General features: G+C 69.5%; 62 protein-coding genes (1 of these 62 running past the window's edge). 39 read left to right on the plus strand and 23 right to left on the minus strand.

Going from position 1 to position 55661, the window contains the following annotated elements; all coding sequences use genetic code 11:
* Window positions 1-223: 223 nt before the first annotated feature.
* Window positions 224-364: a hypothetical protein gene (locus EHW97_RS15365; RefSeq protein WP_166367505.1), complete on the plus strand. Its 141-nt coding sequence runs from the start codon at window positions 224-226 to the stop codon at window positions 362-364.
* A gap of 168 nt (window positions 365-532) precedes the next feature.
* Here EHW97_RS15365 and EHW97_RS12950 read toward each other — a convergent pair whose 3' ends face one another.
* Together EHW97_RS12950 and EHW97_RS12955 are read right to left on the minus strand one after the other, a co-directional pair.
* The gene (locus EHW97_RS12950) at window positions 533-1840 is read right to left on the minus strand and encodes a hemolysin family protein (RefSeq protein ID WP_124237599.1); all 1308 of its coding nucleotides are present in this window, start codon (window positions 1838-1840) and stop codon (window positions 533-535) included.
* Between the two features lie 88 nt (window positions 1841-1928).
* The gene (locus tag EHW97_RS12955; RefSeq protein ID WP_124237600.1) at window positions 1929-2930 is read right to left on the minus strand and encodes a TerC family protein; all 1002 of its coding nucleotides are present in this window, start codon (window positions 2928-2930) and stop codon (window positions 1929-1931) included.
* Between the two features lie 226 nt (window positions 2931-3156).
* Between EHW97_RS12955 and EHW97_RS12960 the strand changes: the two genes are divergently transcribed.
* The 5 genes from EHW97_RS12960 (at window position 3157) to EHW97_RS15370 (ending at window position 8551) form a co-directional block, all read left to right on the plus strand.
* On the plus strand, window positions 3157-3441 hold the full coding sequence (locus EHW97_RS12960) for an ArsR/SmtB family transcription factor (RefSeq protein ID WP_208002035.1): 285 nt from the start codon (window positions 3157-3159) through the stop codon (window positions 3439-3441).
* Window positions 3438-3845: a VOC family protein gene (locus EHW97_RS12965; RefSeq protein WP_124237601.1), complete on the plus strand. Its 408-nt coding sequence runs from the start codon at window positions 3438-3440 to the stop codon at window positions 3843-3845. The genes EHW97_RS12960 and EHW97_RS12965 overlap by 4 nt, the downstream gene beginning before the upstream one ends.
* A 73-nt stretch (window positions 3846-3918) precedes the next feature.
* Window positions 3919-4365 (plus strand): OsmC family peroxiredoxin, encoded by a 447-nt coding sequence (locus EHW97_RS12970; protein ID WP_124237602.1) that lies wholly within the window; start codon window positions 3919-3921, stop codon window positions 4363-4365.
* A gap of 190 nt (window positions 4366-4555) precedes the next feature.
* On the plus strand, window positions 4556-8362 hold the full coding sequence (locus tag EHW97_RS12975; protein ID WP_124237603.1) for a multifunctional oxoglutarate decarboxylase/oxoglutarate dehydrogenase thiamine pyrophosphate-binding subunit/dihydrolipoyllysine-residue succinyltransferase subunit: 3807 nt from the start codon (window positions 4556-4558) through the stop codon (window positions 8360-8362).
* Between the two features lie 12 nt (window positions 8363-8374).
* A complete protein-coding gene (locus EHW97_RS15370; RefSeq protein WP_166367506.1) occupies window positions 8375-8551 on the plus strand; it encodes a DUF6104 family protein in 177 nt (58 codons plus the stop codon).
* Between the two features lie 207 nt (window positions 8552-8758).
* On the opposite strand, the gene EHW97_RS12980 is transcribed toward EHW97_RS15370, so the two are convergent.
* From EHW97_RS12980 to EHW97_RS12990, 3 genes are all read right to left on the minus strand, one after another.
* Window positions 8759-9727, minus strand: a complete 969-nt coding sequence (locus EHW97_RS12980) for a zinc-binding dehydrogenase (RefSeq protein WP_124237604.1) — start codon at window positions 9725-9727, stop codon at window positions 8759-8761.
* 19 nt (window positions 9728-9746) lie between these two features.
* Window positions 9747-10964 (minus strand): NAD(P)-dependent malic enzyme, encoded by a 1218-nt coding sequence (locus EHW97_RS12985; protein WP_124237605.1) that lies wholly within the window; start codon window positions 10962-10964, stop codon window positions 9747-9749.
* A 121-nt stretch (window positions 10965-11085) separates the two neighbouring features.
* Window positions 11086-11484, minus strand: a complete 399-nt coding sequence (locus EHW97_RS12990) for a hypothetical protein (RefSeq protein WP_124237606.1) — start codon at window positions 11482-11484, stop codon at window positions 11086-11088.
* 172 nt (window positions 11485-11656) lie between these two features.
* On the opposite strand from EHW97_RS12990, the gene EHW97_RS12995 reads away from it, so the two are divergent.
* Entirely contained in the window at window positions 11657-11908 is a 252-nt protein-coding gene (locus tag EHW97_RS12995) for a WhiB family transcriptional regulator (RefSeq protein WP_121793101.1), read from the plus strand.
* 55 nt (window positions 11909-11963) lie between these two features.
* Here EHW97_RS12995 and EHW97_RS13000 read toward each other — a convergent pair whose 3' ends face one another.
* A complete protein-coding gene (locus EHW97_RS13000; RefSeq protein WP_124237607.1) occupies window positions 11964-13367 on the minus strand; it encodes a sensor histidine kinase in 1404 nt (467 codons plus the stop codon).
* A 63-nt stretch (window positions 13368-13430) separates the two neighbouring features.
* Between EHW97_RS13000 and EHW97_RS13005 the strand changes: the two genes are divergently transcribed.
* The 13 genes from EHW97_RS13005 to EHW97_RS13060 all read left to right on the plus strand — a co-directional run bounded on the left by EHW97_RS13005 (window position 13431) and on the right by EHW97_RS13060 (window position 24564).
* Complete coding sequence (locus tag EHW97_RS13005; RefSeq protein ID WP_124237608.1) at window positions 13431-15110, plus strand: acetolactate synthase; 1680 nt, start codon at window positions 13431-13433, stop codon at window positions 15108-15110.
* Between the two features lie 58 nt (window positions 15111-15168).
* Window positions 15169-15672, plus strand: coding sequence for a GNAT family N-acetyltransferase (locus EHW97_RS13010; protein ID WP_124237609.1), 504 nt, complete (start codon window positions 15169-15171; stop codon window positions 15670-15672).
* A 20-nt stretch (window positions 15673-15692) separates the two neighbouring features.
* Window positions 15693-17369: an ABC transporter ATP-binding protein gene (locus EHW97_RS13015; protein ID WP_124237610.1), complete on the plus strand. Its 1677-nt coding sequence runs from the start codon at window positions 15693-15695 to the stop codon at window positions 17367-17369.
* The gene (locus tag EHW97_RS13020) at window positions 17366-19123 is read left to right on the plus strand and encodes an ABC transporter ATP-binding protein (RefSeq protein WP_124237611.1); all 1758 of its coding nucleotides are present in this window, start codon (window positions 17366-17368) and stop codon (window positions 19121-19123) included. The genes EHW97_RS13015 and EHW97_RS13020 overlap by 4 nt, the downstream gene beginning before the upstream one ends.
* 10 nt (window positions 19124-19133) lie before the next feature.
* Window positions 19134-19502 carry a thioesterase family protein gene (locus EHW97_RS13025; protein WP_124237612.1) on the plus strand — a complete coding sequence of 123 codons (369 nt, stop codon included), beginning with the start codon at window positions 19134-19136 and terminating at the stop codon, window positions 19500-19502.
* 27 nt (window positions 19503-19529) lie between these two features.
* Window positions 19530-19604, plus strand: coding sequence for a 50S ribosomal protein bL37 (locus tag EHW97_RS15985; RefSeq protein ID WP_378079941.1), 75 nt, complete (start codon window positions 19530-19532; stop codon window positions 19602-19604).
* 102 nt (window positions 19605-19706) lie between these two features.
* Window positions 19707-19910, plus strand: coding sequence for a hypothetical protein (locus tag EHW97_RS13030; protein WP_124237613.1), 204 nt, complete (start codon window positions 19707-19709; stop codon window positions 19908-19910).
* Between the two features lie 111 nt (window positions 19911-20021).
* A complete protein-coding gene (idi, locus tag EHW97_RS13035; protein WP_124237614.1) occupies window positions 20022-20582 on the plus strand; it encodes an isopentenyl-diphosphate Delta-isomerase in 561 nt (186 codons plus the stop codon).
* Entirely contained in the window at window positions 20579-21457 is an 879-nt protein-coding gene (locus tag EHW97_RS13040; protein ID WP_124237615.1) for a phytoene/squalene synthase family protein, read from the plus strand. The genes idi and EHW97_RS13040 overlap by 4 nt, the downstream gene beginning before the upstream one ends.
* Window positions 21454-23031, plus strand: a complete 1578-nt coding sequence (gene crtI, locus EHW97_RS13045; protein ID WP_124237616.1) for a phytoene desaturase family protein — start codon at window positions 21454-21456, stop codon at window positions 23029-23031. Before EHW97_RS13040 ends, crtI begins: the two co-directional genes overlap by 4 nt.
* The gene (locus tag EHW97_RS13050; protein WP_124237617.1) at window positions 23028-23354 is read left to right on the plus strand and encodes a lycopene cyclase domain-containing protein; all 327 of its coding nucleotides are present in this window, start codon (window positions 23028-23030) and stop codon (window positions 23352-23354) included. The genes crtI and EHW97_RS13050 overlap by 4 nt, the downstream gene beginning before the upstream one ends.
* Window positions 23351-23671 carry a lycopene cyclase domain-containing protein gene (locus EHW97_RS13055; RefSeq protein ID WP_124237618.1) on the plus strand — a complete coding sequence of 107 codons (321 nt, stop codon included), beginning with the start codon at window positions 23351-23353 and terminating at the stop codon, window positions 23669-23671. The genes EHW97_RS13050 and EHW97_RS13055 overlap by 4 nt, the downstream gene beginning before the upstream one ends.
* On the plus strand, window positions 23668-24564 hold the full coding sequence (locus EHW97_RS13060; protein ID WP_124237619.1) for a prenyltransferase: 897 nt from the start codon (window positions 23668-23670) through the stop codon (window positions 24562-24564). Before EHW97_RS13055 ends, EHW97_RS13060 begins: the two co-directional genes overlap by 4 nt.
* On the opposite strand, the gene EHW97_RS13065 is transcribed toward EHW97_RS13060, so the two are convergent.
* The 5 genes from EHW97_RS13065 to EHW97_RS13085 form a co-directional block, all read right to left on the minus strand.
* Window positions 24507-25259, minus strand: coding sequence for a glycosyltransferase family A protein (locus EHW97_RS13065; RefSeq protein WP_208002036.1), 753 nt, complete (start codon window positions 25257-25259; stop codon window positions 24507-24509). The genes EHW97_RS13060 and EHW97_RS13065 overlap by 58 nt on opposite strands.
* 26 nt (window positions 25260-25285) lie before the next feature.
* Window positions 25286-25870, minus strand: a complete 585-nt coding sequence (locus EHW97_RS13070; protein ID WP_124237621.1) for a DUF2238 domain-containing protein — start codon at window positions 25868-25870, stop codon at window positions 25286-25288.
* A gap of 38 nt (window positions 25871-25908) precedes the next feature.
* The gene (rsrA, locus tag EHW97_RS13075) at window positions 25909-26169 is read right to left on the minus strand and encodes a mycothiol system anti-sigma-R factor (protein ID WP_124237622.1); all 261 of its coding nucleotides are present in this window, start codon (window positions 26167-26169) and stop codon (window positions 25909-25911) included.
* Complete coding sequence (locus EHW97_RS13080; RefSeq protein ID WP_208002037.1) at window positions 26166-26774, minus strand: sigma-70 family RNA polymerase sigma factor; 609 nt, start codon at window positions 26772-26774, stop codon at window positions 26166-26168. The genes rsrA and EHW97_RS13080 overlap by 4 nt, the downstream gene beginning before the upstream one ends.
* 86 nt (window positions 26775-26860) lie before the next feature.
* Window positions 26861-27577, minus strand: coding sequence for an SOS response-associated peptidase (locus EHW97_RS13085; protein ID WP_124237624.1), 717 nt, complete (start codon window positions 27575-27577; stop codon window positions 26861-26863).
* A gap of 120 nt (window positions 27578-27697) precedes the next feature.
* On the opposite strand from EHW97_RS13085, the gene EHW97_RS13090 reads away from it, so the two are divergent.
* The 8 genes from EHW97_RS13090 to folP all read left to right on the plus strand — a co-directional run bounded on the left by EHW97_RS13090 (window position 27698) and on the right by folP (window position 34714).
* Window positions 27698-29095 carry an RNA polymerase sigma factor gene (locus EHW97_RS13090; protein ID WP_124237625.1) on the plus strand — a complete coding sequence of 466 codons (1398 nt, stop codon included), beginning with the start codon at window positions 27698-27700 and terminating at the stop codon, window positions 29093-29095.
* A 40-nt stretch (window positions 29096-29135) separates the two neighbouring features.
* Entirely contained in the window at window positions 29136-29615 is a 480-nt protein-coding gene (locus EHW97_RS13095; protein WP_124237626.1) for a DoxX family protein, read from the plus strand.
* A 4-nt stretch (window positions 29616-29619) separates the two neighbouring features.
* Window positions 29620-30888: a 3-phosphoshikimate 1-carboxyvinyltransferase gene (aroA, locus tag EHW97_RS15570; protein WP_124237627.1), complete on the plus strand. Its 1269-nt coding sequence runs from the start codon at window positions 29620-29622 to the stop codon at window positions 30886-30888.
* Window positions 30885-31877 (plus strand): ribosome small subunit-dependent GTPase A, encoded by a 993-nt coding sequence (gene rsgA, locus EHW97_RS13105; RefSeq protein ID WP_208002038.1) that lies wholly within the window; start codon window positions 30885-30887, stop codon window positions 31875-31877. The genes aroA and rsgA overlap by 4 nt, the downstream gene beginning before the upstream one ends.
* Before the next feature lie 50 nt (window positions 31878-31927).
* Window positions 31928-32800 (plus strand): inositol monophosphatase family protein, encoded by an 873-nt coding sequence (locus tag EHW97_RS13110; RefSeq protein WP_124237629.1) that lies wholly within the window; start codon window positions 31928-31930, stop codon window positions 32798-32800.
* Between the two features lie 56 nt (window positions 32801-32856).
* A complete protein-coding gene (locus EHW97_RS13115) occupies window positions 32857-33285 on the plus strand; it encodes a CBS domain-containing protein (RefSeq protein ID WP_124237630.1) in 429 nt (142 codons plus the stop codon).
* 141 nt (window positions 33286-33426) lie between these two features.
* Window positions 33427-33843: an alternative ribosome rescue aminoacyl-tRNA hydrolase ArfB gene (gene arfB, locus EHW97_RS13120; protein ID WP_124237631.1), complete on the plus strand. Its 417-nt coding sequence runs from the start codon at window positions 33427-33429 to the stop codon at window positions 33841-33843.
* Window positions 33844-33847: 4 nt separating this feature from the next.
* Entirely contained in the window at window positions 33848-34714 is an 867-nt protein-coding gene (gene folP / locus EHW97_RS13125; protein WP_124237632.1) for a dihydropteroate synthase, read from the plus strand.
* Here folP and EHW97_RS13130 read toward each other — a convergent pair.
* From EHW97_RS13130 to EHW97_RS13140, 3 genes are read right to left on the minus strand one after another with little or no spacing between them, the layout of a single operon-like run.
* Window positions 34711-36219: an acyl-CoA synthetase gene (locus EHW97_RS13130; protein ID WP_124237633.1), complete on the minus strand. Its 1509-nt coding sequence runs from the start codon at window positions 36217-36219 to the stop codon at window positions 34711-34713. The genes folP and EHW97_RS13130 overlap by 4 nt on opposite strands.
* Window positions 36216-37193 (minus strand): NAD(P)H-dependent flavin oxidoreductase, encoded by a 978-nt coding sequence (locus EHW97_RS13135; RefSeq protein ID WP_124237634.1) that lies wholly within the window; start codon window positions 37191-37193, stop codon window positions 36216-36218. Before EHW97_RS13135 ends, EHW97_RS13130 begins: the two co-directional genes overlap by 4 nt.
* Window positions 37190-37801: a TetR/AcrR family transcriptional regulator gene (locus tag EHW97_RS13140; RefSeq protein WP_124237635.1), complete on the minus strand. Its 612-nt coding sequence runs from the start codon at window positions 37799-37801 to the stop codon at window positions 37190-37192. The genes EHW97_RS13135 and EHW97_RS13140 overlap by 4 nt, the downstream gene beginning before the upstream one ends.
* 61 nt (window positions 37802-37862) lie before the next feature.
* On the opposite strand from EHW97_RS13140, the gene EHW97_RS13145 reads away from it, so the two are divergent.
* From EHW97_RS13145 to EHW97_RS15375, 3 genes are all read left to right on the plus strand, one after another.
* Complete coding sequence (locus EHW97_RS13145) at window positions 37863-38996, plus strand: acyl-CoA dehydrogenase family protein (protein ID WP_124237636.1); 1134 nt, start codon at window positions 37863-37865, stop codon at window positions 38994-38996.
* A gap of 8 nt (window positions 38997-39004) precedes the next feature.
* Window positions 39005-39760: an SDR family NAD(P)-dependent oxidoreductase gene (locus EHW97_RS13150; RefSeq protein WP_124237637.1), complete on the plus strand. Its 756-nt coding sequence runs from the start codon at window positions 39005-39007 to the stop codon at window positions 39758-39760.
* Between the two features lie 85 nt (window positions 39761-39845).
* Window positions 39846-39989: a hypothetical protein gene (locus EHW97_RS15375; protein ID WP_166367507.1), complete on the plus strand. Its 144-nt coding sequence runs from the start codon at window positions 39846-39848 to the stop codon at window positions 39987-39989.
* Between the two features lie 4 nt (window positions 39990-39993).
* On the opposite strand, the gene EHW97_RS15380 is transcribed toward EHW97_RS15375, so the two are convergent.
* The 3 genes from EHW97_RS15380 to EHW97_RS13160 form a co-directional block, all read right to left on the minus strand.
* Window positions 39994-40155, minus strand: coding sequence for a hypothetical protein (locus EHW97_RS15380; RefSeq protein ID WP_166367508.1), 162 nt, complete (start codon window positions 40153-40155; stop codon window positions 39994-39996).
* 178 nt (window positions 40156-40333) lie between these two features.
* A complete protein-coding gene (gene ald, locus EHW97_RS13155; RefSeq protein WP_124237638.1) occupies window positions 40334-41380 on the minus strand; it encodes an alanine dehydrogenase in 1047 nt (348 codons plus the stop codon).
* 48 nt (window positions 41381-41428) lie between these two features.
* Window positions 41429-42181: an ABC transporter permease gene (locus tag EHW97_RS13160; RefSeq protein WP_124237639.1), complete on the minus strand. Its 753-nt coding sequence runs from the start codon at window positions 42179-42181 to the stop codon at window positions 41429-41431.
* Between the two features lie 98 nt (window positions 42182-42279).
* On the opposite strand from EHW97_RS13160, the gene EHW97_RS13165 reads away from it, so the two are divergent.
* Both EHW97_RS13165 and fdhD read left to right on the plus strand, forming a co-directional pair.
* Complete coding sequence (locus tag EHW97_RS13165; protein ID WP_124237640.1) at window positions 42280-43101, plus strand: alpha/beta fold hydrolase; 822 nt, start codon at window positions 42280-42282, stop codon at window positions 43099-43101.
* A 22-nt stretch (window positions 43102-43123) separates the two neighbouring features.
* The gene (gene fdhD, locus EHW97_RS13170; protein WP_124237641.1) at window positions 43124-43948 is read left to right on the plus strand and encodes a formate dehydrogenase accessory sulfurtransferase FdhD; all 825 of its coding nucleotides are present in this window, start codon (window positions 43124-43126) and stop codon (window positions 43946-43948) included.
* Between the two features lie 12 nt (window positions 43949-43960).
* Here fdhD and EHW97_RS13175 read toward each other — a convergent pair whose 3' ends face one another.
* Together EHW97_RS13175 and EHW97_RS13180 are read right to left on the minus strand one after the other, a co-directional pair.
* Window positions 43961-44590 carry an MBL fold metallo-hydrolase gene (locus tag EHW97_RS13175; RefSeq protein ID WP_124237642.1) on the minus strand — a complete coding sequence of 210 codons (630 nt, stop codon included), beginning with the start codon at window positions 44588-44590 and terminating at the stop codon, window positions 43961-43963.
* The gene (locus tag EHW97_RS13180) at window positions 44587-45684 is read right to left on the minus strand and encodes an S-(hydroxymethyl)mycothiol dehydrogenase (protein ID WP_124237643.1); all 1098 of its coding nucleotides are present in this window, start codon (window positions 45682-45684) and stop codon (window positions 44587-44589) included. Before EHW97_RS13180 ends, EHW97_RS13175 begins: the two co-directional genes overlap by 4 nt.
* Before the next feature lie 106 nt (window positions 45685-45790).
* On the opposite strand from EHW97_RS13180, the gene EHW97_RS13185 reads away from it, so the two are divergent.
* From EHW97_RS13185 to EHW97_RS13195, 3 genes are all read left to right on the plus strand, one after another.
* Entirely contained in the window at window positions 45791-48124 is a 2334-nt protein-coding gene (locus tag EHW97_RS13185; RefSeq protein ID WP_124237644.1) for an FdhF/YdeP family oxidoreductase, read from the plus strand.
* A 287-nt stretch (window positions 48125-48411) separates the two neighbouring features.
* Window positions 48412-49293: a DUF817 domain-containing protein gene (locus EHW97_RS13190; RefSeq protein ID WP_208002039.1), complete on the plus strand. Its 882-nt coding sequence runs from the start codon at window positions 48412-48414 to the stop codon at window positions 49291-49293.
* 51 nt (window positions 49294-49344) lie between these two features.
* Entirely contained in the window at window positions 49345-49758 is a 414-nt protein-coding gene (locus tag EHW97_RS13195) for a hypothetical protein (protein ID WP_124237645.1), read from the plus strand.
* 3 nt (window positions 49759-49761) lie between these two features.
* Here EHW97_RS13195 and EHW97_RS13200 read toward each other — a convergent pair whose 3' ends face one another.
* Both EHW97_RS13200 and EHW97_RS13210 read right to left on the minus strand, forming a co-directional pair.
* Window positions 49762-50595 carry an alpha/beta hydrolase gene (locus EHW97_RS13200; protein WP_124237646.1) on the minus strand — a complete coding sequence of 278 codons (834 nt, stop codon included), beginning with the start codon at window positions 50593-50595 and terminating at the stop codon, window positions 49762-49764.
* A gap of 333 nt (window positions 50596-50928) precedes the next feature.
* Window positions 50929-51159, minus strand: coding sequence for a hypothetical protein (locus tag EHW97_RS13210; RefSeq protein ID WP_124237647.1), 231 nt, complete (start codon window positions 51157-51159; stop codon window positions 50929-50931).
* A gap of 130 nt (window positions 51160-51289) precedes the next feature.
* Here EHW97_RS13210 and gdhA point away from each other — a divergent pair, with 130 nt between their 5' ends.
* Genes gdhA through EHW97_RS13225 form a run of 3 tightly spaced genes read left to right on the plus strand, consistent with a single transcriptional unit; the run spans window position 51290 to window position 54017 of the window.
* A complete protein-coding gene (gene gdhA / locus EHW97_RS13215; RefSeq protein WP_208002040.1) occupies window positions 51290-52627 on the plus strand; it encodes an NADP-specific glutamate dehydrogenase in 1338 nt (445 codons plus the stop codon).
* 49 nt (window positions 52628-52676) lie between these two features.
* A complete protein-coding gene (locus tag EHW97_RS13220) occupies window positions 52677-53021 on the plus strand; it encodes an ArsR/SmtB family transcription factor (RefSeq protein ID WP_124237648.1) in 345 nt (114 codons plus the stop codon).
* Between the two features lie 18 nt (window positions 53022-53039).
* Window positions 53040-54017: an SRPBCC family protein gene (locus tag EHW97_RS13225; RefSeq protein WP_124237649.1), complete on the plus strand. Its 978-nt coding sequence runs from the start codon at window positions 53040-53042 to the stop codon at window positions 54015-54017.
* A 15-nt stretch (window positions 54018-54032) separates the two neighbouring features.
* On the opposite strand, the gene mgtE is transcribed toward EHW97_RS13225, so the two are convergent.
* Together mgtE and EHW97_RS13235 are read right to left on the minus strand one after the other, a co-directional pair.
* Window positions 54033-55379 carry a magnesium transporter gene (gene mgtE, locus EHW97_RS13230; RefSeq protein WP_124237666.1) on the minus strand — a complete coding sequence of 449 codons (1347 nt, stop codon included), beginning with the start codon at window positions 55377-55379 and terminating at the stop codon, window positions 54033-54035.
* A gap of 107 nt (window positions 55380-55486) precedes the next feature.
* Window positions 55487-55661, minus strand: the 3' portion of a protein-coding gene (locus EHW97_RS13235) for an MFS transporter (protein WP_208002042.1). Its footprint extends 1085 nt past the window's final position; the window shows 175 of its 1260 coding nt (coding positions 1086-1260); its start codon lies beyond the right edge, outside the window; the stop codon is at window positions 55487-55489.

A 55661-nucleotide genomic window follows, 5' to 3' on the forward strand; every position in this document is an offset into this window, starting at 1 on the left:
CTCTCGACACCCACGAGCATCAACGAGCGGTCTTGCAGATGACGTGAGACATGCCTTGCAGATGTCCTGAACCAGCACACTGCCGGGGGCACCCAGGGACGTGTGAGGACGTCGACATCGCCCGGCCTACGGATCCTCCCTTCATCTCAGCGGTGCTTCGCGGACGCCCCGTCTATGGAGCATCGAACGAGCGCGCACGGTGGCGCGCCACTAGCGTGAAGCTATGGGAATTCTCAAGAAGGCCGGAGCGCTCGGCGTCGCCAAGCTGGTCTACGACCAGGCCCGCAAGCCGCAGAACCAAGAGCGCATCAAGCAGGCCATGAACCGCGTCAAGGACCGCCGCGACCACGGTCGTCCGCGCTGAGCGGAAGTCAGGCGCTTCACGGGTCGACCAGCTCGGTCCGCGTCCGCGAGCTGTCGCGCCCGCGCGGCGTCGGCGCGTTCGGATACCGGGAGCTGGGCGACGCCCCCGACTCCTGCACCGCAGACACGACGCGCGACCGCGGGTGGCCGCTCGGAGCACTGTGCTCGGTCAGTCGTCGCGCCGCTCATCGGCGACCGCATGCTCGTCGTCGACCGCGCGCGGCGTGACCCGCAGCCCGGCGATGCGTCGCCGGTCGAGCGCCGTGACCTGGATCGTGGCCCCCGGAACGTCGACGGTGTCCCCCACGACGGCCAGACGGCCCAGCTGCTCGGTGACGAACCCCGCGATCGTGTCGGAGGAGCCGCGCGGCAGCGCCAGCCCGGTGACCTCCTCGAAGTCCTGCAGGTTGAGTCGTCCGTCGAGGATGCCGCCCGCGGCAGCGGGGTCGGCGGCCGTGTCGTACTCGTCGAAGATCTCCCCTACCACCTCCTCGACCAGGTCCTCGAGCGTCACGATGCCGTCTGTACCGCCGTACTCGTCCACGACCACCGCGATGTGGTGGCCGTCGGCGCGCATGCGCGTGAGCGTCGGCATCACGCGCGCCGTGGAGGGGAAGTACGAGATCGGCCGGATCAGCCGCTCCAGTGAGCGGTTCGCGCCGTCGACGGCAACCTCGAACAGGTCCCGTACATGGATGAAGCCGACGATGTCGTCGATGGACCGGTCCACGACCGGGTACCGGGAGAACGGCAGCTCGCGGACCTGCTCGACCGCTTCGGCGATCGTGGCGCTCTCGTCGACGGCCACGACCTCCGGCCGCGGACGCATCACCTCGCTGATCTGCCGGCCGCGCAGCGACAGGACGTCGTCGAGGATGCGCCGCTCGTCCTCGGGCAGGCCCTGGTGGGTCGCCACGATGTCGCGGAACTCCTCCTCGCTGAGCTCGTCGGCCGTCTTGTGCGGATCGCCGCCGAGCAGCCGGACGAGGGCGTTCGTGGACACCGACAACAGCCAGATCACCGGTCGCATGACGGTGGCGAACTTGTCGAGGACCGGCGCCACCGCGTAAGCGAACTCGGCGTTGCGCTGGATCGCCAGTCGCTTGGGCACGAGTTCGCCCAACACGAGCGAGAGATACGCGATGACCAACGTCAGCAGCACCGTCGCGAGCGTGAAGGCGAGCTGCTCCCCGACGCCGAGGAGTTCGAGCGACGGCACGGCGTACGGAGCGATCGAGGTGGCGCCGTACGCCGCAGAGGCGAAGCCGGCGACCGTGACGCCGATCTGCACGGCGGACAGAAAGGTGTTGGGATTGCGGGCGAGAGCGGCCACTTTGGCCCCGCGGCGGCCCCGCGTGGCGATGGTGTTGATCTGGCTCTCGCGCAGTGTCACCAGGGCCATCTCGGTGGCGGCGAAGACGCCGCCGACCAGGACGAACGTGACGACGAGAACGATGTTCCAGACGAGTTCGCTCATGAGCGGACTCCCGTCCGGGAGAGGGCCGCGCCCGGCCTCAGCCGGGCGCGGGGTCTGTCAGGGTCGGACGAGTCGGGACTTCGATCGTTCACAGGTGCTCCTCTCGAGATTCGGTGATCGAACGTTCACGGTCGCGGCGGGTCTTACGGAGGCTGGCGACGGTCGCCACGGCGATCGTCGCGCCGATGAACAACAGCGAGAGCCAGATCGGCACCTCGGGCACCCACAACATCGGCTCGCCGCCGTTGATGAAGGGCAGCTCGTTGACGTGCAGGGCGTGCAGCAGCAGCTTCACGCCGATGAACGCCAGGATCACGGCCAGGCCCTGCGCGAGGTAGACCAGCCGCTCGAGCAGACCGCCGATGAGGAAGTACAACTGACGAAGGCCCATGAGGGCGAACGCGTTGGCGGTGAAGACGATGTACGCCTCCTCGGTCAGGCCGTAGATCGCCGGGATCGAGTCGACGGCGAACACCAGGTCGATGAAGCCGATCGCGATGATGGTGAGGAACATCGGGGTGACGAACCGGCGGCCGTTCTTGCGCACGGTGAAGCGGTCCTCGTGGTACTCGTCCGTGACCGGCAGGTGGCGACGGACGAACGTCATGAAGCGGCCCTGCGTGGGGTCGTCGTCGTGGTCGCTGAACGCCTGCTGGTAGGCGAGCCAGAGCAGCAGCGCGCCGAACAGGTAGAAGACCCAGGAGAAGTTGGCGATGAGCGCGGCACCGACGGCGATGAAAAGGCCGCGCAGGATCAGCGCGATGACGATGCCGATCATCAGGACCTTCTGCTGGTAGATCTTCGGCACCGCGAAGCCGCTCATCACGATGAGGAAGACGAAGAGGTTGTCGACCGAGAGGGCCTTCTCGGTGAGATACCCGGCGAAGTACTCGCCGCCGTAGGTCCAGCCGGAGACCGTGCCGATACCGACACCGAACAGAAGCGCCAACCCGATGTAGAAGGCCGACCAGCGGGCCGACTCCCCGATCGACGGCTCATGGGGTTTGCGGACGTGGGCGAAGAACTCGTAGACGAAGAAGGCGATCGTGACCGCGATCGTGATCATCCAGACGAGGGGTGTGACGTTCAAGGCGAACTCCAACTTGGCGTGAGTGACTGACTGACGCCAAGGTCTTCTCCATCCCTGCATCGAGGAACCGGGGGCCCGGGATGCGGTACGCATCCGTAATGACGAGCCGACCGTGTCGGAGTACTCCCCTTGGGGTTCCCAGTTTAGAGGATTCCTCCGCCTCTCTCGCGACGAACCCGTTTCCGGGCCCTTGATAGGCAAGCAAGCGCTTGCCTATAGTGCAGGCGTGAGCGACATCTACCGTGCGCTCGACGACGAGACGCGACGTCTCGTACTCGACGAGCTGGCGGCCCGCGACGGTCAGACGCTGTTCGAGATCTGTTCGACCCTCGCGACACGGCACGGCCTGACCTTGACGCGCCAGGCGATCTCCCAGCACCTCGGCGTGCTCGAGGACGCCGGCCTGCTGAGAACGGAGCGACGCGGGCGCTCCAAATTCCACTACTTCACTCCCGCCCCCCTCGCCGAGATCGCCCGGCGTTGGCCCCTCCCCGAAAGGACGACTCCATGAGGATCGAACTGACCAGCCTGTTCGTCGATGACCAGCGCGAAGCGCTGGCCTTCTACACCGACGTACTGGGCTTCACGAAACGCCATGACGTCCCACTGGGCGAGGACGCGTGGCTCACCGTCACCTCTCCCGAGGCGCCCGACGGCCCCGAACTGCTCCTCGAGCCGGCCGGGCACCCCGCGGTGAAGCCGTACCGCGACGCCCTCGTGGAGGACGGCATCCCGCTGGCCCAGTTCGCGGTCGACGACGTACAGGCGGAGTACGAACGATTGACCGGGCTCGGAGTCGTCTTCACGCAGCCGCCGACCGACATCGGCAACGCGTGGATCGCGGTCTTCGACGACACCTGCGGCAATCTCATCCAGATCCTCGCCATGAAGCCGGGCACGGACGAGGGGAACTGAGGCGCTTCTTGGGTTGTGTCATCGCCGTCGGCGACTAGCGTCGGCAGTACGTGACCGACGACGAGGAGGCGACATGCCCACACGCACCGCACGCACTGCCTGGGACGGTGGAATCCAGGATGGCTCCGGCGAGGTCGAACTGAGCAGTTCGGGCCTCGGCACCTTCGACATGTCCTTCCCGAAGCGCTCGGCGGAGGACGGTGGCGGGGCGACGAACCCCGAGGAGCTCATCGCCGCCGCACATTCGGCGTGCTACTCGATGCAGCTCAGCGCCCTGCTCGGGCAGCGGGGAGCCACCCCCATCACCCTCGAGACGACCGCCGACGTCACCCTCGGCCCGGACCCGGCTGGCGGTTTCCGCATCACGACCATCGCCTTGCGGGTCCGCGGCGAGGTGGACGGCATCGACGAGAACGGCTTCATCGAAGCGGCCGAAGAGGCCAAGGACACGTGCCCGGTGAGCAAGGCGCTCGAGGGCGTCGACGAGATGACGGTCGACGCCGCACTCGAGACCGCGTGACCCGATGTGAGCGCCCGGCCGGCACCCCTCGCGAGCCGGCCGGGCGCTCGCATCGTCACCCCTCGTCGCAGCCGCGACACCGCTCACCGATCGTCGACCTGACCTGAGTGTCGACCTCGACACCCCCGCGTTAGGCTTGACGACGTCTCCACTCAAGCTCTCAGCACTTCCGGAAGAGGCGATTCAGGCCGTGGCCGAGTCCTCCACCACAGCGTCCAACTCCACCGGCGCACAGTCCCCCGACTTCGGAGCCAACGAATGGCTCGTCGAGGACATGTATGAGCGGTTCACCGAAGACCCGTCGTCCGTCGACGCCGAATGGGCGGAGTTCTTCCGCCGTGGCGGCTACAGCGGCGACAACGGGACCAACGGTGCCGCCGCCAGCACGTCCGCCAAGCCTGCGGCGAAGCCGGACCCGGCGGCCGAGACTGCTGCCGCCGCCAGCGCCCCGGTGAACCAGCCGGCCGACAAGACCGCGAGCGGTGAGCGTGCCCAGACGCGCGAGCCCGCCAAGGACACCGTCGTCACGCCGGCCAGCGACAAGAAGACCGAGCCCAAGGCTCCGGCCAAGCCCGCCGCCCCGGCCAAGAAGAGCGGCACGAAGAAGGCCGCGGCCGAGGAGAAGAAGCCCGCCGGTCCCGGCGAGGTCGAGCGTGTGACGCTGCGCGGCGCCGCTGCGCGTACGGCCACCAACATGGACCAGAGCCTCTCGGTGCCCACCGCCACGAGCGTGCGCTCCGTCCCGGTCAAGTTGCTGTTCGACAACCGCATCGTCATCAACAACCATCTCGCTCGCGCTCGCGGCGGCAAGGTGTCGTTCACGCATCTGATCGGCTACGCCGTGGTCCAGGCGATCAAGGCGATGCCGGAGATGAACACGGGCTTCGAGTACGACGAGAAGGGCAAGCCGGTCCAGCTCAAGCCCGAGCACGTCAACTTCGGTCTCGCGATCGACCTGCAGAAGCCCGACGGATCGCGTCAGCTGCTCGTCCCGAGCATCAAGGCCGCCGAGACCATGGACTTCGCCGAGTTCTGGCAGGGCTACGAGACCATGGTCAAGAAGGCGCGCGACGGCAAGCTGGAGGTCTCGGACTTCCAGGGCACGACCGTCAGCCTGACCAACCCCGGCGGCATCGGCACCAACCACTCGGTGCCGCGCCTCATGTCCGGCCAGGGCCTCATCGTCGGCGTCGGCTCGATGGAGTACCCGCCGGAGTTCCAGGGCGCTTCGGAGCACACCATCGCCCAGATGGCCGTCTCGAAGATGATGACCCTCACCTCGACGTATGACCACCGGGTCATCCAGGGTGCCCAGTCCGGCGAGTTCCTGCGCCGGGTGCACCAGCTGCTGCTGGGCGAGGACGGTTTCTACGACGAGATCTTCCGCTCGCTGCGCATCCCGTACGAGCCCATCCGCTGGGCGCGCGACATCGCCGTCAGCCACGACGACGAGATCCACCGCCAGGCCCGCGTGCTGGAGCTCATCCACGCCTTCCGCGAGCGCGGTCACCTGATCGCGGACACCAACCCGATCGAGTACAAGATGCGCACGCATCCGGATCTCGACATCGCCTCGCACGGCCTCACGCTGTGGGACCTCGACCGCGAGTTCGCGACCGGGTCGTTCGGCAAGGCCTCGGGCAAGCCGCTCATGAAGCTGCGCGAGATCCTCGGCATCCTGCGCGACTCCTACGTCCGCACCATGGGCGTGGAGTACATGCACATCCAGGATCCGGGCGAGCGCGCCTGGTTCCAGGACCGCCTGGAACGTCCCCACGTCAAGCCGCCGCGCAGCGAGCAGCTGCGCATCCTGCAGAAGCTCAACCAGGCGGAGGCCTTCGAGGCGTTCTTGCAGACCAAGTTCGTCGGACAGAAGCGCTTCAGCCTCGAGGGTGGCGAGACCGCGATTCCGCTGCTCGACGAGATCTGCTCGGCCGCCGCGGCCGACAACCTCGCCGAGGTCTGCATCGGCATGGCGCACCGCGGCCGCCTCAACGTGCTGGTCAACATCGCCGGCAAGGACCCCGGCCAGGTGTTCCGCGAGTTCGAGGGCAACATCGACCCGCGCACGGTCCAGGGCTCCGGCGACGTCAAGTACCACCTCGGCGTCGAGGGCGAGTTCACCTCGTCCAAGGGCGACAAGGTCAAGGTCTCGGTGGCGGCCAACCCGTCGCACCTCGAGGTCGTCGACCCGGTCCTGGAGGGCATCACCCGCGCCAAGCAGGACCGCCTCAACATGGGCGAGGCCTTCCCCGTACTCCCGGTGCTCATCCACGGTGACGCCGCGTTCGCCGGGCAGGGAGTCGTCGCCGAGACGCTCAACCTCTCGCAGCTGCGCGGCTACCGCACGGGCGGCACGATCCACCTCATCGTCAACAACCAGGTCGGCTTCACCACGAGCCCGTCGTCCTCGCGTTCGTCGACGTACTCGACCGACGTCGCGCGGATGATCCAGGCGCCGGTGTTCCACGTCAACGGCGACGACCCCGAGGCGTGCATCCGGGTGGCTCAGCTGGCCTACGAGTACCGCCAGACGTTCCACAAGGACGTCGTCATCGACATGGTCTGCTACCGCCGTCGCGGCCATAACGAGGGCGACGACCCGAGCTTCACGCAGCCGCTCATGTACGACTCCATCGAGCGCAAGAAGTCGGTGCGCAAGCTGTACACCGAGGCGCTCGTCGGTCGAGGCGACATCACCCTCGAGGAGGCCGAGGAGGCGCTGAGCGACTACCAGAAGCGACTCGAGGCGAACTTCGCCCGGGTCAAGGAGTCCTCGGATCTTCCGGACTACACGCGCATCCCGGAGTACCCCGAGAAGCCGTTCGAGAGCGGGTACGTCACCGCGATCACGCCGGAAGTCCTCAAGGCCGTCGCCGAGGCGTACACCAACGTCCCCGAGGGCTTCACGGTCCACCCGAAGGTCGCGCCTCAGCTTCAGCGGCGTGCGCAGTCGATCACTGCCGGGCCGATCGACTGGGGCACGGGCGAGATCATCGCGATGGGCTCGCTGCTGCTCGAGGGCCGTCCGGTCCGCATGGCCGGCCAGGACTCGCGCCGTGGCACGTTCTCCTCGCGGTTCGCGGTGATCATCGACCGCCACACGGCGGACGAGTGGACTCCGCTCTCGCACGTCGGTGAGAACCAGGGCACGTTCTACATCTACGACTCGCTGCTGAGCGAGTACGCCGCGCTCGGCTTCGAGTACGGCTACTCGGTGGCGCGTCCTGAAGCCCTGGTCATGTGGGAGGCCCAGTTCGGCGACTTCGTCAACGGCGCCCAGTCGGTCATCGACGAGTACATCTCGTCCGGCGAGACGAAGTGGGGCCAGAAGTCCGGCGTCGTGCTGCTCCTCCCCCACGGCTACGAGGGCCAGGGGCCGGACCACTCGTCCGGCCGCATCGAGCGGTTCCTGCAGTTGGCGGCCAACGACGAAATGCGCATCGCGCAGCCGTCGACGCCGGCGTCGTACTTCCACCTGCTGCGCAAGCAGGCACTTGAGGCCGACCACCGCCCGCTGATCGTGTTCACCCCCAAGCAGCTGCTGCGCCGCAAGGCCGCGGCCAGCCAGCCGGAGGACTTCACGAGCGGCGAGTTCCGTCCCGTGCTCGGCGACGCGACGGTCGACCCGAGCAAGGTCGAACGCGTCCTGCTGACGTCGGGCCGTGTCGCCTACGACCTCATGGACGAGCGCGACAAGCGGGAGAAGGACCAGTCCCGTACGGCGATCGTGCGCGTCGAGCAGCTCTACCCGCGCCCCGCGGAGGAGCTGCTCGCCGAGGTCCAGCGATTCGCCGGCGCCAAGGAGATCCGCTGGGTGCAGGACGAGCCGGAGAACCAGGGCCCCTGGCCGCACATGGCGCTCCACTTCGCGGGCGCGTTCGGTGACCTGCCGTTCACGGTCGTCTCGCGTCCGGAGTCCAGCACCACGGCCGTGGGCTCGCACGCGGTCCACGTGACCGAGGCTCGCGACCTGATGGACCGCGCCTTCGCCTGATCAGGAGAGGCCGTGTACTTCACCGATCGCGGTATCGAGGAGTTGGCCGCGCGCCGGGGAGACGAGAACGTCTCCCTGGCGTGGCTGGCCGAGCAGTTCTCCACCTTCGTCGACCTCAACCCCGAGTTCGAGGTTCCCGTCGAGAGACTGGCCACCTGGCTCGCCCGCCTCGACGACGAGGACGAGTAGTCCGCACTCCGCCCGACCCGAACGCCACGCCTGCACCGCGAGTGGCGCAAGATGGGGCGGATTCCGCCCTCGAAAGCCCCAGACTGCGCCACTCGGTCGTCACTTTGCGCCACTCGCCATGCCCCGCGTGGAACTGACGGGTGCCCACGACGAAGTCCGGCGGGCGACTCCTGTACGAGGAGCCGCCCGCCGGACTTCGTCGTCAGATCAGCGGGTGAGGACGATCTTGCCGAAGACGTCGCCGTCGATGACCCGCTGGAGGCCCTGTGCGGCGTCCTCCATCGCGATCTCGCTGTCGATCAGCGGCCGGGTACCCGTCACCGCCAGGAACTCGGCCAGGCGCCGCAGTTCCTCACGCGTGCCCATCGTGGAGCCGTGCACGCGCATCTGCTGGAAGAAGATGCGGGTGAGCTCGGCGGCCTTGGGGGCGTCGCCCGAGGTGGCACCGGCGATGACGAGCGTGCCGCCCGGGCGCATGGACTTGATCGAGTGCGACCACGTAGCCGCGCCGACGGTCTCGATGACGGCGTCGACCTTCTGCGGGAGCCGCGCGCCGGACTCGAAGGCCTCGTGCGCGCCGATCTCGACGGCCTGGGCGCGCTTCGCCTCGTCGCGGCTGGTGGCGAAGACCCGGAAGCCCGCCGCACGCGCCAGGACGATGGCGGCTGTGGCCACGCCGCCGCCGGCGCCCTGGATGAGCACCGCGTCGCCGGGATTGAGGTCGGCCTGGGTGAACAGCATCCGGTAGGCCGTCAGCCATGCCGTCGGCAGACATGCCGCCTCGCTCATCGACAGGCCGGCTGGTTTCGGCACGACGTTGCGCCGCGGCACGGCCACCTTCTCGGCGAAGGTGCCCGGGTAGCGCTCCGAGAGCAGCGAGCGACGGGGGTCGAGCGTCTCGTCGCCGCTCCAGGACGGGTCCGAGATCACCGCGTGCACGATGACCTCGTTGCCGTCCTCGTCGAGTCCGGCGGCGTCGCAGCCGAGGATCATCGGCAGCGACTCCTCGCGCAGCCCGACGCCCCGCAGACTCCACACGTCATGGTGATTGATCGAGGCGGCCTTGACCGTGACGGTCGTCCACCCGTCGGGGACCTCGGGATCGGGGCGCTCCCCCACCACGAGACCCTTCAGCGGGTCGTCGGGGTTGATGGCATCGGCGTAGACGGCGAACATACTTCTCCTGTCGGACGAGTCAGTACGGACGTCGGGCGAGGCCCTCGCGGCGTGCCGTGTCGGTGACCGCGCGCGCCACGACCTGCGCGACCCGCGGGTCGAAAGGCGACGGGATGACGTAGTCCTCCCGCACCTCATCACCCACGAGGTCGGCGAGCGCCGTGGCGGCCGCGAGCTTCATGCTCTCGGAGATCGCCGTCGCGCGCACGTCCAACGCGCCGCGGAAGATGCCGGGGAACACCAGGACGTTGTTGATCTGGTTCGGGAAGTCGGACCGACCGGTCGCGACGACGCGGGCGTGGCGCCGGGCCACATCCGGATGGACCTCCGGGTGCGGATTGGCCATGGCGAAGACGATCGCGTCGTCGGCCATCTGCGCCACCGCGGACTCCGGCACCGTGCCACCGGAGACACCGATGAAGACGTCCGCGCCCACGAGCGCGTCGGCGCAGCTGCCCGCGGAGGCCCAGGGCGCGCAGAAGTCGGCGAGCCAGCGCTTGGTCTCCGTCAGGTCGTCGCGTTCGGGCACGAGCACACCGGAACGATCGACGACGCTGATCTTGCGCACACCGGCCGCGCGCAGGATCTTGGCGATCGCGACGCCGGCCGCGCCCGCGCCGGAGATCACCACCTTGAGCTCGTCGAGGTCGCGATCGGTGAGTCGCGCGGCGTTGATCAGCGCGGCCAGGGTGACGACGGCAGTGCCGTGCTGGTCGTCGTGGAACACCGGGATGTCGAGCCGCTCGATGAGCCGCCGCTCGATCTCGAAGCAGCGCGGTGCGGCGATGTCCTCGAGGTTGATGCCACCGAAGGACGGTGCCAGCCGGGCGACGGTCTCGACGATCTCGTCGACGTCGGTCGTGTCGAGGGCGATGGGCACCGCGTCGACGCCGCCGAACTGCTTGAATAGCACCGCCTTGCCCTCCATGACGGGCATCGAGGCGGCTGGGCCGATGTCGCCGAGCCCCAGAACCGCCGTGCCGTCGGTGACGACGGCGACGGTGTTGGAGACCCAGGTGTAGTCGTGGGCGAGTTGGGGGTCTGCGGCGATCGCCTCGCACACGCGGGCGACTCCGGGGGTGTACGCCATCGAGAGATCGGTGGCGTCGCGCAGTTCGACGGTCGAGCTGACGGCCATCTTGCCGCCGCGATGCAACGCGAAGACCGGGTCCTCGGCGTCGGGCACCGTCATGTCGATGTCAGCGGATTCGAGCGGAGAGAGGTCGTGGGCGACCATGCAGCACTTCCTTGAACGCGTCTACGTGGAACGTGGAGGCGGTCACCGATCCGGCGGCCGGTGCGGCGCAGAGGGGCCGCGAGAAGGCATGGGGTGGAGCCGCGGTCAGTCTCTCACAGCGTCAGACGTCGCCTGCGCGCAGGCTCATGGCGCGTCGCCCGGGTCCGGAGAGCACGCACCCCAGCACGACCACGGCGCTCGCGACCAGTACCGGGAGTAACCACGACACGACGTCGCCCCCGGCGTTGCGCAAGTTCCAGGCCATCCCGAGCGCGATGAGCTGAGCGACGAGCACCGGACCTCGCGCCCCCTGCCGGGCCAGCGCGACACCGACCGCAGCAGCGATGAGCCCGGCGCCGAGCACCAGAAGCACGAGAGCGATCCCGATGCCCAGTCCCACGCGGTCGTCGCCGAGGTGCACCAGATCGGCCACCGCGAGACCCACGAGGGCGAGACCCTGCAGGCCGCTCACGAGGCCGGCGAGACCCAGCAGGAGACGACCGGTCGAGGTGTCGGACACGGAGTCAGGGTAACGACAGCGTCGTCATGTGAGGAAATCGACACCGGTCATCAGCTCGTAACTCTTGTCATGTATGGGAAACCTTGCGAGAGTAGACATCGAATGCCGTCGGGCCCTGGGGGTCTGCCCCATTCCATCCACGATAGCCGCCATTTTGGGAAGGAGCGTCCTCATGGACTGGCGCCACCGTTCCGCCTGCCTGGACGAGGATCCCGAGCTCTTCTTCCCCATCGGCACCACCGGCCCCGCGATCATGCAGATCGAGGAGGCCAAGGTGGTCTGCCGCCGTTGCGATGTCCGCGAACAGTGCCTGCAATGGGCGCTGGAATCCGGTCAGGACCACGGAGTGTGGGGAGGCCTGAGCGAGGACGAGCGCCGCGCTTTGAAGCGTCGTAACGCGCGAGCCCGCATTCGGACCGCGTAACCCTCACCGCTGAGCCCCGGGTGCCCACCGGCCCCGGGGCTTCGTCGTGTCCGGGTCACCGTACGTCGAAGGTGATCGTCACGGTCGCCCCGCCGACGGGTGACCGTTCGAACGCCAGGACACCACCGAGCTCCCCCTCGACGAGGGTGGACACGATGGACAGTCCGAGGCTGCTCGTCGCGTCGAAGTCGCCCGGTAGCCCGTTGCCGTCGTCGCTGACCCGTAGCCGCAGCCGATTGCGGATGCGATTGACGGCCACCGTCACCCGGCCGGAGTCGCGCCCGGCGAAGGCGTGCTCGACGGCGTTCTGGACGAGTTCGGTGACGACCATGGCCAACGACGTCGCGGCGTCGCCTGGGATGCTGCCGAACGATCCGATGCGTTCGGCGCGCACTTCCACGCCGTCGGCGAACTCCGGGATCGTGCGCAGCAACGTGTCGGCGATGTCGTCGAAGGCGACCGTCTCGTCGAAGGATTGACTCAGCGTCTCGTGCACGAGCGCGATCGAGCCGACCCGCCGCTCGGCCTCTCGCAGTGCCTCTTTCGCCTCGGGGACGTCCAGGCGTCGGCTCTGCAGCCGCAGCAGCGCGGCGACGGTCTGGAGGTTGTTCTTGACCCGATGGTGGATCTCGCGGATCGTGGCTTCCTTCGAGACGAGTTCACGTTCGCGCAGCCGCAGTTCGGTCACGTCGCGCAGCAGCACCAGGTAGCCCTCGCGAGCACCCGCCGACGTGAGCGGGATGATCCGCATCAAGAGCGACGCGTCGTCGCCCTCGATCTCGGCGGCAGACTCGCCGGGGCCGAACATCGTGGCGAACCCGCGGTCGGTGGGGCGGCGTTGCAGCAGATCGGTGGTGACCGCGATGAGATCGCGGCCCACGAGGTCGCCGGTCAGTCCAAGCCGGCGATACGCCGACAACGCGTTCGGGCTCGCGTAGGTCACCGTGCAGGCGGCGTCCGTCCGCACCAGGCCGTCGCCGACGCGCAGGGAGTCCGCGATGTCCGACCGGTCGCCGCCGACCGGGAACTGTCCGTGCCGCACCATCTCGACGAGAACTCCGCTGGTCTGCAGATACGCCTGCTCCAGGGCGCTCGGCGAGCGTTGAGCCTCGCGATAGCGACGCTGGGTGATGATGCCGATCGGCTCGTCCGATCCCCCGACCTCGATGACGTCGACGAGGACGACGGTGCCGTCGTGGAGCGTCTCCTCCGGCGTGAACCCCTGCCGCGGCACGAACGTGCCGACCACGTCCTCGAGCAACGTGGTGGGCCCCGTCGTCGGCCGGATCTGCGCCGCGGCCCATCGTCCCTTGTTCTCCGCGTCGGGCAACCACAGCACCAAGTCGCAGAAGGCGAGGTCGGCGATGATCTGCCAACTGCCGACGAGGGCCTGGAGGCGGGCGATCTGCCCGGCATCGAGCGTGGTCTGCGAATCGGCGATGTCCTCCAAGGTGGGCACGCCGCCAGCCTAGTCTCGCCGGTTCGTTCCCGGCGGCCGTGACCGGCCAGTAACGTACGTCACATGACGAGCGACGAGAACGCCTTCCCTGAGCCCAGCGGCCCGCACGGCGGCCACCACGCCCTCGAGGTCGCCAAGGCCCACGGGGTCACCACGATGTTCACGCTGTCCGGCGCGCACGTGTTCCCGATGTACGACGCCGCGGTGAAGTCCGACGATCCCCTGCCGATCATCGACGTCCGCCACGAGCCGTCGGCCGTGTTCGCCGCGGAGGCGATCGGCAAGCTGACCCGCACGCCCGGCCTGGCCGTCCTCACCGCCGGCCCGGGCGTGACGAACGGCGTCAGCCCGGTCGCGCAGGCGTACTTTTCGGGGGCGCCGCTCGTGGTGGTCGGTGGTCGTGCTCCGGCGGCTACGTGGGGGGCCGGCACGCTGCAGGAGCTCGATCACCCGCCGATCTTCGAGACCATCACGAAGTCCGCACGGACGGCCGGAAGCCTCGCGCAGATCGCGCCGGTGGTGGACCAGGCGTTCACCGAGGCCGCGTCGTCACACCGCGGCCCGACGTTCGTCGACATCCCGATGGACGAGTTCTTCAACAACGGCCCGATCGAGCATCACTCGACCGGGGCGCCGGCGGGACCGATCGAGCCGGACGCCGAACGGATCGCGGAGATCGCCGGCCTCCTCGCGCGGGCCGAGCGCCCCATCGTCATCCTCGGCTCGGACGTGTGGTCCGACCATGCCGAGGAGGCGGCGCGCCGCTTCGTCGAGGAAGCGCGCGTGCCGGCCATCGCCAACGGCATGGGCCGCGGCGTGCTGCCGGGTGGTCACGAACTGCTGGTCACCAAGGCGCGCTCGCGCGCCCTCGGCACGTGCGACCTCGCGATCGTGGTCGGCACCCCGCTGGACTTCCGCCTCGGCTTCGGCCGGTTCGGGGGCAAGGACGGCTCGCCCGCGGCCACCACGGTGCACATCGCCGACTCGCCCGGCCAGGTGTCCACGCACGCCGAGCTCGGCGGCTCGGTGTCCGGCGATCTCAGCCAGATCTTCGACGGCCTGCTCGCCGCGCTGCAGGCTCAGCCGACCAAGCCGGACTGGACCGTCTGGGCGAGCGACCTGCAGGCCCAGGTCGCGGCCGCCGTCGAACGCGACGCGGCGCTGCTCGGCGCGGAGGCCGACCCGATCCACCCGGCGCGCATCTACGGCGAGCTGCTCCCCCGGCTCGCCGACGACGCGGTCGTCATCGGTGACGGCGGCGACTTCGTCTCGTTCGCCGGCAAGTTCGTGGAGCCGAAGCGCCCCGGCGGCTGGCTCGATCCCGGCCCGTACGGCTGCCTCGGTGCCGGGCTGGGCGCCGCCATGGCGGCTCGGATCGCCCGGCCCGACAGCCAGGTGGTCGTGCTGTTCGGCGATGGGGCGGCCGGCATGTCGCTCATCGATGTCGACACGCTGGTGCGACACAACCTGCCGGTCGTCATGGTCGTGGGCAACAACTCCGCATGGGGACTCGAGAAGTCACCGATGCAGATGCTCTACGGGTACGACGTCGCGGCCGACCTGGCCCCGCAGACGCGCTACGACCAGGTGGTGACGGCGCTCGGCGGCGGCGGCGAGATGGTGACGGACCCCCGTGAGATCGGACCTGCGCTGGATCGGGCGTTCGCCTCCGGCGTTCCCTACCTGGTGAACATCATGACCGACGTCAACGCCCAGTACCCGCGGGCGACGATGGGCGTCTGACACCCGCGCTCGCGACGGACCGAGCCGGGCGTCGGCGGTGTGGGTGCACCGTGCCACGATGATCGACGTGATCACGATCGAGGTGCGGTCGCCCGACGCCGCCGAGCTGCGTGACGCCGGCAGGCTCACGGTCGCCGCCTATCTCGCGGACGGGCATCTGGAACCCGGCGACGACTACGGCGACTGGCTGGGTGACACGGCAGGACGCGCGGGAGGCGTCCTGGTCGCCACGGCGGGCGACACGGTGCTCGGCGCCGTGACGTGGTGTCCGCCCGGTTCCCCTCATCGCGAGGTGGCCCGAACCGACGACGAGGGCGAGTTCCGCGCGCTGGCCGTCGACCCGGCGCATCGCGGCCGGGGCGCAGCGCGCGCCCTCGTCGAGGCTTGCCTGCGGCGCGGCCGCGAGCTCGGCCTGGCCCGCATCTGGTTGTGCTCGCTCACCGAGATGACCAAAGCGCACCGGCTCTACGAGTCGATGGGTTTCCGGCGCGTGCCTGAGCGCGACTGGGTACCCGACGACGCACCCGACCTCGTGCTCCTGGCCTTCTGCCGCGAACTGTGACGGCGTCGACGCGCGCGCCCGTGAGCGGCTCGGGGATGCTGCGGCGCACGATCTGGCGCCAGCGCCGTCGGCTGCTTCTCGGTTTCCCGCTGCTCATCGCGTGGCAGTTGGGCGAGGCGATGACGCCCGTCGTCATCGGCATGGTGGTCGATCACGGCGTCGCCACCGGCGACACGCGAGCCTTCCTGTTCTGGTTGCTCGTCCTCGCCACCCTCATGGCCGGCTTCAGCCTCGCCTACCGCTTCGGCGGGCGGCTCGGCTTGCGCAGCATCCAGGAGGAGTCCCACGCGCTGCGCTCCGAGATCGCCGGGCACGTGCTCGACCCACGCGGAGCCGACACCGACGAGTTGCCCGGCGAGGTGCTGTCTCTCGCGACCGCTGACGCCGACATGACCGGGATGGTCGTGCGGCAGCTGGGCTTCGCCCTCGGCTCGCTCGTCGCCGTCCTCGCGATCGGCGGTTACCTGCTCGTCACCGACTGGGTCGTGGCAGCCCTCGTGCTGGTGGGGATGCCGCTCGTCGTCGGCGTCACCCAACTGCTGGCGCCGATGGTCGCCCGCCGCACGGAGGCGCAGCAGGAGACCGTCGCGCGGGCCTCGGGTGTGGCGAGCGATCTGATGGCCGGATTGCGGCCGCTCAAGGGCGTCGGCGCCGAGGACATCGCGATCGGTCGTTACCGCGACGCGAGTCAGGCTGCGCAACGCGCGAGCATCACCATGGCCCGCGCCTGGGGCGTCCTGGCCGGTGTGAGCTCGGGGCTGAGTGTGCTGTTCCTCGGCGTCGTCGCTGCCGTGGCAGGCGTCCGAGCGCTCGACGGCGCCATCACCCTCGGCCAGTTCATCGCGATCGTCGGGGTCGCGCAGTACCTCGCCGAACCGATCCTCGCGCTGGGCGAACTCACCGCCCAGGCCGCCGCGTCCCTCGCTTCCGGTCGGCGCATCAGCCGGTTCCTCCATACCCCTGCTCTCGTCGAGGGTGGCCCGCTGACACCCGACTCGCCCCCACGCACCCTCCGGTTCGAAGGCGTCGCCGCCGGGCCGCTGAAGGGTCTGGACCTCGAGGTGGGACGCGGTGAGTTGGTGGCCCTCGTCGCCGACGCCCCTCACGTCGACGATGCCCTCATGCGTCTCCTCTACGGCACACTCCGGCCCGATCAGGGTCGCGTGCTGCTCGGGGCGCACCCGCTGCAGGACCTGACCCTCGCCGCTCGCCGGGCGGCCATGCTGGTCAACGACCACCACGCCGACTTGTTCGAGGGGACCATCCACGACGCGATCGATCCGCGGCGCGACCTCTCCGACGAGCAGCTGACGGCCCTCCTCGTGGCCTCGGCCAGCACGGACGTCATCGCCGCCCACGCCGAAGGGCTCGACCACCGGATTCGCGCCGGCGGCGGGACGTTGTCGGGCGGCCAGCGCCAGCGGCTGACCTTGGCCCGGGCGTTGGCCGAGGACCGACCGATCCTCGTGCTCCACGAGCCGACGAGCGCTGTCGACGCGGTGACCGAGCAGCGGATCGCGACCGGGCTGCGCGAGGCGCGACGCGCCCACGCGACGCTCGTCCTCACGGCGAGTCCCGCCCTGCTCGACGTCGCCGATCGTGTCGTCGTCGTCAGGGACGGGCAGGTCGTCGACCGCGGTCAGCATCGCGAGTTGCTGCGCCGCGATGCGGACTACGCCCGGAGGGTCGCACGGTGACGACACGGGCCATCTTGCCGATCGCCGACACGGCGACGACGACCCGCCGTGCGTGGACACTGCTGCGGCGCCATCGTCGCCCCCTCGTCGCCAGCGTGGTGCTGTTCGCCGTCGTCGGCCTCAGCGGCATCGTGCCGCCCTACGTCCTCGGCGCCATCGTCGACGTCGTGCAGGACGGCACCGGTTCGACCGGCGAGGTTCTGACCCTCGCCGGCGTCATCATGGTGTCGGCGCTCGTGGGTGGCGTCGCGACTGCGGCGTCGGCCGCGCTGCTCGCGCGGGCCGCCAATCCGGCGCTCGCGCAACTCCGCGAGGACGTGCTGGAACGGGCGCTTCACCAGGATGCCGAGCGACTGGAGGAAGCCGGGACCGGCGACGTCATGTCGCGCGTCGGTGACGACGTCCGCACGATCAGCGAGTCGCTCGACAACGCGCTGCCCGAGTTCGTCCGGGCCGCGGTCGCGATCGTCTTCACCGCGGTCGGGCTGCTCGTCCTCGACTGGCGCCTGGCCCTGGCGGGGCTCGCCGCCGCGCCGTTCTACCTCATCGCACTGCGGTGGTACCTCCCCCGATCCGCGCCCTACTACCGGCGCGAACGCATCGCGCAGGGCGAACGGGCGGAGGCCCTCATGGCCGGCATCCATGGGGCGCCGACCCTGCGCGCTCTCGGGCGTCACCACCTCGCCCGTGAGCGCATCGACCACCACTCCCGCGCCGCCCTCGTGCAAGCCGTCGACGTCTACGCGCTGCTCACCCGCTTGTTCGGCCGCATCAACCTCGCCGAATGGGTCGGTCTGACCGCCGTCCTCGTGACGGGCTTCCTCCTCGTACGTGACGGTGCGGTCACCGTGGGCGCTGCCACCGCAGCCGCGTTGTACTTCCACCGCTTGTTCAACCCGATCGGGGCGGTCCTGCTGATCTTCGACCAGATCCAGGCCTCGGGCGCGTCACTCGCGCGGCTCGCCGGAGTACTGGAGCTCCCTCGCCCCCGGCCCTCGACCGACATCGTGTTCAGGCGACCCGTCATCCGGCTCGCCGGCGTCAGCCACCGCTACGGCGACGGTCCCGACGTCGTGCGCGACGTCGACCTGACCATCGCCCCGGGCGAGCGCGTCGCCGTCGTGGGGTCGACCGGCGCCGGCAAGACCACGCTGGCCTCGATCGTCGCCGGCCACGTCGGCGCCACGCGCGGCGACGTGATGATCGACGGGCACCCGTACGCCGCCATCGGTCCGGTCGATCTGCGTCGGGCGGTGGCCCTGGTCTCGCAAGAGGTTCACGTGTTCGCGACGAGCGTGCGGGAGAACGTGACGATGGGCCGTCCCGACCTCGGTGACGACGAGGTCTGGGCGGCGTTGCGCGTCGCTCGCTGCGAGGGCTGGGTGACCGCCCTCCCCGCCGGACTCGACACCCGCGTCGGGCATCTGGGGCATCCGCTGTCGTCCGCCCAGGGACAACAGCTGGCTCTCGCGCGCGTCGCGGCCCACGATCCGGCGATCGTCGTCCTGGACGAGGCGACGGCGGAGGCCGGCTCCAGCGGCGCTCGCGACCTCGATCTCGCGGCCGAAGCCGTGCTCGAGGGCCGTTCGGCGCTCATCGTGGCTCACCGGCTCAGCCAGGCTCGTCATGCCGACCGCATCCTCGTCATGGAGAACGGCCGGATCGTCGAGGAAGGCACCCACGACGCCCTCGTGGACCATGGCGGGCGGTACGCACAGTTGTGGTCCGCGTGGAGCACATCCGATCCCTTGTAAGGTGACCGCCATGGCTGCCACCGTCACCCACGTCGTCGGTTCCGAGCACACCGCCCGCGCGGTCGGGAGCGGTGACCTGGAGGTGCTCGGCACGCCGGTCGTCGTCGCCTGGCTCGAGGAGGCCACGTGCGCGGTGCTCGACCTCCCTCCCGAGCAGACCAGTGTCGGCACGCGCATCGAGATCGATCACCGAGCGCCCAGCCCCGTGGGTGCGACGATCACGGCGACCGCGTCGCTGGCCCACCAGGACGGGCGCCTGCACCGCTTCCAGGTCGCGGCGCACGACGACCGCGGCACCCTCGTCGCGAGCGGCGAGATCCGCCGGATCGTCGTGGACCGGGAGCGATTCCTCGCTCGCGTGCCCGGTGTGGGAGACTAGACGCCGAATCGTCACCAGGAGGACCTCATGGGCAAGACCGGACGCAAGCGCCGCGCACGTCGCAAGAAGAACTCGAACCACGGCAAGCGCCCCAACGCCTGAGCCGTCGGTTCGACACAGCTCGAAGCCCCATCCGGCCGGATGGGGCTTTCGCTTTTCTTCGAGTCGACCGCCGTCTAGCCTCGCCGGTGGGAGGTGAGACGCATGGGAACGGTGCCCCGCATCCGGCCGGGCGGCGGGCGGCACGTCGCCCTCGGTGCGACCGTGGCGATTCTGATGATGCTCGCGATCTTCGCTGACGCTGACGCCGCCGTGGTGGTGGGCTGGACGGGCGCCGTCGTCACACTCGGCATCTGGCTGTACCTCGTCCTCGCCGAGGCGGTCGACAGGCGGTCTGGGCCGCGATGACGGCCGGTCGCGACCTACTTTCCTCGAGTGGCGGGACCTCGGAAAGTTGTTAGGTTCGCTATAGACGTCGCTGCGCTGCTGACGTTCGTCACTCACGGATCGAGGGAGCCGATGGAAGACTCAGCCGATCTCGTCGTCCTGCTCGATCAGGACGCTCGCCCCTCGGGCACCGCGCCCCGAACGACGGTGCATAGTCGCCACACCCCGCTGCATCTCGCGTTCTCCTGTTACCTCCTCGACGACGAGGACCGCGTGCTCCTCACCCGTCGCGCCATGGAGAAGCGCACATGGCCTGGCGTGTGGACCAACTCCTTCTGCGGGCATCCGCGACCCGGCGAAGCGATCGACGACGCCGTCGTGCGGTATGCCGACCGGGAACTCGGCACGACGGTGCGTGACCTCCGTTGCCTCCTGCCGGAGTTCCGGTATCGGGCGGTCGACCCGAGCGGCGTGGTCGAGAACGAGTTCTGCCCCGTCTACCTGGCCAGACTGGACGGTCCGGTGCGCCCCGTCGCCGCCGAGGTGCTCGAGTCGCGGTGGGTGCCGCTGGCCGACCTCCGCGTCGCGGTGGGCGTCGCCTCGTGGGCCCTGAGCCCGTGGCTCGTGTCGCAGTTCGAGGAGATCGAGGCGGCAGGCTGCTGGAACGCCAGCATGCTCGGGGCCCGGCCATGAGCCTCTTCGCCTTCCGCACGGCTCCTCCGAGCAGTCCTGCCGCCCTCTACGACTCCGTCGCGGAGGCCAGCGCCGCGCTCGTCATCAAGCGGTACTCGACGTCCTTCGGCGTCGCCAGTCGCCTTCTCAGCGAACCGACGAGAACCCACGTCCGCAACGTCTACGCCCTGGTGCGCGTCGCCGACGAGATCGTCGACGCTCCCCGTCCACACGACCGCACCGGACAGCACCGGTTGCTCGATGCACTCGAGGCCGACGTCGCCGGCGCGCTGCGTGACGGCCACAGCGCCAATCTCGTCGTGCACGCCTTCGCGCGAACGGCCCGCACGTGCGCGATCGAGCCCGAGCTCATCGCACCGTTCTTCGCCTCGATGCGGATGGATCTGGACCGCGAGGAACACGACGTGGAGAGTTTCGCCAGGTACGTGTACGGGTCGGCCGAAGTGGTGGGCCTCATGTGCCTGCGCACCTTCCTCGTGGGACGTCCCGGCGGCCGTTACGAGGCGCTCGCTCCCGGAGCGCGTCGCTTGGGAGCGGCGTTCCAGAAGGTCAACTTCCTGCGCGATCTCGCCGAGGACCACCACGATCTCGGCCGGCACTACTTCCCCGGCATCGATCCAGAGACCTTGACCGATACTCAGCGCGACGTCCTGCTCGACGACATCGACGGCGACCTCGAGGTCGCCGCAGCGGCCATCCGCGGCCTTCCGGCGAACAGCCGCCGGGCCGTCCAGGTCGCTCACGGACTGTTCGCCGAGTTGTCCGCCCGGTTACGCAGGACCCCTGCCGCCGAGATCTCGCGGCGCCGCATCCGTGTCCCGGCTCCGGCCAAGCTGCGGGTCCTCACGGGCGCCCTCGTGAGAGGGGACGCGTGAGTAGACGCGCGATCGTGATCGGCGGCGGCGTCTCCGGCCTGGCGTCGGCCGCGCTCCTGGCCCACGACGGCTGGGACGTCGACCTGGTCGAGCAGGCCGACCGGCTGGGGGGCAGAGCCGCCGTCTGGGAGGACGACGGGTTCGTCTTCGACGCGGGGCCCTCATGGTTGCTCATGCCCGAGGTGTTCGACCACTTCTTCCGGCTTCTCGGCACGAGCCTGCACGATCAACTCGACCTCATCCGGCTCGACCCCGGCTACCGCGTCTTCTTCGAGCACTACGACGACTACGTCGAGATCCATGCCGATCGGGCCCGTAACGTCGCGCTCTTCGGGTCGATCGAGAACGGCGCGGACGTCGCGCTCGAGCGTTACCTCGAGTCCGCTGAGGAGGCGTACCAGCTCGCCGTGCGCCGCTTCCTCTACAGCACCTTCGAGAGGACGACGTCGGTGCTCACGCCCGACGTCATCCGTCGCGTTCCGCGCCTGGCGGTTCTGCTGACGCGCTCTCTCGGTCGTCATGTCGCGGCACGCTTCACCGACCAGCGCCTGCGCCAGATCCTCGGTTATCCCGCGGTCTTCCTGGGCACGTCGCCGGATCGCGCGCCGAGCCTGTACCACCTGATGAGCTGGATGGACCTGGCCGACGGCGTCTACTACCCGCAGGGTGGATTCGGCGCGCTGATCGATGCGGTCGCCCGCCTCGCACGCGACGCCGGGGTCCGCATCCACACCTCCACCGAGGTGACCACCCTCCGGATCGACCGATCGGGGCGACGTCCCCGGGTCACAGGAGCCGAGGTCGCCTCCGGCGACCGAACAACGGTTCTGACCGCGGACGTCGTCGTCGCCGCCACCGACCTCCATCACGTGGAGACCGAGCTGCTGCCGCGGGATCTGCAGACCTATCCCGAGACCTGGTGGGGCAGACGCGACCCGGGTCCCGGGGCCGTGCTCGTCCATCTCGGCGTCCGCGGTGAACTTCCACAGCTCGCGCATCACTCGCTGTTCTTCACCGCCGACTGGGACCGCAACTTCCGCGCCATCTTCTCCGCACCCACGCAGGTGCCGGAGCCGGCGTCCGCCTATGTGTGCCGCCCTTCGGCGACCGATCCGTCGGTCGCGCCTGACGGCGCGGAGAACGTCTTCGTGCTGGTTCCGGTGCCCGCCGACCCTGCCATCGGTCGCGGCGGGCGCGACGGCACCGGGGATCCCATGGTGGAGAAAGTCGCCGACGCCGTGATCGACCAGATCGCCACGTGGGCCGGCATCCCCGACCTCGCTGACCGGATCGTGCTGCGGCGCACCGTCGGCCCCCGCGATTTCGCCGCCGGTCTCCACGCGTGGCGAGGTGGAGCGCTCGGCCCCGGGCACACCCTCACCCAGAGTGCGTTCCTCCGTGCCGGCAACGCGTCGCGGCGCGTGGACGGGCTGCTCTACGCCGGGTCGAGCACGATCCCCGGCATCGGGTTGCCGATGTGTCTCATCAGCGCCGAACTGGTGCTCAAGCGGCTGCGCGGCGACCGCAGCACCGGTCCCCTTCGCGAACCACTCGCGGCGGGAGTGCACCGATGAGCTGGCTGTACCTGTTGTCGATCCTCGGGTCGACCTTCTGCATGGGACTGGTCGACCGCCGCTGGCGGTTGTTCCTCTTCGATCGTCCGGGGCGCGCGGTGGCCATCGTGGCCGCCGGCGGACTGCTGTTCCTCATCTGGGATCTCGTCGCCATCGCGCTCGGCATCTATCAGCGAGGGGAATCTCCGGCGATGACCGGCATCGAAGTCGCCCCCGAGCTGCCGTTGGAGGAGCTCTTCTTCATCGTCTTCCTCTGCTACCTGACGATGGTGCTCCACAGGTTGTTCTCGATGGTGATCGCCCGGCGCGAGGTACGCCCATGACCTACCTCGGGCTCGCCCTCCCGTTCGTCGGGGTCAGCGTCGCCGTCCTGACCGCCGCGGTACTGCTCCGGCGGCCGAACCGTGATTGGTGGATGGCGACCGGAACGACTCTCGTCGCGCTCCTCCTGCTCACGGCCGTCTTCGACAATCTGATGATCGCCGTCGACCTCTTCCGCTACCAGGACGACCAGATCTCGGGCATTGCCGTGGGGCTCGCGCCCATCGAGGATTTCGCCTGGCCGCTCGCCGCCGCGCTCGGACTGCCCGGGCTCTCGCTGCTTCTCAGCCGCTCTCCTGTCGACGAGGTTCGCACATGACGGCCGCCGCCCTTCATCGGCACGATCCCCGCCCGTCACCCCTGCGCCAGGTCATCGGCACGTCGCGACCGCTCAGCTGGATCAACACGGCCTACCCGTTCGGCGCGGCCTACCTGCTCGCGGGCGGCGGGCTCGATGCCGCGTTCTGGCTCGGCACGCTCTACTTCCTCGTCCCGTACAACCTGCTCATGTACGGGGTCAACGACGTCTTCGACTACGAGTCAGACCTGCGCAATCCGCGCAAGGGCGGTGTGGAGGGCGTCGTCCTGGACCGGCGCGTCCACCGGCTCACCCTCGTGCTGTCCGCGGTGACGAACGTGCCGTTCCTGATCGCGTTGGTGCTCCTCGGCGACACCACCTCGTCCGCCGTGCTCGCCGTCGTCGTCGTCGCGGTGGTCGCCTACTCGGCGCCCGTTCTGCGCGTCAAGGAACGGCCGCTACTGGACTCGATCACGTCGAGCACGCACTTCATGGGGCCGGCGGCCTTCGGGCTCGCCATCGCGGGTACCTGGCCGTCCGGCGCGGGGCTGATCCTCGGAGCATTCTTCGCCTGGGGCATCGCCTCCCACGCCTTCGGCGCCGTTCAGGACATCCGGGCGGACCGCGACGCCGGCATCGCATCGGTCGCGACGGCCGTGGGCGCCCGGGCCACCGTCTGGCTCGCGATCACGGGCTACGTCGTCTGCGGGCTCCTCCTGCTCGCCACCGGATCGATGGCCGCGATCGCCGCTGTGTTCGTCGTGCCGTACCTGCTCAACGTGGCCCCCTACGCCAGGATCCGCGACGAGGAGTGCGAACGAGCGCACGGCGGTTGGCGCCGGTTCCTGTGGCTCAACTACCTCACGGGATTCTTCGTGACCCAGTTGCTCATCTGGGCGACGATCGGCTGGTAGCGGTCCCGCCACCGGATCCACGGCGGGCGCACCGCCCAGTTCACCCGCAGCGTGCGCCAGGCGCGGTCGAGCCGTCGCCGTCGCTGGCTCCGCCCCCGCAACGAGCGCGCCGATACCCCGACGGTGACCGGGACGAGCCGGATCCGCGCCTCCGGCCCGAGCGCGAACGCCAGGTCGAGGTCGTCATGCACCTCAGCGTCGGTGCGATGGACGCCCTCGCGGGCGACGTCCCAGCTGCTTCGCCGGAAGGCCATGTTCGAGCCCCACAGGCTCGTGTGGCCGAGCGCGAGATGGGTGGCGGCGTAATAGGCGCCGAGGTAGATCGCGGCGACGAGATGACGGCTGCCGCGCGGAAGGTCGTGGAACCAGCCGAGGCCGCTCACCGCGTCGAGCGAGGGGTCGGCGGTCAGCGGAGCGACGAGCCGTTCGAGCCAGCGGCGTCCTGGGACGGTGTCGGCGTCGCACCGCACGATGAGGTCGCCTTTCACGGCGTCGTAGCCCCGCGCCGCGGCTGCGGGGATACCGACGTGCGACTCGGTCACGACGCGAGCGCCGCGGGCGCGTGCGACGCGGACCGTGTCGTCGCTCGACGCGTTGTCGACCACCACGATCTCGAGTGGACGCACGGTCTGCCGGGCCAATCGATCGAGGCAGGCTCCGAGCGCCAGCGCGTCGTCGCGAACCGGGATCACCACGGACACACTCGGTCGCGGATCGCCGTTCATCGGCGCGCACCTGCCGAACGGCCCCGGGCGAGCAGCACCGCCGCGGTCAGGGCACCGGCCGTTCCAGCGGCCAGATCGCCGATGGTGTCGGAGTACCCGACCTGAATGCGGTCGTCGAGGTAGGTGTGACCGATCCACTCGCCGAATTCCCACAGCGTCGCGAGCGCGACGCCGAGCGACGCGGCGATGACGGCGCTGCCGGCCCGGACCCTCGGCAGACTCGGCTCGTCGACGGCCGCGACCATCGCGAGTCGAACCAGCAGGAGATACGTCATGGCCGCGACGAGCCCGGTGGCTGCTGCATGGATGACAAGATCGAGCCACTCGAACCGGACGTACCAGTCGAGCACGGAGGCCCACGCGGCCAGCAGCAGCGTCGCGCTGTAGGCCGTATCCAGGCGGACGGGAACGCCGAGCGCTCGCGGAATCATGGTTCCACCGAGGACGAGGAAGAACAGCGCCCCCGCCACGCCGTCGAACCACCCCAGCCCCACTACGACGCTCACGGCAGCCGCGACCCGGATCGCATCGGCGAGGACGAGACCGGCGGTCCCGGCGCGGGTCGCGAGCGCATCAGCCATGGGCGTCAACCTACCGAGGTCGCGCGCCGACGGCTGGGTCAGCGATCCTGCTGGATCTCGATCTGGACCGAGCGAATCGAGAGCAGGACGCGATCACGCAGCGGCTGAGGTGCCACCTCGCTGCAGGAACGCGAGACGAGCGTCTTGACCAGCACCTCAAGGTCGAACTCGGTCAGGCATTCCTGGCAGCCGTCGATGTGTGCCTGGATCTCATCGCAGCTGGCGTTGTCCAGCTCGTGGTCGATGAACAGGTAGAGGCGCTCGAGCGCCTTCTCGCAATCAGGTCCTTCGCAGCTCATGCCTCGTCACCCGCCTTCGCCACCGCCATGCCGCGCTGGCGCGCGTAATCGGCGAGCATCTCGCGCAACTGCCGACGGCCGCGGTGGAGCCGAGACATGACAGTGCCGATCGGCGTGTCCATGATCTCGGCGATCTCCTTGTACGGGAAGCCCTCGACGTCCGCGAGGTACACCGCATAGCGGAAATCCTCCGGCAACGCCTGCAGCGCTTCCTTGACGTCGTTGTCGGGAAGGCGCTCGAGCGCCTCCATCTCCGCGGACTTCAACCCGCTCGAGGTGTGTGACTCGGCCGCGGCGACCTGCCAGTCCTCGATCTCCTCGCTGACCTGCTGCGGCTGGCGCTGCTTCTTGCGATAGGAGTTGATGTAGGTGTTGGTCAAGATCCGGTACAACCACGCCTTGAGGTTGGTGCCGGGCTTGAACTGGTGGAACGCGGTGAAGGCCTTGGCATACGTCTCCTGCACCAGGTCCTCGGCGTCCGCCGGGTTGCGCGTCATGCGCAGGGCGGCCGAGTACAGCTGGTCCAGGAACGGCAACGCGTCGGCCTCGAACCGCGCCTGTCGCTGTTCAGGGGTCTCTTGGTCGAGCGCTACGTCGTCAGCCATCCCTACCAAGTCTAGGGGGCTGGTTCTTTCCGGGCACGCGAGCATCGATGTCCTCCTCGCCGTGGTCAACGATGCGCGTCCCCCAGCTATTCCATCGGCAGCGGCTCGATGAGTTCACGACCGTTGTTGCGCACGTTGTTGACGGCCGTCGAAACGGGCCACAGGTCGAGGACGCCCGGAGTGGCGGGCAGCAGCTCTCCGAGCACCCCGGCGCCCTCCTGACCGGGGTCGAGCCATGCCTCCTGCAGGTCGGCGGGGACCAGCAGGGGTGCGCGGTCGTGGATGCGACCGTCGTCGCCCTCGGCCGAAGTGGTGAGAATGGTGTAGCTGAGCACCCACTGCCCCTCGGGGTCCTTCCAGAACTCGTAGAGTCCCGCCAGCGCGAGCGCCTGTCCCTCACGGCCCGTGAGATAGAAGGGCTGTTTTCGGGGCTTGGCCTCCCCATCACGGGGCTGCGGCTGGTACCACTCGTAGAACCCATCGGCAGGCACGAGCGCGCGGCGCCGGGCGAAGGCCTTGCGGAACGAGGGCTTCTCGCCCACGGTCTCGGATCGGGCGTTGATGAGCCGGTTGCCGATGCTCGGGTCCTTGGCCCAGGACGGGATGAGCCCCCAGCGGGCCGTGACGACCTCGCGCCGGGTGGCGGCCGCGTCGTCGTCGCGTCGGGCGACGACGAGAGGTTCGGACTTCGTGGGAGCCACGTTGTAGTCCTCGCCCGTGTCGGTGTAAAGGTCGCCCAGCGAGGCCTCGAAGTCGCGCTCGAGGGTGGAGGGCGTCCGGGACGTGGCATAACGACCGCACATACCGATGTGTCTACCACCCGGCAGTGACGACGCAGCCGAAACACCCGTGACGCGCAGGCGGCTGTCTTTTGCGGCTCAGGCACTTACCATGGAACGGACGCCGACCCAGGAGCTCCCCGCATGACCTTCGCCGACGCCCGCTCGCGTGACGACGCGAGCCTCGTCCAGGCGACCCGCGGAGGCGACCACGCCGCGTACTCCGAACTCTTCGAACGGCATCGGGACGCCGTCGAGCATCTCGCCGACATCGTCACCCGGGGTCGCGGCGCCGAGACCCTCGTGAACGCGACCTACGTCGAAGGACTGGGGCGCGTGCTGGACGGCGGCGCCGCCGGAGCGGCGTTCCGGCCCTGGATTCTGCAGGTGACGGTCGACTGCCACGGCAGTCCGGCACCTGCCACCACCGCGAGCGCGGCGTTCTGGTCCCTCACCGTCGGCCAGCAGGAGCTGATCTGGTCGGCGGTCGTCGACGACGCCCCCGTGGACTCCTCCGAACTGGCAGCGGCAGCGGAGCGCTGGCGCACGGAGTTCCTGCGGCGGCAGCGCGACGATGCCTCCGCGCGCCATGCCCGCACGCACCTCGACGACCTGGCCGGGCACGCGGACGCGTGCGCGACCTGTCTCGGGTTGTGGTGGGCGGCCGACGAACTCGCCACTGCTCCCTCGCTGGCCCGCACCGTGCTGGGCCCGGGCGGAGAGCGCTACCTGCGCCAACCGCCACTCGACCGCCGCCGCCAGCGGCCTCGACCGCGCTGGGTCCCCGCGACGTTCGTCGCGTCGGTGGCCGCCGTGCTGCTCGCCACCAGCATCGGAGCACTGGCCGTCGCCCAATGGGGCCCCGGGAGCGTCCCACCGGCGTGGCGCACCTCTGCCCCCGCTCCGACGCCCGCCCCCAGCACGGACACCGCGCCACCGTCGGGCAACACCCCGGCCGAGCCCACGGTGTCCCCGACGCCTACGGCCGAGCCTGGTTCACCGACGCCGGACACGGCCCCCACGCCGTCGGACACCGCCCCGACGCCGACGCCCACAGCCCCCACGACCGGGGGCGGACCATCCGTTCCGGAGGCCATGTCGGTCGGCTTCGCTTTCGGCGACCCGCGCGACGAGTACGTGTCGCGCAACGGTGCGACCTACCAGGCCCGGCACATCCGCTTCCAGGTCGTCGCGGAGCCCGCACAAGGCACGCACCGGCGCACGGTCATGATGCGATTCGAGTTCGCCGGGGCGGTCACGTTCCTCGGCAGCAGCGCGGAGCTGTCCTGCACGCCCTCCTTCCGCACGGTCACGTGCACCACGGCGTTGGCACCGGGCAACAGCGTGACCGGGACGCTCACGGTCGAGGATCCGCAGGGTTCCGGCCGTGCGCGCGTCCACACGAGCGACGATCCGTCCGCCGTCCGTGATCACATCTTCGACTTCGGCCCGTGGGCGGGCGCCGAAAGCGCGAGCCCTCCGCCTCCCCCGCGCGAAGAGACGGCCGGCGGGACCGCGTCGGAAGAGCCGAGCGCCCCCTGAGCGAGTCGTGCACCGGGCCAGGGTGCGGTAAGAATGTCGTATGACCCTTTTGCGAACCGTCGCCCGCCCGATGCTCGCGTCGATGTTCCTCTACGGAGGCACGATGGCGTTGCGCAACGCCCCGGCCATGGCACCCAAGGTGCAGCCGCTGGCCGACAAGGTCCAGAAGGTGATCCCCTCCGCGAACGCGGTCACGCTCGCGCGGGTCAACGCCGCCGTGCACGTCGCCGCCGGACTCAGCCTGGCCACCGGGCACTTCCCGCGCGCCAGCGCGCTGGCGATCGCCGCCACCATGCCGGCCACCACCGCCACAGGGCATCAGTTCTGGAACGAGACCGACCCGGACGCACGCCGCAACCAGACCATCCACTTCATGAAGAACGTGTCGATGACCGGCGGCCTGCTGCTCTCGGCACTCGACCCCGATCCGCACAAGAAGTGGGTGGGTGCCCGAGCCAAGAAGAAGGTCGCGGCCGCCGGGCACGCCATCGCCGACCAGGTCGACGAGCTGCGGAGCTGAAGGCTTGACGCCATGGTGGCCCGCTCCCCATCGTGAGCGCCCGATCGACGCCGAGGTCGTCGTCCCGGGATCGAAGTCCCTGACCAACCGCGCCCTCGTGCTCGCCGCGCTCGCGGCTCGCGGCACCTCGCGACTGCACCAACCACTCGTCTCGCGCGACACCGAGCTCATGGCCGCGGCCCTCGAGAGCCTCGGGGCCCGCATCGAGCGCGATGCCGACTCCTGGACCGTCCATCCGCTTCAGCCCACCACGGAACCGGCGACGGTCGACTGCGGGCTGGCCGGCACCGTGATGCGGTTCGTCCCGCCGGTGGCGGCGCTCGGTTCGGCACCCGTCACCTTCGACGGCGACCCCCGCGCGCGCGAGCGTCCGATGGCCGGCACGATCGCGGGCCTGCGTGCTCTCGGCGTGAAGGTCGAGGACGAGGACCGCGGCACCTTGCCGTTCACGGTGATGGGCGAGGGCGGCGTCACCGGCGGCCTGGTCGAGGTGGACGCGTCGTCCTCCAGCCAGTTCGTGTCCGCGCTCCTGCTCGTCGGCGCCCGGTTCCGGGAGGGCCTCGATCTGCGCCACACCGGCGCCGTGCTGCCGTCCCAACCGCACATCGACATGACGGTGACCGAACTGCGGCGACGGGGGGTCGTGGTCGACTCGACTCCCGGACGCTGGACCATCCAGCCCGGTCCGATCGCCCCGCTCGACGCGACGATCGAACCCGACCTGTCCAACGCCGGCGGATACGTGGCTGCGGCACTCGTCACCGGCGGCCGCGTCCGGGTGCGGTACTGGCCGGAGGAGACCGACCAGGCCGGTGACGCCTGGCAGCGACTCGTCCCGGCCTTCGGCGGCGAGGTGCACCGCGACGGCGACACCCTCGAATTCCGCGGTACCGGCACGCTGCAGGGCGCCGACTTGGATCTGCACGATGTCGGCGAACTGACGCCCGTCGTGGCCGCGATCGCAGCCCTGGCCGAGGGGCCGACCACGTTGCGTGGAATCGCCCATCTACGCGGCCACGAGACCGACCGGCTCGCGGCCCTGGCGACCGAGATCAACGGCCTCGGCGGAGCCGTCACCGAGACCGACGACGGCTTGCACATCGATCCGCGATCACTGCGCGCCGGACGGTTCCACACCTACGCCGACCACCGCATGGCGCACGCCGGCGTCGTGCTCGGACTGCGCGTGCCCGGGATCGAGATCGAGGACATCGCCACCACGGCCAAGACGTATCCCACGTTCGCGCGGGACTGGACGGAGTTCACCCGGTGAGTCCGCGCGAACGCGACGAGCACGAGCGCTTCGAGCGCCCGCGTCGTCGCGGCAGCCGTCCGCGCACGAAAGACCGCCCCACGTACGATGCAGCGTCCGTGGCCCGGGTGGTGACGATCGATCGCGGTCGGTACACCCTCACGGCGGAGGACGGCACCGTGTTCACCGCGATGAAGTCCAGGCCCCTCGGCCGCCAGGGCGTCGTGGTCGGCGACGAGGTGCGCGTCGTGGGCGACCTGTCAGGCCGCGAAGGCACGCTGGCGCGGATCGTCGAGGTCCTCCCCCGCCGCACCGTGCTGCGGCGCACCGCGGACGACGACGAAGCCCTCGAGCGCGTCATCGTCGCCAACGCCGACCGCATGGTCATCGTGCAGGCGCTCGCCGACCCTCCGCCGCGGATGGGGCTCATCGACCGTTGTCTCGTGGCGGCCTTCGACGCGGGCATCGAACCCATCGTGTGCTTCACCAAGGCTGACCTCGGCTCCCCCGACGAACTACTCGCCCTGCTGCGACCGCTCGACGTCCGGGTCGTGGTCACCCAGCGGGGCGGACCGCTGGATGAAGTGCGCGACGAACTGCGCGATCACACCAGCGTGCTCGTCGGGCACAGCGGGGTTGGCAAGTCGACACTGGTCAACGCGCTCGTGCCCGACGCCGACCGTGCGACCAGTCACGTCAACGAGGTGACGGGGCGGGGCCGGCACACGTCCACCTCCGCGCAGCTGCTGGCTCTGCCCTTCGGCGGGTCGATCATCGACACTCCGGGCATCCGCTCGTTCGGCCTGCGCCACGTCGAGACCGACCACATCATCCGCGCGTTCCCCGATCTCGCGGAGGTCGCGCTCGACTGCCCGCGCGGCTGCACGCATCTGGTCGAGGAGCCCGAGTGCGCCCTCGACGTCGCGGTCGCCGAGGGACGCCTCCCTGCCGAGCGGGTCACGTCGTTCCGGCGCATCCTCGCGAGCCGCGCGACCGCCGCGGAGTACTAGGTCCTCCACCGTCGAGCCGGTGCCGGACGGCGGTTGCGTACGCTGTGGCCATGGCCAACCCCTATCTCGACGACCTGCGCCTCGCGCACGTGCTCGCCGACTCGGCCGACAACCTGAGCATGGACCGTTTCGGCGCGGTCGATCTGAACGTCTCCACCAAGCCCGACATGACGTACGTGACGGAGTCCGATCAGGCGGTGGAGGCGGCGATCCGGCGCACCCTCGCCTCCGCCCGCAGTCGCGACATCGTGCTCGGCGAGGAGGAGGGCGAGACCGAGGGCAGCACCGGGAGCTCCGAGCGCCGCTGGATCGTCGACCCGATCGACGGCACCTCCAACTTCGTGCGGGGCGTCCCGGTGTGGGGCACCCTCATCGCACTGGAGGAAGCCGGCGAGATCGTGGTGGGTTGCGTCTCCGCACCCGCCCTCGGCCGCCGCTGGTGGGCCTCGAAGGGCGGCGGCGCGCACACCGGCAAGTCACTGCTCAACGCGCGCCAGATCCAGGTGTCGCAGGTCAACGAACTGTCGGCCGCCTCGATCTCCTACGCCTCGCTCGGCGGGTGGGAGCAGATCGGCAAACGTGACGACTTCCTGCATCTGCTCTCTCGCGCCTGGCGCACCCGCGCCTACGGTGACTTCTGGTCCTACATGCTGCTCGCCGAGGGGGCGGTGGACATCGCCGCCGAACCGGAGCTCAACCTGTGGGACATGGCCGCGCTCGACATCATCGTCCGCGAGGCCGGCGGACGGTTCACGAGTTTGTCCGGTGAACCGGGCCCCTGGGGCGGCAACGCGCTCGCCACGAACGGTCGGCTGCACGACACGGCGATGGCGTTCGTCGGGTACTTCCCCGACGACGAGCCCGAGCCCTCCCCCGATCCGACGGACAACGTGCGCCACCTGGATCTGCGTCGTCGCTCCTGAGGTCTGGCGCGTTGATGTGACACAGGTTACATTCGGGACATCTCTGGAGGTGTCCCATGCGTGTCCGCGACGTTCTCAGCTCCAAGGGCAGTGACCGGGTCTTCACGGTCAGCCCGCACACGACGATGCCCGCCCTGCTCGCGGCCTTGGCCGAGCACAACGTGGGGGCGCTCGTCGTCAGCGACGACGGGGTCACGATCCTCGGCATCGTGTCCGAGCGCGACATCGTCCGCAAGCTCCGCGAGCTGCCCGATCCCCGCGCGGCGACCGTGGAGTCGATCATGACCGTCGACATCCAGGTCTGCCGCCTCGACGATCCGCTGACCGACCTCATGTCGACGATGACCGAGTACCGGGTACGGCACGTCCCGGTCGTCGAGGACGGCGCACTGGTCGGCCTCGTCAGCATCGGTGACGCCGTGAAGTACCGCATGGAGCAGCTGCTGTTCGAGCGCGACCAGCTCGAACAGTACGTCCAGGGCTGAGTGCTCCCTGGCTGGTCGAGTAACCAGCGAGCTCTGCGAGCAGGCGTATCGAGACCACGTGACGCGAGATCGGGAGGCCGATGCACGCGTCGTGCCTGACCACTACTCGATCATCAACGGGTGCGCTGCCATGATCGACGGGTGAGTACCCGACGACACGGCCGCATCCGGCTGCCCGAGGAGGAGCTGAGCTGGCGGTTCAGCAGGTCCTCGGGTCCGGGCGGTCAGCACGTCAACACCGCGGACACCCGCGCCGAGGTGCTCTGGTCGCTGGCGGACTCGGCAGTCCTCGATGACGATGAGAAGGGGCGCGCCGCCGAGCGGCTCAGGTCCCGGCTGACCGCGGAGGGCGTCATCGCGGTCGCCTCGTCGCGCTACCGCTCCCAGCACCGCAACCGAGAGGCCGCTCGGGTCAGGCTCGAGGAACTCGTCACCGCGGCGGTCGCTCCGGTGGCCCGCCGCAAGCCCACGCGCAAGTCGCGGGCGGCCGATCAGCGCCGTCTCGACGCGAAACGCCGACGCAGCGAGCTCAAGCGCTCGCGCCGTGTGGAACCCTGACCGCATGCCGACGCTCACCTTCCGCGGCCGCACCGTGACACGCGACCGGGCGCTCGTCATGGCGATCGTCAACCGCACCCCGGACTCCTTCTTCGACCGTGGTGCGACCTTCGACCCGCACCGGGCGCTCGAGGCGGTGGAGCGGGCGGTCGATGCCGGCGCGGACATCGTCGACATCGGCGGCGTCAAGGCCGGTACCGGTGCCGAGGTGACGGTGGCCGAGGAGATCGAGCGCACCGTCCCGTTCGTCGCCCGGGTGCGGGAACGCTTCGACGACCTCGTGATCAGCGTCGACACGTGGCGCGCGGAGGTGGGAGCCCGCTGCGCCGACGCCGGCGCCGATCTGCTCAACGACACCTGGGCGGGCGCCGACCCGGAGCTGGCGGACGTCGCCGCAGCCTTCGGCTGCGGATACGTGTGCTCGCACACCGGCGGGGCCGAGCCGCGTACCGATCCGTTCCGGGTGGCTTACGACGACGTGGTACGCAGCGTCGCGGAGGAGACCACGGCCGCGGCCGAGAGCCTCGTGAAGCGCGGGGTACCGCGCGAGGGGATCCTCATCGACCCCACGCACGACTTCGGCAAGAACACCTTCCACGGGCTGGAACTGCTGCGCCGTACCGACGAGCTCGTCGCGACGGGCTGGCCCGTGCTCATGGCGCTGTCCCGCAAGGACTTCGTCGGCGAAACCCTCGACCTGGGCGTCGACGACCGCCTCGAGGGGACGCTGGCCGCCACCGCGATCGCCGCCTGGCACGGCGCGGCGGTGTTCCGCGCGCACGACGTGACCGCGACGCGGCGGGTCCTGGAGATGGTCGCCAGTATCCGTGGCGACCGTCCACCCGCCCGGCCGCGCCGCGGCCTCGCCTAGGTCAACTCGTCGCGCAGCACGCGCTTGAGCAGCTTGCCCGACTGGTTGCGAGGCAGTTCCTCGACCAGGTGGACGCGCTTCGGCACCTTGTAGCCGGCCAGCCGTTCCTTGGCGTAGGCGATGAGCTCGGCCTCAGTGACCTCCCCCTTGGTCACGACCACGGCGGTCACCGCCTCGATCCAGCGCTCGTCGGGGGTGCCGATCACCGCGACCTCGGCGACGGCCGGATGCGTGTAGAGCGCGTCCTCGACCTCGCGCGAGGCGACGAGGACGCCGCCGGTGTTGATGACGTCCTTGATCCGGTCCACGACCGTCAGGTAGCCCTCGGCGTCCACCCGGACCAGGTCGCCGGAGTGGAACCACCCGTCGGCGAACGCCTCCTGGGTCGCCTCCGGCTTGTTCCAATAGCCCTGGCACAGCTGCGGCGACCGGTAGACGACCTCGCCGGCCTCGCCCGGCGGCACCTCACGGCCCTCGGTGTCGACGACCTTGAGCTCCACGAAGGTCACCGCGCGCCCGCAAGAATCCGGACGGGCGTCGTGCTCCTCGGGACGCAGCACGGTGGCCAGCGGCCCGATCTCAGACTGCCCGAAGCAGTTGTAGAAGCCGAGGCCCGGCAGCGCGTCCCGCAGTCGCTGCAGCACCGGTCCGGGCATGATCGACGCGCCGTAGTACGCCTTGCGCAGGCTGCGAAGATCGCGTTGACCGAAGTCGGGGTGGTTCGACAACGGCACCCACACCGTCGGCGCCAGGAACAGCGACCCGATCCCCCGCTCCTCGATGAGCCGCAGCACCGTCGGGACGTCGGGCACCTCCATGAGGTGATTGGTCGCGCCCACCATGAGGTACGGCATGAGGAACACGTGCATGCCCGCAGAGTGATACAGCGGCATGGGGTGGAGCGGCTCGTCGGCCGGCGTGAAGTCCAGCGCGATGATCGACGACACGTACTCGTGGACCAGCGCGCGGTGCGTCATCATCGCGCCCTTGGGCCGTGACGTGGTGCCGGACGTGTACAGCAACTGCACGAGGTCGGTGTCGCTGACCTCAACGTCGATGATGGGCACGTCGCCCGACCGCACCCGTTCCACCAGGGCGTCGGGAGCGTCACGCAGGACGATCGTGTGCTCGACCGGCACCGCGGTCGCGGCGAGGGTGGGTTCGAGCGCGGGATCGACGAGGACCGTGGTCGCGCCGCTGTCCTCCAGCAGGTACTCCAGCTCGCCGCCGGTCAGCGCGAAGTTGATCGGCACGTGCACCAGTCCGGCCCGCGAGCAGCCGAGGTAGCCGAGCAGGTAGGCGTCGGAGTTCTTGCCGTACGCCGCCACGCGGTCACCCGGTTGCAGACCGAGGTCGAGCAGGTACCGCGCCGTGCGGCTGACCGCGTCGTCGAGCTCCGCGTACGTCCAGCTGCGGTCGGCGAAGCGCAGGGCGACCCGATCGGGCGTCCGGCGGGCGCTGCGGTGCAGGACCTGGTCGACGGTGTTGCGGTCCGCCCCGGTCATGCGAGGTACCCCGGCAGCCGGTCGCGGATGATGCCCTCGGCCTCGGCGATGATCTCGTCGACGATCTCCTGGCAGCTTCCCACCGAGTCGATGAGGCCTTGAGCCTGACCGGCCCACCACATGCCGCCTTCCATGTCGCCCTCCTCGAGGACCTTCTGACGGCCGCGCGCGCCGGAGGCGAGGGGCGCGATGTCCTCGAACGTCGCGCCGTCCTGCTGGCTGATCTCGACGATCTTCTCCGAGATCGAGTTGCGCACCACCCGGGCGGTGTTGTGGAACTCGCGGAAGACCAACACGGTGTCGCGCTCGGTGTTGGCCACGATCTGGTCCTTGACGTTCTCGTGGATGGGCGCCTCGGTGGTCGCCATGAAACGCGTGCCCATGTTGACGGCGCAGGCACCGAGCGCCAGCGCGGCCACGAGGCCCGACCCCGTCGCCAGGCCACCGGAGGCGATGATCGGGATGTCGAGCGCCTTGGCCGCCGCGGGGATCAGCACCAGACCCGGGACGTCGTCCTCGCCCGGGTGTCCGGCGCACTCGAACCCGTCGATGCTGATCGCGTCGACGCCCTTGCGCTGGGCGGAGAGCGCGTGCCGCACGCTCGTGGCCTTGTGGATGACCTTGATGCCGGCGGCCTTGAAGTCCGGCAGGTGAGGCTCGGGGCTCGACCCGGCGGTCTCGACGACCGTGATGCCCGACTCCACGATCGCCGCGCGGTACTCCTCGTACGGGACCGGCTGGATCGTGGGCAGGATCGTCAGGTTGACACCGAACGGGCGGTCGGTGAGGTCACGCGTCCGCGCGATCTCCTTGACCAGGTCCTCGGGCGTGGGCTGCGTCAACGCGGTGAGGAAACCCAGGGCCCCGGCGTTGGCGACCGCACTGATGAGCGGTGCGGTGCCGAGCCCGGTCATTCCGCCGACGACGATGGGATGGTCGACTCCGTATTCTCGCGTGAACTCGGTGGTGATCATGCAGGCTGTGTCCTTTCCCCGGACGGGTGATCGGTGCCGGCCGTGAGCAGCGCGGCGAGTTGGTGGTAGGCGTTCGAGTCGTCGAGGCCGGTCAGTGCCTCGATCTCGCCGCGATGGATCGCCTCCATGACCTGACCGGCGACCGCCCCCACGAAGGCGGAGGTGAGCGGCCCGGGGGCGTCGTCGACCGAGCGCACGAGCGCTTGCACACGTCGCGCCGCGATACGGGTGTTCTGCTGGTAGATCCGGCCGGCGGGCTCGAACGCGTCGAGGTCGGCGAAGAACGCCGGTGACGCCGGCCGCAACTCCTCCGCGATCGCGGCGAGGTAGACGCCGACGGCTGAGGCGGACCCGGCGTGCTCGGCGACGCGAGTCTCGACGTGCTCGGTCGCCCGCCGGAAGAACGCGCGGACGGCGGTCACGATGATCTGCTCCTTGCTCTCCGCGATGAGGTACAGCGTGCTCTTGGAGCAGCGCAGACGAGCAGCGAGTTCGGCGACACCGAAACGGAGGAAGCCTTCGGCGAGGTAGAGCTCGATGAGGTCGTCGAGCAACGCCTCGCGCCCACGAGCACCCCGCGGACGGGGTGGATGGGTGACCGGGCTCACGTGCGTTACAGTACCGAAAGAAGCCCGCTGGTACTAGTACCGGACCCGAAAGGATGCGAACGTGCCTGCCGAACGCCTCCTGCCCACGCGCGAAGCCGAGGACCTCATCGCCCTCACGCGCCAGATCGTCGACAAGGAGATGCGGCCGATCGTCGACCAGCACGAGCGCGACGGCAGCTTCCCCCGCGAGGTGTTCCGCCTCCTCGGCAAGGCGGGCCTGCTCGGCCTCCCCTACCCCGAGGAGTACGGCGGAGGTGGACAGTCCTACGAGGTCTACCTCCAGGTGCTCGAGGAGATCGGCGCGGGCTGGGCCTCGGTCGGCGTCGGCACGAGCGTGCATGCGCTGTCGTGTTTCGGCCTCTTCACCGCGGGAACCGAGGACCAGCGGCAGCGCTGGCTGCCCGACATGCTCGGCGGTGACCTGCTGGGGGCCTACTGCCTGTCCGAAGCGCACGCGGGGTCCGACCCTGGCGCCATGCGCACGTCTGCTCGCCGCGACGGTGACGAGTACGTCATCAACGGCGCGAAGGCCTGGACCACGCACGGCGGGCAGGCCGACTTCTACAAGGTCATGGCCCGCACCGACAACGGCATCACGTGCTTTCTTGTCCCCGGCGACGCGGAGGGGCTCTCCGCCGACCACCCCGAGGACAAGATGGGGCTGATGGGCTCCACCACCGCGACGATGCTGTTCGACAACGTCCGAGTCCCGGTGGAGCGCCGGCTCGGCGAGGAGGGCCAAGGCCTGTCGATCGCGCTCGCCGGCCTCGACTCCGGGCGGCTCGGCATCGCCGCGGTGGCGACCGGCGTCGCGCAGGGCGCCCTCGACGCCGCGGTCCGCTACGCCAAGGAACGCGAGACGTTCGGTCAGCCCATCATCGACCACCAGGGGCTCGCGTTCGTGCTCGCCGACATGGCCGCCGCCGTCGAGTCGGCCCGCGCGACCTACCTCGCGGCCGCACGGCTGCGCGACGCCGGCCGCCCCTTCACCCGGCAGGCGTCGATCGCCAAACTCGTCGCGACCGACAACGCCATGAAAGTCACCACGGACGCGGTCCAGGTGCTCGGAGGCGCCGGCTACACGAAGGACTTCCCCGTCGAGCGCTACATGCGCGAGACGAAGGTCATGCAGATCTTCGAGGGCACCAACCAGATTCAGCGGCTCGTCATCGGACGCAGCCTCAAGAAGCAGTAGGAGCATTCATGCAGGTCAAGGACACCGCAGCCATCGTCACCGGCGGAGCCTCCGGTCTCGGCGCCGCCACCGCCGCCGCGCTCATCGCGAAGGGCGCGCACGTCTACGCGCTGGACCTCGCATCGGCGATCGACAAAGCACCCGGCGACGAGCGCATCACGTACGTGCCCACGGACGTGACCGACGAGGGGCAGGTGCGCGAAGCGGTCCGCCAGGCCTCCGCGACCCTGCCCCTGCGGACCGTCGTCAACTGCGCCGGCATCGGACCCTCGGCTCGTATCCTCGGCCGCAAGGGAGTCCACGATCTGGCGCTGTACGCGAAGGTCGTGCAGGTCAACCTCGTAGGCACGTTCACGGTGCTCGCGCTCGCCGCCGAGGCCATCGCGCAGACCGAGCCGCTGGAGCACGGCCAGCGCGGTGTCGTCGTCAACACGGCGTCGATCGCCGCCTTCGACGGACAGATCGGGCAGGTCGCGTACTCCTCGAGCAAGGGCGGCGTCGTGGGCATGACCCTGCCCGCGGCCCGCGACCTCGCGCAGTTCGGCATCCGGGTCAACACCGTCGCCCCCGGCATCGTCGACACCCCGATGCTCGCGACGGTCAGTGAGGAGTTCCGCGCGGGACTCGCCGCCGGGGTGCCGTTCCCCCAGCGCCTCGCGGCGCCCGAGGAGTACGCACAGCTCGTCACGATGATCGTCGAGCACGACTACCTCAACGGCGAGACGATCCGCATGGACGGCGCGCTGCGCATGGCTCCTCGCTGACGAACCCGCGGCGTCATCTCCGGTCGCGCCGGCTTGCGCCGTGTGGTGTGCTGGAGCGAGAAGACGCATCGACGAGGAGGTGGAGATGTCCGACCCGTTCATCGAATCCCCGGCGCCCGACCACGACGTGGCCGAGCAGCAGCAGGACGTCTGGCAGGACGAGGAGCCGGAGAACGTCGTCCTCCCCGATGAGGAGCGCCCGGTCCCGTTGGAGGACCCGGAGGACTAGCGCGTCAGAGGATCGTCGCTGCGGCGAAGGCGATGAAGGTCGTGCCGGTGAGCGCGGTGATGGCACCGCCGCCGTAGACCAGGGCCTCGCTGTGACGACGACGCCCGAAAACCACGATCGCCACGCCGAGAGCGAGCAATAGGACCAACCGCAATGCGATCGGCATTTTTCCTCCGATCCGAGTTCATATCGATGATGTGGCATCTATTCTGCGCCATGCTGCTCAGCCCACCACCATCGGCACGATGTGATCTCGGTCGCGTCCCCGCTCAGCTTTCGGCGAGCACCTCGTTCGTCGGCACGTGGGCGATGCCGAGCGCGTCTCCCACGTGCCGGTTGGTGAGCTATCCGGCATGCGCGCTGAGCCCGGCCGCGAACCCCGGATCGTCCGCGAGAGCCTCGCGCCAGCCGTCACGCGCGAGGCGGCGGATGTAGGGCAGCGTGACGTTCGTCAGCGCGAGGGTGGACGTGCGCGGGACCGAGCCGGGCATGTTCGCGACGCAGTAGAAGAGCGCGTCGTGGACCGGGAACGCGGGGTCGTCGTGCGTCGTGGGACGGGAGTCCTCGAAGCACCCGCCCTGATCGATCGAGATGTCGACGAAGACGGTGCCCGGACGGACCCGGGACACCAGTTCGTTGCTGACGAGCGTCGGCGCCTTCGCCCCCGGCACGAGCACCGCGCCGATGACCAGGTCGGCCTCGAGCACCTGCTCCTCGATCACATGGGGGTTCGAGGCCAACGTCATCACGCGGCCGCCGAAGTGCACGTCGAGCTCGCGCAACCGCGGCACGCTGAGATCCAGCACGGTCACGTGCGCTCCCATGCCGAGCGCGATCGTCGCCGCCTGGGTCCCGGACACGCCGCCGCCGATGACCACGACCTTGGCCGGGGCGACGCCGGGCACACCGCCGGGCAACACTCCACGGCCGCCCGCGGAACTCATCAGGTGATAGGCGCCGACCTGGGCCGCGAGCCGACCGGCGACCTCCGACATCGGGGCGAGCAGCGGCAGGGATCCGTCGGCGCCCTGCACCGTCTCGTACGCGATCGCCGTCGTGCCGCTGTCCAGGATGGCGCGGGTCCCGGTCGGGTCCGCTGCCAGGTGCAGGTAGGTGAAGAGCACCTGACCTGCGCGCAAGCGCCGGTACTCGGGCTCGATCGGCTCCTTGACCTTGAGCAGCAGATCGGCGTCGGCCCACACGTCGCTCGAGGTCTCGTAGATCCGCGCGCCCGCGGCCCGGTACTCGTCGTCGGAGAAGTAGGAGCCGGCTCCGGCGCCGGCCTGCACGATGACCTCGTGCCCGTCCTGCACCAGGGTCGCGGCGCCGGCCGGGGTCAGCGCCACCCGATCTTCGTGGTTCTTGATCTCCGTGACGACGCCGATTCTCATGGACTTAGATCACCAGAGCGTCCGCGCCACCGCAACCGTTGATCGTGCTCACCGGACGGGCAGCGCAGCCAGACGTCCCGCCGCGACGAGTTCGACCGTCACCGCCGCGGCGCCGGCCTGGACGGCCAGCAGCGCGACGAGGATCAGCACCTGAGCGGCTCCCGCCTCGACCGGAGAGGCACCCGCCAGGATCAGGCCCACGAAGGCACCAGGGAGCGTGACGAGGCCGACCGTGCGGGTCTGATCCTGGCCGGGCACGAGCGCGAGTGCGGCGGCAGGGCGTGCCACCAGTCCGACCGCCTGCCGTGCGCTGAGCCCGATCGCGAGCGCCGCTTCGTAGGAACCGCGCTGGTCCCGCAACACCTCCACGACCCGGCGACCGCTCACCGAGGTGGCCGTCATCGCGCCGCCGATGAGGATGCCCGCGAGCGGCAGCACCGCGATGGGCTCGGCCGGCACCACCCGCAGAAGAACGGCGAGGCCCAGCGGCGGAGCGACGCCGAGAAGGATCGGGATCAGGAGCCACGCAACGCCGCGCTCCCCCGTGGGCGCGATACGGCGCCCCGCGGTCCACGTCGCGACGCCCGCCATCAGGGCGATGAAGCCCAAGGTCCCCCACAGCGACTCCAGGGCGAGGCCGATCACTGAGCTGACCGCAGCGAGCTGCGCCACGGCGCGCGCGCTCGCGATCACCGGCGTGCGCCAGCGGCCGAGCCCGCTGGTCGCGGTGATGATCGCAGCAGCGCCCGCGAGCAGGACGATCACCGCGCCGAGGGCCCAGCCGAGGTGCACCGTGTTCATGCGGCCAAGCGTCCCACCTCACCGCGGCTCGGCCTGCGAGGGCGCGCACCAGCACCTACCGTCGAAGAGAACCGCATCGTCTCTCGAGAGGACCCTCGATGCCCACCCTGGACGCCAACGGCATTGCGCTCTCCTACGAGGACACCGGCGGCACCGGCCGCCCCGTCGTCCTCATCCATGGCTGGCCGCTCAGCGGGGCCTCCTGGGCGTCGCAGATCCCGGCACTCACCGAATCGGGCTACCGCGTCGTCACGTACGACCGGCGAGGCTTCGGGAGCTCGGAGAAACCCGCGACGGGATACGACTACGACACGCTCGCGGCCGACCTGAAGGGGCTGCTGGACAGCCTCGACCTCGACGACGTGACGCTCGTCGGCTGCTCGATGGGCGGCGGTGAGGTCGCCCGCTACCTCGGCAACTACGGCTCGCACCGTGTGCGCTCGGCCGTGCTCGCGGGAGCAGTACCGCCGTACCTGCTGAAGGCGGACGACAACCCCGAGGGCGGTCTCGGCGACGAGGACGTGGAGCAGATGATCGAGGGCGTCAAGACCGGACGTGAGACGTTCTTCGACGAGTTCAGCGTGAACTTCTTCTCCTCCGACGGCGAACTGAAGGTCACCGACGACGAGCGGCGGCGCATCTTCGGCCTCTCGGCACCGGCTCGGGACGAGGCGGTGCAGGGGTGCATCGACGCGTTCAGCCGTACCGATTTCCGCGACGACCTGGCGCGAATCGACATTCCGGTGCTCGTCATCCACGGGGCGGGCGACGCCATCGTGCCGTTCGAGGTCTCCGGCCGCCGCAGCGCCGAACTGATCGTCGACGCCGAACTGATCGTCGTCGACGACGCTCCGCACGGCTTCAACGTCAGCCACGCCGACGAGTTCAACCGCGGGCTGATCGACTTCCTCGCGGCATGAACGTCGATGCCACAATGACGACGTGACCAAGCCGACTCAGCGACGCCGCATCGAACGGGTGCGGGTCGCGACGTCGCGCGTCATCGGGCGCGACACGCTCGCCGCGGAGGAACCCCTGGAGATCCGCGTGGACGGCGAGCAGTTCGCGGTCACGATGCGCACGCCCGGTCACGATTTCGACCTGGTGGCGGGATTCCTGGTGAGCGAAGGCATCGCCGTCGGGCCCGACGACATCGCGGCGATGCGGTACTGCGCGGACGACACTCCCCTGGCGGAGAACACGTTCAACGTCATCGACGCGGCCATCCGCGGGACGGGATCGGTCCGTGCCGCCGCGCGCCGCCGTCACGTCTACACGTCCAGCTCCTGCGGCATCTGCGGGCTCGACTCCATCGAAGCGGTCGAGACCGCCACGCCGTACGACCTCCTCGCCGACCGCATCACGGTCGGCGAGGAGGTCATCAGCGCACTACCGGACCGGCTCCGCGAGTCGCAGGAGCTGTTCGAGACCACGGGCGGGCTCCACGCTGCCGGCATCTTCTCTCCGGACGGAACGCTCGAGGCCGTCCGCGAGGACGTCGGCCGCCACAACGCCGTCGACAAGGTGATCGGCCACGCCTACTCCGAAGGCCGGCTCCCGCTCACCGGGCGCATCCTCCAGGTGTCCGGACGGGCCTCCTTCGAACTGGTGCAGAAGGCCGCGATGGCGGGCATCCCCGTTCTCGCGGCCGTCAGCGCACCGTCGAGCCTCGCGGCCGATATGGCCGAGCGCACCGGCGTGACGCTCGTCGGATTCTCCCGCGGCGCGACCTTCAACGTCTACACCCACGGCGACCGCATCGTCTGACGCCGGGGCCGCTCAGTGGCCGCGGTCGATCCACTCCTGCAGGTGCGGCTTCTCGTCGCCGATGCGGGTGTCGTCCCCGTGACCGGTGTGCACGACCGTGTCGTCCGGCAGCACCAGGAGTCGGTCGCGGATCGAATCGATGATCGTCTCGAACGACGAGAACGAGCGACCCGTGGCTCCGGGACCTCCGTTGAACAGCGTGTCACCGGTGAACACCACACCCAGCTGCTCGGCATACAGGCAGGTGCTTCCCGGCGAGTGCCCGGGCGTCGCGATCGCGGTCAGCACGGTCCCGGCGACCTCGAACTGCGTGCCGGCGACGAGATCGAAATCGGGCTCCTCGAGCGGGTGCTCGGCCGTCCAGAGCATGTGATCGCCGAACGGGAACCAGATCGGCGCGCCGGTCCGCTCCCGCAACGCGACCGCGGCGTTGACGTGATCGTTGTGGCCGTGGGTGAGGACGATCGCCACCACCCGCCGCCCGCCGATCGCCTCGGCGATGGTGTCGGCGTCGTGGGACGCGTCGATGACGAGGACCTCCTCGTCGTCGCCGACCAGCCAGACGTTGTTGTCGACGTCCCAGGTGCCGCCGTCGAGACTGAACTGGCCCGAGGTGGCGACGCGTTCGATGCGGGCGGTCACAGGACCACCACCGAACGCAGGACGTCGCCGTGGTGCATCTTCTCGAACGCGGCCTCGATATCGCCGATGCCGATCTCCTCGGTCACGAACGCGTCGAGGTCGAGCCGGCCCTGCTGGTACAGGTCGACGAGCATCGGGAAGTCGCGCTTGGGCAGGCAGTCGCCGTACCAGCTGGACTTGAGCGCCCCGCCGCGACCGAAGACGTCGAGCAGCGGGATGTCGGGCAGGGTCATGTCGGGCGTGGGCACGCCGACGAGGACGAGCACGCCGGCCAGGTCGCGGGCGTAGAACGCCTGCTTCCACGTCTCGGGACGGCCGACGGCCTCGATGACGACGTCGACTCCCTCCGCGCCGTTGCCGCCGACGATCTCGCGGATCGCCTCGACAGGATCGACGTCCTTGCTGTTGACGACGTGCGTGGCACCGAGCTCGCGGGCCTTCGCCAGCTTGCGCTCGTCGATGTCGACGGCGATGATCGGCGACGCTCCGGCGACCGCCGAGCCCATGATCGAGGCGGCACCGACGCCGCCGCAGCCGATGACCGCGACGCTCTTGCCGCGGGTCACGCCGCCGGTGTTGATCGCGGCACCGATCCCGGCCATCACGCCGCAGCCCAGCAGTCCCACGGCGGCCGCGCGAGCCTCCGGGTCGACCTTCGTGCACTGCCCGGCGGCGACGAGGGTCTTCTCGGCGAAGGCGCCGATGCCGAGCGCGGGGCTCAGCTCAGTGCCGTCGGTAAGAGTCATCTTCTGGCTCGCGTTGTGGGTGGCGAAGCAGTACCACGGCTCGCCGCGGTCGCAGGCGCGGCACTCACCGCACACGGCGCGCCAGTTGAGCACGACGAAGTCGCCCGGAGCGACCTCGGTGACCCCCTCGCCCACCGCTTCGACGGTGCCCGCGGCCTCGTGGCCGAGCAGGAACGGGAACTCGTCGTTGATCCCGCCCTCCCGGTAGTGCAGGTCCGTGTGGCAGACGCCGCAGGCTTGCACCCGCACCACCGCCTCGCCCGGACCGGGGTCGGGGATGACGATGTCGACGAGCTGGACGGGTTCGGACTTCGCGAGGGCGACGACGCCCTGAACGGTCTGAGGCACGGACTCTCCTGGTCGGGATCGGCTTTCGTCCTCGCATCATGGCATGCGCCCGGCACGCGGGCTCGGCGCGGTGTCGGACGAGGCCCAAGCACGTTAGCGTGGGTCCATGGAGCGCGATGTCGAGGTGACCGGACAGAAGAAGTCGGCAGCCGGCGTACCCGCCGTGGCCGTCGCGATGAAGCGCGCGTTGACGCACATGGGTGCGACGCGCTCGACCAAGACGCTGCTGAAGCTGAATCAGAAGGACGGCTTCGACTGCATGGGGTGCGGGTGGCCCGACCCGGAGCACCGGCACGTCGCCGAGTTCTGTGAGAACGGCGTCAAGGCGGTGGCCGAGGAGGCGATCACCGATCGTGCCACTCCGCAATTCTTCGCACGCCACTCGATCGCCGATCTGGACCGGCAGACCGAGCTGTGGCTGGGCAAGCAGGGCCGCATCACCCACCCGATGATCAAGCGGCCCGGCGGCGAGTACTACGAGCCGATCGACTGGGACGACGCCTTCGCCCTCATCGCCGAGCACCTGCGGTCCATCGACCCGAGTGAGGCGATCTTCTACACCTCCGGCCGCACGTCGAACGAGGCCGCGTTCCTCTACCAGCTCTTCGCGCGGGCCTACGGCACCAACAACATGCCGGACTGCTCGAACATGTGCCACGAGTCGACGAGCGTCGCACTCGCCGACGCGATCGGCATCGGCAAGGCCAGCGTCACGATCAACGACGTCTACAACGCCGACCTCATCGTCATCGCCGGTCAGAACCCGGGCAGCAACCACCCGCGGATGCTCTCCGCACTCGAGGTCGCCAAGAAGCGGGGCGCCAAGATCATCGCGATCAACCCGCTGCGCGAGGCCGGGCTCGTGCGGTTCCACAACCCGCAGAACGCCCGCGGCGTCGTCGGCCCCGGCACCGAGATGGCCGATCTCCACCTTCCCGTGCGGATCAACGGAGACCTCGCGCTGTTCCAGGGCATCGGATCGCTGCTGCTGGAGTGGGACGCGATCGACCGCGAGTTCATCGAGCAGTACACCCAGGGATTCGAGGAGTGGGCCGCGCACATCCGCGAGGTCGACTGGGACTACGTCGAGCAGACCAGCGGCCTGAGCCTCGGTCAGATCACCCAGGCCGCGGAGATGATCCGCGACTCCTCAGCCACGATCTACTGCTGGGCGATGGGCCTGACACAGCACCGCAACTCGGTCAACATCATCCGCGAACTGGCGAACCTCGCGTTCGCGCGCGGCGACATCGGCAAGCGCGGCGCAGGCCTGTTCCCCGTGCGCGGCCACTCCAACGTCCAGGGCGACCGCACGATGGGCATCTGGGAGCGCCCGCCGGCGTCGTTCCTCGACGCCCTGCAGAAGGAGTTCGGCTTCGATCCCCCGCGCGAGCACGGCTACGACACCGTCGACTCCATCCGGGCGCTGCGCGACGGCAAAGCGTCGTTCTTCATGGGACTCGGCGGCAACTTCGTCGACGCGACGCCCGACACGGCGGTCACCAAGGCCGCGATGCGCAAGGCGAAGCTGACCGTTCAGGTGTCCACCAAGATCAACCGATCCCACCTGGTGACGGGTGAGACCGCGCTCATCCTGCCGACCCTCGGTCGCACGGAGAAGGACGTCCGCGGCACCGGCGAGCAGGTCGTCACCGTCGAGGATTCGGCGTGCGTCATCCGCTCGTCGCATGGGCCGCTCGAGCCCGCGAGCCCCTATCTGCGCAGTGAGGTCGCGATCATCGCAGGCATCGCGGAGGCCACCCTCGGCGACCGGCACGGCATCCGGTGGCGCGAGATGGCCGAGGACTACGACCTGATCCGCGAGCACATCTCGCGCGTCGTCCCCGGCTGCGAGGACTACTCTCGGCGTGCGAAGCGGCAGGGCGGCTTCGTCCTTCCTCACGGTCCGCGAGACTCGCGCACCTTCGCCACCGGCAGCGGCAAGGCGGAGTTCGCCGTGTCACCGATCGAGGCGCTGCAGGTGCCGGACGGTCATCTGCTGCTGCAGACGATGCGCAGCCACGACCAGTTCAACACGACGATCTACGGGCTCGACGACCGCTACCGCGGCGTCAACGGCGGCCGGCGCGTCGTCTTCGTGCACCGCGAGGACATCGCTCAGCTGGGTTTCGACCCGGACGACCTCGTCGATCTGGTGACCCACTGGGAGGGCGACGACGTGGAGCGGGTGGCCGAGGGCTTCCGCATCGTCGAGTACGACACGCCGCGTGGTTCGGCGGCGGCGTACTACCCGGAGACGAACGCTCTCGTGCCGCTCGACTCGACCGCCAAGGGTTCCAACACCCCGACATCGAAGTCGGTGGTCGTGCGGCTCGTTCCTGCCGGTACGGCTCAGCCGCGGCTGGCCGACAGCAGCCAGGAGGCCGTCCGCGCCGACGACGATCACAAGGTCCAGTGGCACCCCAGCCAATTCTCCTGACGCGTCCCCTCAGGTCGTCGAGTAGCGGCGAGGAACGAGCCGCAACGGTGACGTGCCGAGGTCTCGATACGTCCGTCGCTGAGCGACCTCCTACTCGACCACCAACGGCGCATGTCGATGGTCGAGTAGCGGCGAGGAACCAGCCGCCATGGAGCCGTGGCAAAGAGGGCGTAGCCGCCACGGAGCGAGACCACCCGCGCCACGGAGCGAGACCACCCGAGGGCGTAGCGACCTCGTCGAGTGCGCAGGTCCCCCGACTCCTCCGCCCCATCCTCTAGCCTGGCCGCGTGCATCAGGGGCCGGCGAAGGAGCCGTTCGAACTGACCGCCGTCGAGCTGCGGCTCCACCGGTGGGCGAACGCGCTGCTCGCCGACGCGCCCGCGGGAGGCGCTCGCGCGAAGCTCGTGGAGTTCCTGGTCTTCGGCGCGAAGCAGGCGTGGGCGTGCGTGTTCGGCGCGGCGATGCTGGCGATCCTCGTCGTCGCGCGCCTGTGGTATCCCGACGACGCGGCGCTCGCCCGCAACGACGCTCTGGTTCTCGCCGCGGTGGCGATCCAGATCGTCATGGTGGTGGCGAAGCTCGAGACGGGGCGTGAGCTGCTCGTCATCGTGATGTTCCATGTCGTCGACACCGTCATGGAGATCTTCAAGACGAACGTCGGCTCGTGGGAGTACCCCGGTGACGGCGTGCTGCACATCGGCGCGGTGCCGCTCTACACCGGCTTCATGTACGCGGCCGTCGGTTCCTATCTCGTGCGGGTCTACCGGCTGTTCGACCTGACGTTCGTGCGCTATCCGCCGCGGTGGGCCACCGCCATCGTCGCGGTGCTGGTCTACGTCAACTTCTTCTCGCACCACTACACGCTCGACATCCGCTGGCTGCTGGTCGCCGCGGTCATCGCGCTGTACGCCCGGACGGTGATGCACTTTCGCGTGTTCCGCGGCGTGCACCGGATGCCCATCCTCGTCGCATTCGTCGGCGTCGCGTTCTTCATCTGGGTGGCGGAGAACATCGGAACAGCCAGCGGCGCGTGGCTCTATCCGGGCCAGGTCGACGATTGGCACGTGGTCCCGCTCAGCAAGCTCGTCGCCTGGTTCCTCCTCATGATCATCTCCGTCGTGATGGTCGCCTGGGTCTACAAGCCGGTCGAACCGCGCGCCCGGCGCTAGGCCTGTGGAAACGCGTTCGACGGTGTCGTAGCACCGCGCGACCGTGTGGGGATGGAAGCACTCAACCGACCTGTCCACGACCTCGCGGATCTGGCCGCCGTGTGGGAGGCCATCGCCCATCCGATCGGCTTCAGCGAGCCGTCCCTGTTCGTCGTGATGATCGATGCCGAGGGTGTCTTGCTGCCGTCGGTACTCGACATCACGGAGAATCCGCCGCGTCCCGACCCGGAGCATCTCGGCAACCTGACCTGGAGCATCGAGCGGGTCCTCGAGCACGTTGCTCCGGGTGGCTCGGCTGCGAGCATGTGGGGCCGGCCCGGCCGGCCTCCGTCACGCGCCGATGACGATGCGTGGTGCCGGAACGTGCACGAGGCGTTCAGTGCGGCGTCCTTCGTCGCATGGCCGATGTTCTTCGCCACCGACGAGACGGTCGGCGTCGTTCCCGCGGACGTGCTCGTCGGCTGAGCGTTATCGGGTGACGTGGTCGGCGAGACGTTCGGCCGCGTCAGCGACCGGCGCACCGAACATGGCAGCGTCGTTGTGGGCGACCCCCTCGAGCGGCACTTCTTCGACGAGGTTGCCGGTCTCCTCAGCGACGTGGCGGCTGAGCTCGGGCGGAACGATCGTGTCCGCCGTGCCGTAGACGACGGTGACGGGCACCGTGCTCTCGCGCAGGTGATCGACGCTCGGAAACCGGTCGCGTAACAGCTGACGCACCGGCACGAACGGGTAGTGGTGGGCGGCAACGTCGGTGAACTCCGGGAACGGCGACCGCAGGAGCACGCCGGCCGGCGGTCGGACACTCTGCAGCCGGGCCACGACGCCCGTGCCGATCGACTCGCCAAGATAGATCGTGCGGGCCGGCTCGAAACCCTCGGCCTCAAGCGCGTCGGCGGCGGAGAGCGCGTCGGCGGCGAGGCCTTCCTCGGAGGGGCTGCCGGGGTTGCCGCCATAGCCGCGGTAGTCGAGCAACAGGACGGTGAACCCGCGGTCGGCGAGCTCGGCGGCGATCGTGACGCGGCCGGCCCGGTTGCCACCGTTGCCGGGCGCGTAGAGCACCGCGATGTCGCGGTCGGTCTCGGGAGCCGGCGGCACCAGCCAGGCGGTGAGGTCGAGTCCGTCGCTCGTCGTGAGGGTGAGGTCGCGGGCGCCGGGCATTACGTCGTCGGCCGGTCCGACCGACGACGTGTCCGGCACGTAGATGAGCGAGCGTTGGATCGCCCACAGCAGCCCCACGAACAGCCCTCCGATCACGACGACGGCACCCGCGATGCGCGCACTACGGCGGGCGATCGCGTTCATGGTTCCATCGTGGCATCGTCAGCGGGACGGGCGCGTCGTCAGCAGCACCCGCACCCGTGCGCGCAGCCGCAGTCGTCCGCGTCGGCACGGAAGAGCGCTTCCGCCGGTGAGCAGCAGGCGTCGCCCTTCCCGAGATGTGGTCGGTTTCAGGTGACCCGAGTGGCGCGAGGTGACGTACAAGCGACCACATCTGGTGACCGGAGCTCGCCATCTCACCATCCGGAAGCCGCGACGGCCGTCTTCCGACTCGTGTCCAGTTGTGGCCCTTCGGGCACGCCCCACGGGGCCACAGGTGGCCGAAAGCTGAGCGGCGCACCGTGCACCTGACGAGTTCTACCCGTCGCCCCCGATCTTCTCCCTCGACGCCAGCCAGTGCCGGAACTGCGCGTCGTCGCTCGCAAGGCGGCCGACCTCCTCGCCGCCGTCGCACCGCAACAGCGCGACGCGCGCGCGTCCCGTGCTCGCCCCGTCGTCGAGCAACTGCCACGCACCACCGTGCGCCTCCCAACGCTCGAGTCGAGCGATCGCCTCCCCGGCATCCAGCACGTCGTCGCTGTCGGACATGCCTCGATGGTCACACAGGCAACACCCGGCCGTCGCCGCGCGAAGGCACGCCGTACGATCGCTGAGGTGGCCTCCCACCGTGTCGCAGGCCACGTACGTGAGTAAGGCGATGAAGGAAAGAGGCAACCGCGTGAAGGACACTCTCCGGGACATCTACGACGAGGTGCTGCGCCGCAACCCCGGCGAGACCGAGTTCCACCAGTCCGTCCACGAGGTCCTCGACAGTCTCGGACCGGTCGTCGACAAACACCCCGAGTACACCGACGCCGAGGTCATCCGCCGCATGTGCGAGCCCGAGCGCCAGATCATCTTCCGTGTGCCGTGGGTCGACGACTCCGGCCAGGTGCAGGTCAACCGCGGCTTCCGCGTCGAGTTCAGCTCGGCCCTCGGCCCCTACAAGGGCGGTCTGCGGTTCCACCCCTCGGTCTACCTCGGCATCGTCAAGTTCCTCGGCTTCGAGCAGATCTTCAAGAACTCGCTGACCGGCCTGCCGATCGGCGGCGGGAAGGGCGGCTCGGACTTCGACCCCAAGGGCCGTTCCGAGGGCGAGGTCATGCGTTTCTGCCAGTCCTTCATGACCGAGCTCTACCGTCACATCGGCGAGTACACCGATGTGCCCGCCGGCGACATCGGCGTGGGCGGCCGCGAGATCGGCTACCTCTTCGGCCAGTACAAGCGCATCACCAACCGGTACGAGTCCGGCGTGCTCACCGGCAAGGGTCTGACGTGGGGCGGATCGCAGGTGCGGACCGAAGCCACCGGTTACGGCACCGTCTTCTTCGTCGACGAGATCCTGCGCAGCCGCGGCGACTCGTTCGACGGCAAGAAGGTCGTCGTGTCCGGTTCTGGCAACGTCGCCATCTACGCGATGGAGAAGGTCGCTCAGCTCGGCGGAACCGTCATCGCCTGCTCGGACTCCTCCGGTTACGTGGTCGACGAGAACGGCATCGATCTCGAACTCGTGAAGGAGCTCAAGGAGGTCAAGCGCGCCCGCATCTCCGAGTACGCCGACACGCGCCCCGAGGCTCGCTTCATCGCGAACGGCTCGGTGTGGGACGTCCCGTGCGAGATCGCCCTCCCGTGCGCCACGCAGAACGAGCTCGACGGCTCGTCGGCCAAGGTGCTGGTGCAGAACGGCTGCCGCATCGTCGCCGAAGGCGCCAACATGCCGTGCACGCCGGACGCGGTCCGCGCGTTCACCGAGGCGGGCGTGACGTTCGCCCCCGGCAAGGCGGCCAACGCCGGCGGCGTGGCGACGAGCGCCCTGGAGATGCAGCAGAACGCCTCGCGCGACTCGTGGAGCTTCGAGCACACCGAGGAGCGACTGGGCGAGATCATGCGCGGCATCCACGACCGCTGCCTCGAGACGGCCGATGAGTACGGCGTCGAGGGCAACTACGTGGCCGGCGCCAACATCGCCGGCTTCACGCAGGTCGCGAACGCCATGCTCGCCCTCGGAGTGGTCTGAGGAAGCCCCCTCCTGACCCCGCGCTCTGCGCGGTCTAACGTACAACCAAATGGTTGTACGTAGCGAGCGCATCGCTCTCTCCGATGACGAGGTGGATCGGATCTTCCGGGCCCTCGCCGACGCGACCCGTCGCGACATCGTGCGCCGCACCCTCACCGGTCCGGCGAGCGTGTCGCAACTGGCCGCCACCTACGACATGTCGTTCGCGGCCGTGCAGAAGCACGTCGCGGTCCTCGAAGGGGCAGGCCTGGTGACCAAGCAACCCCAGGGCCGCGAGCGGCTCGTCCATGGCAATCCCGAGACGCTGCGACGGGCGCAGGCCCTGCTCGACGAGTACGAGCGGATCTGGCGCGGTCGCGTCGCGCGTCTCGACGCACTGCTCGAGGACGACTGACATCAGAAAGGTCTCACCATGCCCATCACCTCCGTCGAGAAGAGCCCCGAGAATCTGACCCTGACCGTGGTCGCCGACTTCGGGGTCCCGGTCCGCCGCCTGTGGGACGCGTACGTCGATCCCCGGCAGATCGAGAAGTTCTGGGGCCCGCCCGAGTGGCCCGCCACCTTCACCCGCCACGACGTCGCCCCCGGTGGCCGCTCGGACTACTACATGACCGGCCCGGACGGCGAGAAGTCCGCGGGATTCTGGGAGTTCCTCTCCGTCGACCCGCTCCGGTCCTTCGAGGTGCGCGACGGCTTCGCCACCGACGACGGCTCACCCAACCCGGACATGCCCTCGATGCGGATGGTCTTCACGTTCGAGGAGACGGACCGGGGTTCGCGGTTGATCACCACGACGCACTTCAACTCGGTCGAGGAACTCGAGCAGCTCGTCGGCATGGGCATGGAGGACGGCATGCGTGCCGCGATGGGCCAGATCGACGAGGTGCTGGCCGACCTCGCCTCGTTCGCCGCCGGACGCGGAACCGAGACGCAGATCCTCAGCGACACCCTGGTGCGGGTGAGCCGCATCATCCGCGGCGACATCGAACAGGTGTGGCGTGCCCATCACGAGCCGGAGCTGCTTCAGCGCTGGCAGCTCGGCCCGGACGGCTGGACGATGCCGGTGTGCGAGGTCGCGGACAAAGTCGGCGAGTCCTACCGGTACGAGTGGGAGAGCGTCGACGGCGAGAACCGCTTCGGCTTCACGGGTGAACTGCTCGAGTCCGAGCCTCCGCATCGGATCGTCACCACCGAGCGGATGATCGGCATGGAGGGGCCGGGCGTCGTCAACGAGATGACGTTGACACCGATCGAGGGTGGCACGCTCCTCTCGCTCGTCATCACCTACCCGAACGCCGAACTGCGCGACACCGTCCTCGCCACCGGCATGACCGACGGCATGGAGCGCAGCTACGCACGGCTCGAGTCGGACGTTCTCGCGTCCGTGTGACGGGAACGGGCGAGTTCAGACGCCGAGTACGGTCAAGGCGACCGTGAAGTAGATCAGCAGTCCGCTTGCGTCGCAGAACGTGGAGATGAACGGCGTAGAGAACACGGCGGGGTCGACCCTGCAGGCGCGAGCCACCAGCGGGATGACCCCGCCGACCGTCGCCGCGATCGGGCAGTTGATGGCCAGGGTGAGCGCGACCACCGAGCCGATGCCGAGCCCGTAGACCGCCGAGGCGGCCGTGAAGGCGAGCACCGCCAGGAGCAACCCGAGCAACAGCCCGGTTCGCACCTCCTTGAAGGCCACACGGAGAACGTCGCGTTTCCGTACTTCGCCCAGCGAGAGGGCACGGGTGACGGTGGTGGCCGCCTGCGAGCCGGTGTTGCCGCCGATGCCGGTCAGCAGCGGGATGAACAGGGCGAGAGCGACCTGCTCGGACAATGCGGCCTCGAAGATCTCGAGCACGTTGACCGTCAGGACACCGGACAGCGCCAGGACGAGGAGCCACACGACCCTCGCGCGTGTCAGTGCCAGGACGGGAGTGACGAGGTAGGGCCGAGCCAGCGGTTCGCTCGCTCCGGCGCGGGCCTGGTCCTGGGCGATGGCCTCGCGATCGATGCGGGCGGCGTCCTTGATCGGCAGGATGCCCACGAGCCGGTCCTCGCGGTCGACGATCGGCATCACCGTGGCGCCCGTGTCGAGGGTCCGCCGCGCCACCAGCTCTCTGTCATCGCTCGTGGTGGCGAACAGCGGCGCCGCCATTACCTCGGCGACGAGTGTCTCGTCGGGGTGCCGCAGGAGCTCGGTCACGTCGATCATCCCCATGAGCCGCCGATGGGCGGACATGACGGGGATCGAGGCGACCTCCTCAGACGCGCCGGTGAACGCGCAGATGCGCTCGCGGACGTCGCCGAGGGTCTCCTCGGGGCGGGCGTGCACCGCCACCGCCGACATGCGCCGTCCGATGGAGTCGGGAGCGTAGCCGAGCAGAGTCATCGCCGCGCTCGTGCGCTCCGGACCGAGCGTGGCGAGCATGCGCTTGGCGACCTTCGCCGGCACCTCGTCGAGCAGCCTCGCCTGCTCTTCGGGGTCGAGGTCGCCGATGACCGCGGCGATGTGCTCGTCGGCGAGCTCGCTGACCAGGTGCGCCTGCAAGCCTGGATCGAGACGGTCGAACACCTTGACTGCGGGCGTCTTCTCCAGCAGCCGGAACAGGATCGTCGCCTCGTCGATGGGCAGTTCCTTGAGGACGCCCACGACGCGCTCGCCCGTCTGCTCGCGCACCAGTTGCGCCAGCCGGGCCAAGTCCTGCTGGCCGAGCAAAGACCGGACGGTCTCGACGTCGAACGGAAGGTCCTGCGCCATGGTGGACACGATCGACTCCTCTGTTCGGAGGGGAAGGAGGACCCGCGCGGCCTGCCGAGGGTCTCTTGCACCCTAGTTCTTCGGGCCGTCGCTCTCGGCCAGCGGGATCAGACCTCGCGGTCTGGCTCTCCCGTCGGAAGGTGGGCTCGCCAGGCGAAGGCCACGGTGAGCAGGCAGACGAGCGCGATGACCAGCCCTCCGAGGAACATCTGCGGGTAGGTCCAGCGCACCGAGAGGGCGGCGAGCACCACCGGAGCGAAGAACCCGATATACGTCAGCGAG

Origin of the sequence: Aeromicrobium camelliae, from assembly GCF_003850045.1 — a bacterium.
Lineage (GTDB): Bacteria > Actinomycetota > Actinomycetes > Propionibacteriales > Nocardioidaceae > Aeromicrobium > Aeromicrobium camelliae.

Coding starts and splice junctions, on each gene's coding strand:
- EHW97_RS13030 (WP_124237613.1), top strand. CDS start 19,707: ATGGGAACGGTGCCCCGCATCCGGCCGGGCGGCGGGCGGCACGTCGCC.
- EHW97_RS13195 (WP_124237645.1), top strand. CDS start 49,345: ATGGAAGCACTCAACCGACCTGTCCACGACCTCGCGGATCTGGCCGCC.
- EHW97_RS13010 (WP_124237609.1), top strand. CDS start 15,169: ATGATCGACGTGATCACGATCGAGGTGCGGTCGCCCGACGCCGCCGAG.
- EHW97_RS13110 (WP_124237629.1), top strand. CDS start 31,928: ATGGCCAACCCCTATCTCGACGACCTGCGCCTCGCGCACGTGCTCGCC.
- EHW97_RS13090 (WP_124237625.1), top strand. CDS start 27,698: ATGACCTTCGCCGACGCCCGCTCGCGTGACGACGCGAGCCTCGTCCAG.
- EHW97_RS13210 (WP_124237647.1), bottom strand. CDS start 51,159: ATGTCCGACAGCGACGACGTGCTGGATGCCGGGGAGGCGATCGCTCGA.
- idi (WP_124237614.1), top strand. CDS start 20,022: ATGGAAGACTCAGCCGATCTCGTCGTCCTGCTCGATCAGGACGCTCGC.
- EHW97_RS13095 (WP_124237626.1), top strand. CDS start 29,136: ATGACCCTTTTGCGAACCGTCGCCCGCCCGATGCTCGCGTCGATGTTC.
- EHW97_RS13165 (WP_124237640.1), top strand. CDS start 42,280: ATGCCCACCCTGGACGCCAACGGCATTGCGCTCTCCTACGAGGACACC.
- EHW97_RS13005 (WP_124237608.1), top strand. CDS start 13,431: ATGACGAGCGACGAGAACGCCTTCCCTGAGCCCAGCGGCCCGCACGGC.
- EHW97_RS13160 (WP_124237639.1), bottom strand. CDS start 42,181: ATGAACACGGTGCACCTCGGCTGGGCCCTCGGCGCGGTGATCGTCCTG.
- EHW97_RS12950 (WP_124237599.1), bottom strand. CDS start 1,840: ATGAGCGAACTCGTCTGGAACATCGTTCTCGTCGTCACGTTCGTCCTG.
- EHW97_RS13060 (WP_124237619.1), top strand. CDS start 23,668: ATGACGGCCGCCGCCCTTCATCGGCACGATCCCCGCCCGTCACCCCTG.
- rsrA (WP_124237622.1), bottom strand. CDS start 26,169: ATGAGCTGCGAAGGACCTGATTGCGAGAAGGCGCTCGAGCGCCTCTAC.
- EHW97_RS13115 (WP_124237630.1), top strand. CDS start 32,857: ATGCGTGTCCGCGACGTTCTCAGCTCCAAGGGCAGTGACCGGGTCTTC.
- EHW97_RS12980 (WP_124237604.1), bottom strand. CDS start 9,727: ATGTTCGCCGTCTACGCCGATGCCATCAACCCCGACGACCCGCTGAAG.
- EHW97_RS12970 (WP_124237602.1), top strand. CDS start 3,919: ATGCCCACACGCACCGCACGCACTGCCTGGGACGGTGGAATCCAGGAT.
- ald (WP_124237638.1), bottom strand. CDS start 41,380: ATGAGAATCGGCGTCGTCACGGAGATCAAGAACCACGAAGATCGGGTG.
- EHW97_RS15380 (WP_166367508.1), bottom strand. CDS start 40,155: ATGCCGATCGCATTGCGGTTGGTCCTATTGCTCGCTCTCGGCGTGGCG.
- EHW97_RS13085 (WP_124237624.1), bottom strand. CDS start 27,577: ATGTGCGGTCGTTATGCCACGTCCCGGACGCCCTCCACCCTCGAGCGC.
- EHW97_RS13185 (WP_124237644.1), top strand. CDS start 45,791: ATGGAGCGCGATGTCGAGGTGACCGGACAGAAGAAGTCGGCAGCCGGC.
- EHW97_RS15375 (WP_166367507.1), top strand. CDS start 39,846: ATGTCCGACCCGTTCATCGAATCCCCGGCGCCCGACCACGACGTGGCC.
- EHW97_RS13055 (WP_124237618.1), top strand. CDS start 23,351: ATGACCTACCTCGGGCTCGCCCTCCCGTTCGTCGGGGTCAGCGTCGCC.
- mgtE (WP_124237666.1), bottom strand. CDS start 55,379: ATGGCGCAGGACCTTCCGTTCGACGTCGAGACCGTCCGGTCTTTGCTC.
- EHW97_RS13220 (WP_124237648.1), top strand. CDS start 52,677: ATGGTTGTACGTAGCGAGCGCATCGCTCTCTCCGATGACGAGGTGGAT.
- EHW97_RS13150 (WP_124237637.1), top strand. CDS start 39,005: ATGCAGGTCAAGGACACCGCAGCCATCGTCACCGGCGGAGCCTCCGGT.
- EHW97_RS13135 (WP_124237634.1), bottom strand. CDS start 37,193: ATGATCACCACCGAGTTCACGCGAGAATACGGAGTCGACCATCCCATC.
- EHW97_RS13040 (WP_124237615.1), top strand. CDS start 20,579: ATGAGCCTCTTCGCCTTCCGCACGGCTCCTCCGAGCAGTCCTGCCGCC.
- EHW97_RS15365 (WP_166367505.1), top strand. CDS start 224: ATGGGAATTCTCAAGAAGGCCGGAGCGCTCGGCGTCGCCAAGCTGGTC.
- EHW97_RS13080 (WP_208002037.1), bottom strand. CDS start 26,774: ATGGCTGACGACGTAGCGCTCGACCAAGAGACCCCTGAACAGCGACAG.
- EHW97_RS12965 (WP_124237601.1), top strand. CDS start 3,438: ATGAGGATCGAACTGACCAGCCTGTTCGTCGATGACCAGCGCGAAGCG.
- EHW97_RS13225 (WP_124237649.1), top strand. CDS start 53,040: ATGCCCATCACCTCCGTCGAGAAGAGCCCCGAGAATCTGACCCTGACC.
- EHW97_RS12985 (WP_124237605.1), bottom strand. CDS start 10,964: ATGGTCGCCCACGACCTCTCTCCGCTCGAATCCGCTGACATCGACATG.
- folP (WP_124237632.1), top strand. CDS start 33,848: ATGCCGACGCTCACCTTCCGCGGCCGCACCGTGACACGCGACCGGGCG.
- EHW97_RS13130 (WP_124237633.1), bottom strand. CDS start 36,219: ATGACCGGGGCGGACCGCAACACCGTCGACCAGGTCCTGCACCGCAGC.
- EHW97_RS13070 (WP_124237621.1), bottom strand. CDS start 25,870: ATGGCTGATGCGCTCGCGACCCGCGCCGGGACCGCCGGTCTCGTCCTC.
- EHW97_RS13050 (WP_124237617.1), top strand. CDS start 23,028: ATGAGCTGGCTGTACCTGTTGTCGATCCTCGGGTCGACCTTCTGCATG.
- EHW97_RS12995 (WP_121793101.1), top strand. CDS start 11,657: ATGGACTGGCGCCACCGTTCCGCCTGCCTGGACGAGGATCCCGAGCTC.
- EHW97_RS13200 (WP_124237646.1), bottom strand. CDS start 50,595: ATGAACGCGATCGCCCGCCGTAGTGCGCGCATCGCGGGTGCCGTCGTC.
- EHW97_RS13025 (WP_124237612.1), top strand. CDS start 19,134: ATGGCTGCCACCGTCACCCACGTCGTCGGTTCCGAGCACACCGCCCGC.